Consider the following 56,233-nt stretch of genomic DNA (forward strand, 5'->3'; position numbering starts at 1 on the left):
CGAGAGCCGCCTGCGGGTGCTCGCCGGCGACCTGGCCGACGAACGGCTCGGCCTGACCGAGGAGCGGTTCGACGGCCTCGCCCGCAGCGTGGACGCGGTCTACCACGCGGGCGCCACCGTGCACTGGCTCCACCCCTACGAGGCACTGCGCGCCGCCAACGTCCACGGCACCCGGGAGATCCTGCGCCTGGCGGCCCGCCACCGCACGGTCCCGGTGCACTACATCTCCACGGTCGGTGTCTTCGACGGCCCGGTCACACCGGGCGTCCCGCTGAAGGTGACCGACCCGACCGGCCCCGCCGAGCGGCTGCCCAGCGGCTACCTCCAGTCCAAGTGGGTCGCCGAGCAACTCGTCGGGCTCGCCCGGGACCGGGGCCTGCCGGTGTCCGTGCACCGCGTCGACGTCATCTCCGGCGACACCCGCAACGGCGCCTGCCAGACCCGCGACTTCGTCTGGCTCAGCCTCAAGGGCCTCCTCCAGGCGCAGGCAGCACCGGCCGGCGTCGACGGCCGCTTCCACCTGCTGCCCGTCGACTACGTCAGCGCCGCCGTCGTCGGCATCTCCCGGCGCGAGCCGGCCGGCGGCACCTTCCACCTGTTCAACCGGACCTCGCTCAGCCTCGCGGACTGTGTGTCGTACCTGCGCGACCTCGGCTACCGGCTCGACGAGACGGGCCGCGAGGAGTGGAGCGCCGCGGTGCGGTCCGACCGGGACAACGCCCTGCTGCCGCTGCTGCACGCCTTCGAGCTGATGACGTCCGACACCGACGGCTTCTATCCGCCCATCGACACGACCGAGACCGAGACGGCACTGGCCGGCACGGACATCGTCTGCCCGCCGCTGACCCGCGAACTCTTCGGCAGATACGTCGACTTCTTCGTCCAGGAGGGGCACTTCCCGCCCGCCCCCTGACCGTGCGACCGGCCCCCCTTCCGACACCACCGGCCGCCCGGCCGCTCTCCGCGCGCGGCCGGGCGGCCAGCCCCGTTTCCCACATCCGCGAATCCGAGGTACCGCCATGGGCGCCGCACAGGTGCGTTCGTTCTCCGAGATCGAGGCCGCCTTCGTCAAGTACGTCCAGCAGACGGTCTACTGCACGATGATCACCGTCGACCGCCGCAACCGGCCCCGGGCCCGGGTCGTCCAGCCCGTCTGGGAGACCGTCGAGGAGCGCCCCGTCGGCTGGCTCGCGGTCTTCCGGACCCCCGTCAAGGCGGCCCACCTGGCCAACAACCCCCATACGACGTACGCCTACTGGCACCCCTGCCAGGACGCGCTGTTCGTCGACGGCGTCTCGGCCTGGGTGGACGACCGGGACACCAAACTGCGCGCCTGGGAGCTGTACCGCCGCACCAGCCCCCCGGGCGTCGGCTACGACCCGCACCTCTACTGGAGCGGCGGCCCCGACAGCCCCGACTACCAGCTGCTGCGCATCGACCCCTGGCGCGTGCAGGTCGTGCGCGGCTCGGACCTGCGCAGCCGTATCTGGGCGGTCGACCCCCCGGCCTGAGGGGCGGCGCCCGAGGCCGCGCACGTCCGGATAGGTGCTACCCAGGGGAGCCGGGCCGGGTGGGACAATCCACGTCCGGGTTCCGAGTGACCGAGCGATGGGCTGCCGGGGCATCGGGGAGGACGGAAAGGAACTGTCTGCATGATCCGGTGGGTGTCCCTCAGCGTCGAGGCAAGGCCCGTGCCCCGCCCCGTGGCCACGCCGTTGGTGTGGGCCACGGCCTTCGGCGGCGCTCTGCTCCTGGTGGCGATGCACAACCTCCTCATAGGCCCGGACCGACCCGGATTCGCCCTGGCCGGGCTGTCCCTGCTGGCCGCCCTGCTGGGACTGTGCGCCCGCTTCACCGCGGCCCCGGGCACGGCGCTGCTGTGCTGGCTGTTCCTCAACGGCTTCGCGATCCCGCCCGCGGGCACCCTCACCTGGACCGGCTCCCGCGACACCGTCTGGCTCGCCTGCCTGTTCACCGCGAGCCTCGTCGGCACGATCCTGGCGAGGATCGTCCACGCCCGCGCCGCCTACCGCCGCGTCACCGCGGGCACGGCGACGCCGACGGCGGGCTCACGCGACTGGCGCGACACCTTCTGAAGGGCAGATCCGAACGTCGGCATAGCCCGGCCGCGCGTGCGCAGTTGAGTGCGGCGGCCCGCCCGCGGTCACGGCACGGGTGTCCGGGCCGGCCGGGGGATCAGAAGTTCGGCGTTGCCGCGATCGATGGCGTGGAGCCGGCCCGGCTCCCAGTTCGGGTAGGCGTCCAGCGCGGTGTCGAAGTAGAAGCGCCGCAGGTCCGTCAGGAAGTCCTCGGGTGTCGTGCCGCCGCCGTCGCCGGTGGCGTCCGTGTGCAGTCGGGCGGCGAGGGCGAAGCGCTGGGCGGCGTACGGCAGGAAGCCGCCGGCGTGCGGCAGGATCATCCGCATCCGGGGGTACCGGCGCGGCACGCCCCGCACGGTCATGTGCAGTGCGGCGCGGGTCGTGTCGTAGGGGAAGTCGACCAGCGGAAGCGGCACATCCGCCAGTGGAGGGCCCGGCGGCGCGGTCGGATGGACCAGGATCACGGCGGAGCGGGCGTCGAGTTCGGCCCACAGCGGCTCGAACGCCGGGTCGCCCAGATAGCGGCCGTGCGCGTTGGAGAGGACGAGGACGCCGTCCGCGTCCAGTTCGTCGAGGGCGTGCGCCGCCTCGGCGAGCGCGCCGTCCACGTCCGGGAGCGGGAGGACGGCGAAGTGGCCGAAGCGGTCGGGCCGGTTCTTCACCAGCTCGGCCGCGAACTCGTTGACGCTCCGGGCCACCTCGCGTGCGGTGGCGGGATCGTCGGGGCCGGCGAGCGGTGCGGCGTACGACAGCATTCCGGTGGCGATCTCGCGCGAGATCGAGAAACCCGGCGCGTCAAAGGATTATTTGGGGCATTTCTCACTAATGTCCACTCCCGGTAAGGAGTCGATCCTTCACGTATCGCATCCACCTCGCTTCACCGGAGATGACATGCACAAGCTTCGTAAGGCCGCCGTCCTGGTCGCCGCCCTCAGCAGCGTCGGAGTCCTGTCCGTCGGTTCCGCCCACGCCGCGGGCATGGACGGCGACGGCCAGGGCAACGCGTACAAAGTCCAGCAGAGCACCCAGTGCAAGTCCCACGACCTGAACATCGACATCCTCGGTGTGGTCGGCATCCTCAACGGCGTGCTGGGCAACGGCCTCAACGGTGAGGGCAACCCGGCCAGCCAGAGCACCCACCTCGGTTCGGAGATGGGCTGCAGCAACTCCGCCTTCTGAGACGCGTCCTACGTCGCCACAGAGGCAGCAGAGAGGCGGTCGGCGCACAGCGCCGGCCGCCCTTCTGTCGCCCGGGCCCCTGGAGCGGATTTCCGGAGCCCGCCAAGTCATCGGTGGGCGGCCGGAGTCCGGCGCGTGCCCCGGGAGCGGTAGACGACGTACGGGCGGGCCAGATAACCGAGCGGTGCCGTGAAGGCGTGGACCAGACGGCTGAAGGGCCACAGCGCGAACAGGGCCATGCCGAGCAGGGCGTGCAGCTGATAGGCGAACGGCGCCCCCGACATGGCGGGGACGTTCGGATCGAGGACCAACAGCGAGCGGAACCACACCGAGACGCCGAGCCGGTAGTCGTAGGAGTCCGGTCGCAGCGTCGTCGCCGTCGCGGTGAGCCCGGCGAGCAGGACGCAGGCCAGGAGCGGGTACACCGCGCGGTCGCTGCGGCTCGTCGCGGCCCGGACGGCGGGCACGCGCAGCCGCCGGTACAGCAGGACCGCCAGGCCCGCGAGGGTGGCGAGGCCCGCGGTCCCGCCGACGACCAGGGCGTTGGCGTGGTACAGCCACTCGTGCACATGGACGCGCTCGGTCAACGACTCCGGCACCAGCAGGCCGATGGCGTGCCCGGCCGCCACGAAGAACAGTCCGAAGTGGAACAGCGGCCCGCCGACACTCAGCAGACGGTGCTCGTGCAACTGGCTGGAGCGGGTGGTGAAGCCGAAGCGGTCGTAGCGGTAGCGCCAGGCGGTCCCGGCGACCAGGACGGTGAAAACCAGGTAGGGGAGTACGCCCCACAGGGCGATGTGCAGATGCTTCACCGGGCGGGCTCCTGCGCGTGCGGCGACGACGGACGATGGGGGAACGGCAGCAGACCGACCGTCTCGACGGGCGGGCCCGAGCGGGCCAGGCGCAGGGCGGCGGCCCGGTCGGCGGGCGAGGCACCGGGCAGCGTCCGGCAGACGGCTTCCAGGACGTCGGCGTACGGGCTGCGGTGCTCGCGCAGCGCCAGGCGCAGGAGCTCCAGCGCCGCGCGATGGTCAAGCAGCGCCCTGCGGCCGGGCTCGGGACAGCGGGCGGCGAACTCCAGGGCCAGCGGCAGGAAGTCGGGCAGTTCGTCCGTGGGCGGCTGCCAGCCGTGGGCGCGGTACAACTCCCGCCAGGCCAGCAGGGACCGGCCGCGGCGCCGGGTGTCGCCGTCCGTGTAGTACGTCAGGTGCAGCGTCCGCCGGCGGCTGCGGTCGAAGGTGGTCACGTACCGCGCCGACAGCTCCAGGTCCGCGACCCCGGCCGTCGCCGCGCAGAACCGGGACAGCGGCTCGGTGTCCGCTCCCGGTACGCCGGCCAGGCTGTCGGTGACCAGACGCAGCCGCCGTGGCCAGTCGGGGCCCGGGTGCAGCAGGAGCAGCGAGGCCGCCTGGTGGATCAGCGTCGTCCTCATGTCCGCTCCTCGCCGCCAGGGAAGAGGCCGTCGGGGCGTCCGCGCCCGTTCCAGTTCAGGAGGTTGACACGGCCGCGAAGGGACGCCCCGGCATGCTCGGGTTCCGGACCCGGCGGGGCGTGGAAGGTGTCCGGCGCGTACATGCCCGGACCGCCGTGGCCGTCCAGACTGCACCCGGCGTCGGCGTCGTCCCCGGGCAGTTCGGCCGTGTAGCCGGTGGGGATGACATAGCGCTCGTCGTACTTGGCGAGGGCGAGCAGCCGGTACATCGCCTCGATGCCCTCCGCGTCCATCCCGACCGAGCGGGCGATCGCCGGGTCCTGCTCCTCGCCGAGGTTCACGCGCCGCATGTGGGAGCGCATCGCCGCCAGCCTGCACAGCGCCGCCTCCACGGGCGCCACGTCACCCGCGGTGAACAGGCCCGCCAGGTACTCCAGCGGGATGCGCAGGGAGTCGATCGCCGCGAACAGCTTCGCCGGGTCCTCCCCGTCGTGGCCGGTGGCGGTCAGGGACTCCACGACCGGCGACAGCGGCGGGACGTACCAGACCATCGGCATCGTCCGGTACTCCGGATGCAGCGGCAGCGCCACCCGGTGCCGGCTGATCAGCGCGTGCACGGGGGAGCGCCGGGCGGCGGTGATCCAGTCGTGCGGGATGCCGGCGTCCTCGGCGGCCCGCTGCACGACCGGGTCCTCGGGGTCGAGGAAGCAGCCCAACTGCGCCTCGTACAGGTCCCGTTCGTCGGCGGTCGCGGCGGCTTCGCCGACCTTGTCGGCGTCGTAGAGGACGACCCCGAGATAGCGCAGTCGGCCGACGCAGGTCTCGGAGCAGACGGTGGGCTGACCGGCCTCGATGCGCGGGTAGCACATCGTGCACTTCTCCGCCTTGCCGGTGGCGTGGTTGAAGTACACCTTCTTGTACGGGCATCCGGTCACGCACATCCGCCAGCCCCGGCAGCGGTCCTGGTCGACCAGGACGATGCCGTCCTCGATCCGCTTGTACAGCGCCCCGGAGGGGCACACCGCCACGCAGGACGGGTTCAGGCAGTGCTCGCAGATCCGCGGCAGATAGAACATGAACGCCTGCTCGTACTCCAGCCGCACCCGCTCGTTCATCCGCCTGAGCACCGGGTCGCCGGCGATGTGCTCGGGTCCGCCGCCCAGGTCGTCGTCCCAGTTCGGGCCCCATGTCACCTGCGTCGGACGGCCGTCGATCAGGGAGCGGGGCGGAGCCGTGGGGACGTCGTCGCCGAGCGGGGCACCGATCAGGTTCTCGTAGTCGTACGTCCAGGGCTGGTAGTAGTCGTCGAGCGAGGGGAGCTCGGGGTTGGCGAAGAGACGGGCCAGGCGCCGGGCGCGGCCGCCGCTGCGCGGCACCAGCCGGCCGTGCTTGAGCCGCCAGCCGCCCTTCCACCTGTCCTGGTCCTCGTAGGAGCGCGGATAACCCTGGCCGGGACGGGTCTCGACGTTGTTGAACCACACGTACTCGGTGCCCGACCGGTTGGTCCAGGTCTGTTTGCAGGTGACCGAGCAGGTGTGGCAGCCGATGCACTTGTCGAGGTTCATCACCATCGCCACCTGGGCCATGACGCGTCCGACCGTGGTCTCGCCCTGCGGCATCAGTAGTCGACCTCCTGTGAGCGGCGGCGGATGACGGTGACCGCGTCGCGCTGGTTGCCGGTCGGGCCGTAGTAGTTGGGCGCGAACGACAACTGGGCGTGGCCGCCGATGAGATGGGTCGGTTTGATCAGCAGGCGGGTGAGGGCGTTGTGGACGCCGCCGCGCCGGCCGGTGGCCTCGGACCTGGGGACGTTCACCAGGCGTTCCTGCACGTGGTACATGAACACCGTGCCGGGCGGCATGCGGTGGGAGACGACCGCGCGGGCGACCACGACGCCGTTGCGGTTGACCGCCTCCACCCAGTCGTTGTCCGTGACGCCGATCGCGGCGGCGTCGTCCACGCCGATCCAGATGACGGGCCCGCCCCGGGCCAGGGTCTGCATCAACAGGTTCTCCTGGTACTCGGAGTGGATGGACCACTTCGAGTGCGGGGTGAGATAGCGGACGGTCACCGAGCGGCCGTCCTCCTCGCGCACGTCCGACGTCATGTCCAACGGCGGCCGGTACACGGGCAGTTGCTCCCCGAACTCCGCGATCCACGGATGGTCCAGATAGAACTGCTGCCGCCCGGTGAGCGTGTGCCAGGGCTTGAAGTGCTCGGTGTTGATCGTGAACGGCGAGTACCGGCGGTCCGGGGCCTCCTTGCCCGACCACTCGAAACTCGCGCCGACCTGCACCGGACGGGCCTGGGTGTCGGAGAACTCCACCCGCCGCTCGGCCACCGACGCCGCCAGCTCCGCGAGGCCGGTGTCCGCGCCGCACCGCTCGGCGAGCCGCTCGAAACCCTCGGCGGCGAGACGGCCGTTGGTCGTGCCCGACAGGGCGAGGATCGCCTCGCACAGCTTGACGTCCGTGTCCAGCAGGGGCCGCCCGCGCGCCGGGCCACGGGCCGCCGTGCCGCACCGCGCGGCGAGCCGGCCCGCCTCCTGCGTCGGTCGCACGGTCACGCCCTTCACCGTCATGCCCTGCTCCTCGGCAAGCGGACCGAGCGCGGCGATCCGGTCGGCGATCGCCGTGTAGTCCCGCTCGACGAGGGTGAACTGCGGGGCGGTCGGCCCGTCGGGCGGCGCCTCCCCGGGGGTGTCGTGCTGGAGCGGCGTGGCCACGAGGTCGTGGGCCGGCTCCAGGCGCCCCGCGGCCAGCCGGGCCACCTCGGCGGCGAGCCCGTGGAAGATCTCGAAGTCCGTGCGCGCCTGCCACGGCGGGCTGATCGCCGGGGAGAAGGCGTGGACGTAGGGGTGCATGTCCGTGCTGGACAGGTCGTGCTTCTCGTACCAGGTGGCCGCCGGCAGCACCAGGTCGGCGAACAGGGTCGTGGACGTCATCCGGAAGTCCAGCGCGAGCAGCAGGTCGAGCTTGCCGCGCGGTGCCCTCTCCCGCCACGTCACCTCCCGGGGCCGCAGCCCGGGCGGTGTCTCCTCGGCGGCGGCGTTGTCGGACGCGCCCAGCAGATGCCGCAGGAAGAACTCGTTGCCCTTCGCCGACGAGCCGATGAGGTTGGCCCGCCAGACCGTCAGCACCCGTGGCCAGTTGGCCGGGTCGTCGGGGTCCTCGCAGGCGTAGGACAGACGGCCCGCCTCCCGCTCGCGGGCCACCCAGTCCGCGGGGTCGACGCCCTCCTCGTGCACGCGCCGGCCGAGCCGCAGCGGATTGGCGCCGAAGGTGGGGCTCGACGGCATCCAGCCCTGCCGGACGGAGCGGGCCACCAGGTCGGCCGTGTGCAGACCGCTGAGCGTGCCGGACGCGGTCGGCGCGGTCAGGGCGTCGGCGCCGGAACTCTCGTAGCGCCACTGGTCCGTGTGCAGATACCAGTACGGCGTGCCCGCCATCTGCCGTGAGGGGCGCACCCAGTCGGAGGCGGTGGCCAGCTGCTGCCACCCGGCGTACGGGCGGACCTTCTCCTGGCCGACGTAATGCGCCCAGCCGCCGCCGTTGACGCCCTGACAGCCCGTGAGGAGCAGCAGGGACAGGAACGAGCGGTAGATCGTGTCGGAGTGGAACCAGTGGTTGGTGCCCGCGCCCATCACGATCATGCAGCGGCCCCGGGTCTGCTCGGCGGTCCGCGCGAACTCCCGTGCCGCCCGCACCACCGCCCCGGCGGACACCGAGGTGATCGCCTCCTGCCAGGCGGGGGTGCAGGGCGTGGCCGCGTCCTCGTACGGCACCGGCCGGGAGTTCCCGAGCCCCTCGCGTCCCACGCCGTACTGGGCCAGCATCAGATCGAACACCGTCGTCACCAGCCGGTCGCCGAGCCGCACCGCCGGCACCGTGCGCCGCACCGTCGCGCCGGCCTCGTCGAAGCGGGGGAGCACCACCTCGGCATGGGTCGCGCCGGGGCGGCGGTGGAAGGTCAGCAGGGGTTCGGCGTCGCCGAGGTCCAGATTCCAGCGGCCCTCACCGGCCTTGCCCCAGCGGTCGCCCAGCGTGCCGTTCGGCACGAGGGGACCGCCGGACACCCTGTCGTAGAACACCGGCATCCAGCGCCGCGCCGCGGCGTCGGCGGTCCGGGCGAGATCGAGGTCCCGGGCGGTCACGAAGGCGCCGGGGGTGTGGGTGGCCGTCTCCCACCCCTGCCCCTGCCCGTGCTCGTGCTCGTGCTCGTCGAGGGCGACGAGGAACGGCAGATCGGTGAACCGCCTGACGTAGTCGGTGAAGTACGGCACCCTCCGCTCCACGAAACACTCGCGCAGGATGACGTGGCCCATGGCCATCGCGAGCGCGCCGTCGGTGCCCGGATGCGGATGCAACCACTCGTCGGCGAACTTCGTCGCGTCCGCGTAGTCCGGCGAGACCACGACGACCTTCTGACCGCGATAGCGGGCCTCGGCCATCCAGTGCGCGTCCGGGGTCCGTGTCACCGGCACATTGGAGCCCCACAGCATCAGATAGGCCGCGTCCCACCAGTCGCCCGACTCGGGTACGTCGGTCTGGTCGCCGAAGACCTGCGGCGAGGCGATCGGCAGATCGGCGTACCAGTCGTAGAACGACAGCATCGGCGCGCCGATGAGCGCGTGGAAGCGGGCGCCGACCGCGTGCGAGGCCATCGACATCGCCGGGATCGGCGAGAATCCGGCGATCCGGTCGGGCCCGTACTCCAGCAGCGTGTGCACATGCGCGGCGGCGGCGATCTCCAGCGCCTCGTCCCAGCCGATCCGGACCAGGCCGCCCCTGCCGCGCGCCGACTGATAGCGGCGCCTTTTGTCCGGGTCCCCGGTGATCTCCGCCCACGCCGCCACGGGATCCCCTCCCGCACGGCTTTTCTCCGCACGGAACATTTCCATCAGCACACCCCGCGCATGCGGGTAGCGGACCCGGGTCGGCGAGTAGGTGTACCAGGAGAACGACGCGCCGCGCGGGCAGCCGCGGGGCTCGTAGTCGGGGCGGTCCGGGCCCGTCGAGGGGTAGTCGGTCGCCTGTGTCTCCCAGGTGATCAGTCCGTCCTTGACGTACACCTGCCACGAGCACGAGCCCGTGCAGTTCACGCCGTGGGTGGAGCGCACCACCTTGTCGTGCGCCCAGCGCTCCCGGTACGGCGCGTCGTTGACCTGCTGGTCCGTGCGGAAGACCGCGCGCCCCTCCGGTGTGGTCGGCGCCCGCTGGAGCAACCGACCGGCCGCGAGGAGCCGTTCGGCCGCCTCCGCGGCGATCTTTTCCGCGCTTGCCCTGCCACGTCCCACGCCCTGTGACCCCCTCGGGGCTCGGCGTGCCGAAGCGGTCGCCTCAGGCACGTTCATGTCGGCGAACGAAGGCAAGGATGCGCCTCGGGGGCCTGCTGTGCGGATCTCTTTCAGGCCACCTTGATGTATCTAGAAACTATTTTTTGATTCCCTTTGCAAATGGCTTAGAAGGGTTTCGGTCAAGGGGCGCAGGGGCGACGAGAGGCGAAATGAGCCGCCGCTCGGTTTCATTGCCCACACCCTCGAAACGCCTGTCAAGCGCGAGGTTCATCACAGCGAATAGCGGCTTCCGGACGACCGTCTGCGGCGGAATCGCGGTGGTAGCCTCGAATGAGTGAGCAGTCGAAGCGTCGTCAAAGGTGCCCGGCAGCACAATCTCCCTGACGGGTCCGCGGAATTGCCCGGAGGCGCGCTGATCCCATTCGTCGACGTTTCCGGTTCGGCAGGCCGGACTTGGCGTTCGGCGCGGTTTCCGCAATTCCCCTGCCGTCCGCGGAGGGAGGCCACATGAGCGTCCTGGAACGGGACGGCGCGCACACGGCACCGCCGACGCCGTCCGACGACGACACCGACGGTCCGCGGCCGCAGCTCGAAGGCCAGGGCGGCAGCACCGACCCGGTGAAGGACTATCTGCGCGTCATCGCCCGGGTCCGGCTGCTCACCGCGGACCAGGAAGTGGACCTCGCAAGACGCATCGAGGCCGGTCTGTACGCCGAGCGGCTCCTGGCGGAGGGGCGGCCCGGGCGTCACGCGGAGGAGCTCGTGTTCCTCATCGAGGACGGCCGGCGGGCCAAGGCGCACCTGACCGAGGCCAACCTCCGTCTCGTCGTCTCCGTGGCCAAGCGGTACACCGGCCGCGGTCTGGACTTCCTCGACCTCGTCCAGGAGGGCAACGCCGGGCTCATCCGGGCGGTGGAGAAGTTCGACTACGCCAAGGGCTTCAAGTTCTCCACCTACGCGACCTGGTGGATCAAGCAGGCCGTCACCCGGGCCCTCGCCGACCAGAGCCGCACCATTCGGATCCCCGTGCACACCGTCGAGATCATCAACCGGGTGGCACGCGCGCGCCGGGAGCTGATGCAGGACACGGGCATCATGCCGACCCCCGAGGAACTCGCCGCGAAGGCCGAGATACCGGTGGAGCGGCTCGTCGAGATCGACGCCTACACCAGGGAACCGGTCTCCCTGCACGCCGCCCTGAGCGACGACGGCGACGGCGAGTTCGGCGACCTCATCGAGGACACCGACCTGCCCTCCCCCTGGGAGTCCGTCACCCACCACCTCCTCCAGGACGCCATCCGCGACCTGCTGACCGGCATGACCGCCCGCGAGGCCGGCATCATCGCCCTTCGCTACGGGCTCACCGACGGCCGCCCCCGGACCCTGGAGGAGATCGGCCAGGTCTACGGCGTCACCCGCGAACGCATCCGCCAGATCGAGACCAGGACGATGAGCAAGCTCCGCCACCCGTCCCGCTCCCAGGCGCTGCGGGACTATCTCGACGACCTCTGACGACGACCTTCGGCCGCGACTCCGGGCGACGGCCTCCGCCGGCGACCCCTCACGCGTCCCGGGTCAGCCGTCGGCCGGCTCGAAGTCGCTGATGTCGTAGAGGGCTTCGTCGTCGATCGCGTTCTCCATCCAGTCCAGCGAGATCCGCTCCGGGTGCCCGTCGCGCGCGTACTCCACCTCCGCCTTGTCCGCGTCGTCCCGCCGCGCCTGCCGCCACTCGCCCAGCAGCTCCCCGATGGTGGGCACCGTGTCCGGGACGTCGTCGACGACGCGCCGGCCGCTGTCGTCGAGGCCCACCGCCTTCACCACGGCACCGTCGCGGACAGTGATCCGGAAGGCACCGATCAGGCTCCGCTCCCCTTCGCTCGACCGCAGCGTGTACGTGTACGAGTCGGGCTCGCGCCAGGAGGAGGCCGTCGCCTCGGGCTCGGGTTCGTCGGCGCAGCCGGCGACCGCGCCCACCAGCCCCACCGCCAGCACGGCACGGAACACGACGCGGGCACTGACGGGTACGGCGGTCATGGCGGTCATGGCGGCACTCCCTTCGAGGATCGGTACCGCTATGACGGCGTTCGCACCGGGAACGTTCGGCGGACGTGCTCCGCCGGTCCGCGCACCCCCGGTCGCGGGGACTACTCCGGAGCCGGCTCGCCGATGAAGTCGGGCATCAGCGCGCACATCGCCTCGCGCTGGGAGGGGCCCATGAACCGGGTCAGCGCCTCCTTGACCGTCTCGGCGAGGACCGCGGAGGCCTCCTTGAGGAGGCCGCGGGCCTTCTCGGTGAGGGCGACCTCGACGCCGCGCTTGTCGCCGCAGACCGACCTCCGGGTGACCAGGCCGGCGTGCTGGAGGCAGGCGATCTGGTAGGTGAGGCGGGTCTTCGGGCGGCCCAGGAGCTCGGCGATCCGCGTCATACGCAGGGCCTGGCCGGGGTCCGCGGCGAGCAGGCACAGCACCAGGAACTCGTCGTGCGAGACGTCCAGCCGGTCCTTGACCACGCTGCGCAGCTCCTGCTCGACGGCTCCCGTCGCGGCCAGCATCAGCATCCAGGCGTGCAGCTCGACGGGCAGCAGGCTGTCGCCGGAGGCGGAGGGGCAGTCGGAGTGGTCGGCCATGAATTCGAGTGTATCTGTTGTTCAAATTTGGAGTATCGGTTAGCGTGGTGTCGTCCAAATTTGGATTACACATCCCCCGCAGACCCCCTGCGATGCCCCCGATGCTCAGGAGTGAAAGATCATGACCGTCGCCGTCGAAACCGGAACCTGGCAGCTCGACAGCACCGCCTCCACCGTCGCCCTGCGGCACAGGACCATGTGGGGCCTGGTCACCGTGAAGGGCACCTTCGCCGCCGTCGCCGGCGACGGCGAGGTGCGGTCCGACGGCTCCGCCGTCGGCACGATCACCCTCGACGCCACGTCCCTGGACACCCGCAGCGCCAAGCGCGACGAGCACCTGCGCTCCGCCGACTTCTTCGACACCGCCAACCACCCCGAGATCACCTTCTCGGTCCGCAGCGCCGAACTGCGCGACGGCGAGGAGGTGCGCATCGTCGGTCAGCTCACCGTGCGCGGCATCAGCCGCCCCAAGTCCGTCACCGCCCGCCTCGTCGGCGCTGACGACAAGTCGCTCACCCTGGAGGCCGAATTCACCGTGGACCGCGAGCAGTTCGGCATGGGCTGGAACCAGCTCGGCATGATGCGCGGCCTCACCACGGTCACCGGCACGCTCCGCTTCACCCGGACGACCGCAGCCTGACGTCGGCGCTCGACAGCGTCTGCGGTACGGCCGTGAAGGCCCGCAGCCGCACCCGCACACCCGGCCGGGGCAGGGCGAACCTGCCCGCGGGCGGCCGCAGCTCGTAACGCGCCGTCGCACGCGCGGGCAGCACCAACGGGCCGCGTACGACCGTCCAGTACCGGCTCATGCCCTGGCCCGTGGTGAGCGTGAAGTGCGGCGCGAGGGCGACGGCGCCCGCGTTGGTGACCTCGATCCCGAGGCGGGCCACGGCCGTCGGCGCCGCCCGGCCCACCGACGCCACCCGCATGGCCAGCGGCGGCGTCCCGGTCGCCGCCCAGGCCGCGCTCGCCAGGGCCGGCGCCAGCAGGAGCGCGCCCGCCGCACGACGAGCGCCGGCACGCCGCACACCAGGATCGCGGCGTAGCACAGCGACATGGCGGCGGCCACGACGAGACAGTGGCTCGCCGCCTGCGTCCAGCTCGCCCGGGTACCGATGAACAGACTGATGTCCGCGAGGAGCGTCAGGACCCGATGTCACTGGGCGGGCGGCTCCGGGACGGCCTGCGACGGCCGTGTCCACTCAAGCGGTGTCACCTTCTGCTGCTCTGCTGCCGACCGCACGCCACCGGACCGTAATCAGCCCTGGTGAGCGGGGTGGTGAGGGAGGTGAAGAGTCCGGTGTGAGGCGGGTGAGAAGTCCCCCGGCGTCAGTAGACGTCCCGCACGTACCGCTTCGCCGCCGCCAGCTGCTTCACGTACGCCGACGCCTCGGCCTCCGCCAGCCCGCCGTGCGCGACCGCGATGTCCCGCAGGGCCCGGTCCACGTCCTTGGCCATCCGCGAGGCGTCGCCGCAGACGTAGAAGTGGGCGCCGTCCTGCAGCCACCGCCACAGCTCGGGGCCGTGCTCGCGCATCCGGTCCTGGACGTACACCTTGTTGCGCTGGTCGCGGGAGAACGCCGTGTCGAGACGGTCGAGGGTGCCCTCGCCGAGCAGCCCGGTCAGTTCCGCCTCGTAGTAGAAGTCGCTTTCCCGGTGCTGCTCTCCGAAGAACAGCCAGTTGGGCGCCCGGTGCCCGAGCGCGCGCCGCTCCTGGAGGAAGCCGACGAACGGCGCGACCCCGGTGCCGGGACCGACCATCACCATCGGCGTCGAGGCGTCCGCCGGCGGCCTGAAGTGCGGGGAGCGCTGCACGAACACCGGCACCTCGGTGTCCGCCCCGGCGTCGGCGAGGAAGGGCGAGCAGACCCCGCCGCGCGGCCGGCCGTGCAGGTTCTCGTACCGCACCACGGAGACCGTCAGCGAGACGCTGTGCGGGTCGACGAGGGGGCTGGACGATATCGAGTACAGGCGCGGCTGGAGCTTCTTCAGCACCCCGGCCCACTCCCCGGCACCCGCCCGCACCGGATGCTCGGCGATCACGTCCACGGCCTGCCGCCCCCAGCTCCACTGCGCCAGCCCGTCCTTGTTGTCGGGCCGCAGCAGCCTGCGCAACTCCCGGTCGTCGCCGACGCGTTCGGCGACGAAGCGCAGCAGGTCCGGGGTGATCCGCGTGATGTCGAGATGCCGGTGCAGGGCCTCGGCGAACGGCGTCACGCCGACGCCGTCGAGTTCCACGGCCGCCGAGGCGTCGACTCCGGTGACCGCCAGCCACTCCTCCACCAGCGCGGGCGAGTTGACGGGCCGTATGCCGAGCGCGTCGCCCGCCTCGTACGTCAGTGGGGTCCCGCTCGTGTCGAAGGTGAACCGGCGCACCTCCTTGCCCGCGCCGGGCCGGCTCAGCAGCCGGTTGCCGACCAGCCGGGCGGTGGCGGGAGCCGGCTTGCGCCCGGACCTGAGCCCTGGTTCGGGCGCGGACTCGGGGCTCTCGGTTGCGGGGGCATCGGTTCCGCCCAGCGCCGTGAGGACCTCGTCGAGCCAGGCCCCCGCGGACGGCTCGTAGTCCGGCTCGCAGTCCGCGCGCGGGGCCAGCCGCACGCCGCCCAGCTCGTCGAGGCGCGCGTCGAGGCGGCGGCCGTGCCCGCAGAAGTCGTCGTACGAGGAGTCGCCGAGGGCGAGCACCGCGTACCGCGTCCCGTCCAGCCGGGGAGCGCCCTCGTCGGTCAGCGTGTCCCAGAGGCCGGAGCCGTTGTCGGGTGCGTCGCCGTCGCCGAACGTGCTCGTGATGAAGAGCAGATCGGCGGTGCGGGCGAGGGTGCCGACATCGGCCTCGTCCATGCCGACCAGCGTGGCCCGGTGCCCCGCCGAGCCGAGCCGCTCGGCGGTCGCGGTGGCGAACTCCTCGGCGTTGCCGGTCTGCGAGGCCCAGAGCACCACGACCTCGCGGCCGGGACCCTCCGCCGCGACGGGGGCGCCCGCCGACCGTGAGTACATGCCGGCGAGGACGCCGTTGACCCACGTCGCGTGCTCGGGACTGAAGGGCGCGCCCGGCGGCAGGACAGGGATGCCGGGCGCGCCGGTCTCGATACCGGCGAGGAAGCCGGTCAGATACAGGCGTTCCTGCGCGGTCAGCACGGGCGGCGGCGCGGGTTCCAGCCCGAAGGGACCGGCCGGGCCCGGAGTGACGGCCGTGGGCGTCAGCGCCTTCACCGGCGTCTCCGGAAGGGGGGCCGCGACCTTCGTCAGGGACACGGCACACACCTTGAACTCCGGCTGGAAGGAGATCGGATCCACCGCGTCGCTGGTCACCGCGTTGACGCTCAGATACTCACCGAACAGGTCGTTCCAGTGGAACGGCGCGAAAGCACCCCCGGGCCGCACCCGCTCGGTCACCACGGCCGGCAGCACCGCCCGCCCCCGCCGCGAGGCGACCTCCACCCGGTCCCCGTCGGCGATCCCCAGCTCCCGAGCGTCCCGCGGATGCACCTCCACGAACGGCCCCGGGTTCAGCTTGTTGAGCTTGGCGACCTTCCCGGTCTTCGTCAGCGTGTGCCACTGGTGCTGCACCCGCCCGGTGTTCAGCAGGAAGGGATAGTCGTCGTCCGGCATCTCGGCGGCCGGCAGATGCGGGCGCGCGTGGAAGGCCGCCCGCCCGCTCGCCGTCGGGAAGCGCAGCCCGCCGTCCTCGTCGACGTACCGGATCGGATTGCGCGCCGGACCGTCCACCTCGGCCGCCGGCCACTGCACGGGCGTGGCCCGCAGCCGCTCGTAGGTCACCCCGCGCAGATCCCAGCCCGTCACCGGGTTCCAGGCCCGCCGTATCTCCTCGAAGACGTCCTCGGCGCTGTCGTAGGAGAACCCCTTCTCGTACCCCATCGCACACGCCACGGCCGCGATGATCCGCCAGTCGGCCATCGCCTCGCCCGGCGGGTCCGCCACCGGCCGGGTCAGCGTCAGACCGCGCTCGCTGTTGACGAAGACGCCCTCGCCCTCGGTCCACATCGCGCCGGGCAGCACGACATCGGCGTACGCGTTGGTCTCGGTCTCGCCGAACACGTCCTGTGTGACGACGAACTCGGCGGCCTCCAGGCCCTCGATGACCGTACGGCGGTTCGCGACCGAGGCGACCGGGTTGGTGCAGATGATCCAGCACGCCTTGATCTCGCCGTCGGCCATCCTCTGGAACATCTCCACGGTGCCCCGGCCCACCCCGTCGGCGCGCAGCGTCCCGGGCGGCAGCTCCCACAGCTCCTCGACGAAGGTCCGCTCGGCCTCGACGAGCACCGACCGCTGCCCCGGCAGCCCCGGCCCCATGTAGCCCATCTCGCGCCCGCCCATGGCGTTCGGCTGCCCGGTCAGCGAGAACGGACCCGAGCCGGGCCGGCAGATGGCACCGGTCGCCAGATGCAGGTTGACCAGGGCGTTCGTGTTCCAGGTGCCGTGCGTGGACTGGTTCAGCCCCATCGTCCAGCAGCTCATCCACTCGCCCGCCTCGCCGATCAGCCGGGCGGCCTCGCGGATGTCGTCCTCGGCGAGAGAGGTGATCTCCGCGACGGCGGCGGGCGCGTAGTCGGCGAGGAAGCCGGGCATCGCCTCCCAGCCCTCGGTGTGGTCGGCGATGAAACCGGGGTCGGTGTGACCGTTGTCCACGAGCAGCCGCAGCAGACCGTTGAGCAACGCGAGGTCGGTGCCCGGCTCGATCTGGAGGAAGAGGTCGGCCTTCGCGGCGGTGGCGGTGCGCCGCGGATCGACCACGATGAGCTTGGCGCCCGCCTTGACCCGCTCCATCATCCGCAGGAAGAGGATCGGGTGGCAGTCGGCCATGTTCGAGCCGATCACGAGGAAGACGTCCGCCCTGTCGAAGTCCTCGTACGATCCGGGCGGCCCGTCCGCCCCCAGCGACAGCTTGTAACCCGCCCCCGCGCTCGCCATGCACAGCCGCGAGTTCGACTCGATCTGGTTCGTCCCCACGAACCCCTTGGCCAGCTTGTTCGCCAGGTACTGGGCCTCCAGGCTCATCTGCCCGGAGACGTAGAAGGCGAGCGCGTCAGGCCCGTGCTCGTCGATGATCGCGCGCAGCCGCCCTGCGGTGCGGGCCACGGCGTCCGCCATCGGGGCGGGCCCGGGCTCCTCGCCCCGCTCGCCCCTGACCAGCGCCGTCGTCAGCCGGCCGGGCGCGGCCAGCATCTCGGCCGTCGTCGCGCCCTTCGTGCACAGCCGGCCCGCGTTCGCCGGGTGCGCCTTGTCCCCGGACGCCTTCAGGACCGTACGCCGCCCGTCGGGCCCCATCCCGACGTCCAGCAGGATTCCGCAGCCGACCCCGCAGTACGCGCAGACGGTGCGGACCTGGGACGTGGAGGTGGTCGAGGTCACGCGTTGCCTTTCTCCGGCTGCCGGGGTGCTGCCTGGAGCGTACGAATTGCCCGTTACGTCGATGTCACATCCCTTGATCATGAGGAGTTACGTCGGCCACACAGCCGCCCGTCGTGCCGTGTGAGGGGCTTGCGGCGGCGCGATGTGGGGCGTGTGAGGCGGTCGCGCACCGTGTCGCTGTTGGGCCGAACGGGTGACTTGGCGTAAGAATTGGCCGGTGCAGGCATTGAAGGCGAGTCAAGGCGGGGGGAGCCGGTGAACAGCCACGACGTCACCGATGAACAGTGGGAGGGGCTCGCCCAGGTCGTGCCGCTGCGCGGCCGCGACGCGTGGCCGTCGGCGGTGAACCATCGTGCGATGCCGGAGGCGGAGACGGAGCCCCGTCGCCGCTTCGTCGTTCTGCGGGTCAATGTGTTCGGCGACGCCCGCGAGGTCGCCGAGACCCTGATGGCGGGCATCCCGGTGCTGCTGGACCTCACCGGGGCGGAGAACGAGGTCGCCAAGCGCGTCCTCGACTTCAGCACCGGCGTCGTCTTCGGCCTGGGCAGCGGAATGCACCGGGTCGACCGGAACGTGTTCCTGCTGACCCCGCCCGGCACCGAGGTGAGCGGGCTGATGGAGGGCGCCGGGGTTCCCGGTACCTGACGGCCCGGCGGTACGGTCGCCCGATCGTAGGAAGGGCTCCCGGGTGGAACGGTTCGCCCGCCGCCGGGGGGCCTACGGTCCGGACATGGGCGTGTCGTTTGTGTCTGGTGCCGATGCCGTCTCCTTACCGCTTCAGGGGCGGAGGGCGGGCGATCATCCTTCCGAACGCCGTACGGGCGTGTCCGATACGGCGGGCGGCGCGGCGCATCCCGGCCGGTCCCGGCTGATCGAGCTGCGGCTGTCCGCGTTCGCCCGGCACCGGCGGGCCGCGTTCCCGCTCGGACCGCTGACGCTCCTCACCGGGCCCAGCGGCTGCGGCAAGACGAGTGCCCTGCGGGCGTACGAGGCGCTGGCGCGGCTCGGTGGCGGCGCCGGGGTCGGGGAGGCGTTCCCGGACCCGGTCGCGTACGTCCCGGAGCGGGCCCGGCCCGACGCCCAGCGGCGGCGCGGCTTCCGCATCGGGTGCACGGCCGACGGCCCCGAGGGGCCGGTCCGGCTCGACGTCGCCGTCCAGGCCGAGCCCGAACTGAGGATCGTGGGGGAGCGGCTCAGCGCGGGCGGCCTCGTCCTGCTGGAGACGGCCCTGCGTGATCCGAGCCGCCCCTTCGTACAGGCCGCCTGGCACACGGCCGGACAGTCGCCGGTGACCCGGGCTCCACTGCCCGACGACCGGCTCGGCACCGCGCTGCTGCCGCTGCGGGTGGCCGGCAAGACGGACGGGCAGCGCCGGGTGCTCGCCGCCGCGGAGCAGATGGTGGTGGCGCTGCGGTCGGTCTTCGCCTGCGACCCGCGGCCCGAACGGATGCGGGCGTCGGTGCCGGCCGGGTCCGGGCGGCTGCTCGGCGGGTGCGACAACCTCGCCGAGGTGCTGTGGCGGACGCGGACCGAGTGCGGACAGCGGCATGCGCTGCTCGTGGCCGCGGCGCGGGCGGGCTGCGCGGGGCCCGTGGCGGACGTGCTCACCGACGTGCTCGCGGACGGGACGGTACGGGGCGTGCTCGACCGGGGCGACGGAGTGCGGACGGAGCTCGGCCGGCTGGGCGACGGCGAGCTGCGTCATCTCGCGCTGTCGTTGGTCCTGCTGACGGGGCCCGGGGTGCTGGAGGTCGACCCCGTGGGGGAGGTGCCCGCGGCGATGCAGACGCTGACCGTGCTCGCGGACGGGCTCGACCGGGGGCTGGACCCGGCCCAGCTGCGGGAGTTGACCGGGCTGGCGGCGCGGATGTGCGAGCGGGGGCACATCAGGCTGCTCGGGGCCGTAAGCGACGCGTCGGGGGTGTCCGGGACGGCCGGCGTGTCGGTGGTACACCTGGAGCCGTGACCGAACCCCTTGATGTGGCGGGCCTCCAGCGCAGGCTGGCCGAGTTCGCCGCCGCGCGCAACTGGCAGCCGTACCACACGCCGAAGAACCTCGTCGCGGCGCTCAGCGTCGAGGCGTCCGAACTCGTGGAGATCTTCCAGTGGTTGACGCCGGAGGAGTCGGCGCGGGTCATGGACGACGCGGCGTCCGCGGCGCGCGTGACGGACGAGGTCGCGGATGTGCTGGCGTATCTCCTGCAGCTCTGTGAGGTGCTCGGGATCGATGTGCTGGCTGCGCTGGACGCGAAGATCGACCGCAACGAGCGGAGATTTCCCGCGCCGTAGTGAAGCGGCGCGGGCGCGCAGGGAAGGTCGTCGTCCGCTTGTACTCTCCGTGTCCATTCAACTAGCCGCAACCGAAAAGTTGTCCGCAGATTTCCGTCTTCCTCTGGCTTTTCGTCTCAGGGCCCTTCACGCTGGGTAGTGAACAAGGGAGTTCAGGCGGACGCGTGGGCAGCGCGTCCAGACAGACGGGGACTGCGGATGGACGCGGTGCGGCTCATCGTGACTAGCAGGCGTGCGCTGGCGGGAAGCGGGGGCGCGCCGGAAATCATGACCGAGGTGTGGCAGGCGCAGGCCCTGGCTCAGGCGATAGGGAGCCGGTTCGCGGTCTTCGGTCCACCTGAACTGCGCGGTGAGGCGCTGGGGTTGACGGAGCTGGCGGGGCGCGGCTGCGGGGTCCTCGACACGCCGGACCTCGCGGACGGCGCCTTACGCGCGGCCCAGCTCACGGAGCTGGGCGACGCGCGGCAGGCACTGCTGAACCTGGGGAGCCTGCTGGGCGAGGCCGGCATCGCCCTGGTCGGCCTGGCCAGCGCCGCGGACGACGAGGCGACGTACTGGCAGTGCATGGAGGCCATCGACGCGGCGGACGAGTCCCGGGACCGGGTCCTGGAGATGCTGCGCAGACTGGCGGACCGGGACGAGGTGCTGGCGGAGCGGGAGGCGGGGTAGCCGGCCGGCGGCCCTCGGCACGACGACTGTCACGGCGCCGAGGGCCCGGCCGGTCGCTGCGGGTGGCCCGGTCAGCCGTTGCGGGCGGGGTGGGTCAGCCTGCCTCGCCCTCCTGACGCCGGCCCTGCCCCGGGGTGCCGGTGGCCTGCAGATCCGCGTCCAGGGCCGACAGGTCCGCGTTGAGGGCCGCCATCAGCTCCTCCATCTGCTGGAGCAGCCCTTTCGGCCGGCCGTTCCCGTCGCTCTGCTGTGGCGCGAATTCCTCGGACATCACGGCCTCCTCGGGCCTCCGGCCCCCCCCAGTGGCAGTGGGCCGACACGGTGACGCTCCGGCTCCGACCGGCCGGGGCGAGGGCCGGGCGGTCCGGCTCCGACCGAGCCAACGATCACCGTCGGGGGCGGTCACTGGCCTGGGCTGACGTCGTCTTCGGCGTTGACGGAATTCACCCGACCGGGTTTGCGGGGGCCAGGGGGACCGGTGCGGTCCACAGGCGTCCCGGCGTGCAGGATGGAGTCATGGATCTTCGCATCTTCACCGAGCCCCAGCAGGGGGCGACCTACGAGACCTTGCTCACCGTGGCGAAGGCCACCGAGGACCTCGGATTCGATGCCTTCTTCCGGTCCGACCACTACTTGAAGATGGGTTCCGGGGACGGTCTGCCCGGGCCCACCGACGCATGGATCACGCTCGCCGGCCTCGCCCGGGAGACCAAGCGGATCCGGCTCGGCACCCTGATGACCGCCGGCACCTTCCGACTTCCCGGCGTGCTCGCCATCCAGGTCGCCCAGGTCGACCAGATGTCCGGGGGCCGCGTCGAACTCGGCCTCGGCGCGGGCTGGTTCGAGGAGGAGCACAAGGCGTACGGCATTCCGTTCCCGAAGGAGAAGTTCGCGCGGCTGGAGGAGCAGCTCGCCATCGTCACCGGGCTGTGGGCGACCGAGGCCGGCGCGACCTTCGACTTCCACGGCACCTACTACGACCTCACCGAGTCGCCCGCCCTGCCCAAGCCCGCGCAGGACAGGATTCCGGTGCTGATCGGCGGCCACGGCGCCACCCGTACGCCGCGGCTGGCCGGCAAGTACGCCGACGAGTTCAACATGCCGTTCGCCTCGATCGAGGACAGCGAGCGGCAGTTCGGGCGGGTGCGGGCCGCCGCCGAGGAGGCCGGCCGCAAGGGCGACGACCTCGTCTACTCCAACGCCCTCGTGGTGTGCGTGGGCAAGGACGACCAGGAGGTCGCCCGCCGCGCCGCCGCGATCGGCCGCGAGGTCGACGAACTGAAGGTCAACGGGCTCGCCGGCTCCCCCGGGGAGGTCGTCGAGAAGATCGGCCGCTACCAGGAGGCGGGCTCACAGCGCGTCTACCTCCAGGTCCTCGACCTGAACGACCTGGACCACCTGGAACTGATCTCCTCCCAGGTCCAGTCCCAGCTCTCGTAACTCCGCACTCGCGGCCCCCGGGAGTACGTCCTCGGGGGCCGTCGTGTGTGCCGAGCTGCGGGGTGGCTACGGCGCGACGGTCGATCCCTGCGCCTCCGCCGGTCCGCCCAGCGCCGACAGTGTGGCCCTCGCGCGGATGCGCAGACGCTCGTCGGCGCGGATGATCTGGTGCTCCAGGCCGAAGTTCACCACGCGGCGGTCGCCGTCCGCCAGGGCGGCCAGTCGGTTCAGGTGGTCCTGTGTGAGGGCGGGTCCGCCCAGTGACGTCAGGGCCTCCAGGGCGGTGTCCGGGTCGGCGTTGTGTTCGGCCGAGTTGAGGACCGGATCGGCCAGTGCCCGGCGCGTCTCGTCCTCGACGCCCATGGCGAGGAGGGCCAGCGCGCAGGCCGGTGCGTGCAGCGGAGTGTCGAGCATGGACTCCAATGCAGGGCGCAGGGGCCGGGCGGCCGGGCCGAGTTGTGCCGCGAGGCGCGCCGCGCGCACTCCGGTCCAGTTGAACCAGGGGCCGTCGGACTCCGCGAGCACCGAGGCGAGGATGCGGACGGACTCGACGGCTTCGCCGGTGATCCGCCACAGGGCCTCGGCCAGTTCGATGTCGGCGTCCAGCCGGGGGATGGTCCGTCCCTGGCCGGGGCCGCCGAGCGCGGCACGCAGGGCCGGCACCAACTCGGCTCCCGCCGAACCGAGTTCGGCACCTCGGCGGGCGGCGTCGCGGATGTCGTACAACTTGCCCGCCAGCCCCGAGCGGACGGCGGTGCGCAGCGGGTCCGCGTCGCCGGTCAGCTCGAACAGCGCGTGTGCCGCGGCAGGGCGGCCCTCCTCTGGGCCATTGCCGGCCGCCTTGCGCAGGCGGTCCTCGACGCGGTCGCGCACCGGGCCGTCGGCCGGGCACAGCGCCACCAGGGCCTTCGGCCCGACGAGCGGCACGCGGGGCAGCGCGTCGAGCAGTTCGGGTATCGCGGCCGACGCCTGGGTGCCCCAAGAGGTCAGCAGCAGCGCGAGATCGATCGCCTCGTTGCCCTGCACACCCGGGTCGGCGAGGCGGCGGCGGACCGCGTCGAGCAGCTCCGACACGAAGGGCAGCGTCGCCGCCCGCGCCGTACCGAGGCCCCGTTCCCCGGCCGCCGCCGTCAGCGCCCGCGGGCGCCCCTGCAGATCGACGGCGAGCAGCCGCGCGGCCCGCTCCGGCGCGACGGCCACGAGGACGGCCAGGGCTTGGTCCGCAATGCGCTCGGTGCCGGTGCCGGTGCCGGTGCCGGTGCCGGTGCCGGAGTCGATGGTGATGCCGGTGGAGGTGTCGGACCGGGAGTCGGCTGCGGAGTCGGAGTCCGTGGAGGTAGCAGCGCCGGCACCGGTTGCGAGCCCCGCGAGCGCGTCCGCGAGAGCCCCGGCCACGTCGGCCGACCCGGCGTCCACCTCGGCCGCCGCGCCGTCCGCCTCGCCGCCCGCCCCACCCGCGGTCTTGCCCAGCAGACCCAACACCCCCGGCGCAGCCGACGGATCCCCGAGCAGTCGGACCAGCGAAGGCAGCAGCCGTCCCGGCGCGCTGCGCGATTGCATGCAGGCGTGGTCGGCGGCCCACACCGCTTCCGCGCGGGCGGCCGGCCCCGGCAGCGCCAACGCGGCCTCCAGCAGCCCGAACGCGGCCTCCCGGTCGTCGGCCGTGGCCCGGCGCAGCAGGATGTCGACGATCGCCTGCAACGGCTCGCGCCGGTCCTCGTCGAACCGTCCGGAGACCAGGTCCTCGGCCGGCAGCAGCTTCAGGACCGTGTCGTGGTGGACGGCGCTCCACGGCAGACCCGCGTCCAGGCAGGCCAGTACACCGGCCAGACGCAGCTCGGCCGGACCCGTCGGATCCAGCGCCACCGTGGCCGCCCCCACGGCCCCGGCCGGATCCAGCCGCACCATCGCGGCGAGCAGCTCCGCCCGCACGAGGGGCTCCACCTCGACAACCCACCGCCGCTCAAGCGCCGCCCAGGTCCCCTCCAGCACGGGCCGAGTTCCCTCCGGCACCGGCCGCGTCCCGTCCGACCCGGGCCGTGTCCCCTCCAACGCCGCCTGCGTTCCCTCCAGCCCCGGACCCGTTCCCTCCAGCACGGGCCGAGTTCCCTCCGGCACCGGCCGCGTCCCGTCCGACCCGGGCCGCGTCCCCTCCAGCGCCGACTGCGTTCCCTCCGGCCCCGGACCCGTTCCCTCCAGCACGGACCGAGTTCCCTCCGGCACCGGCCGCGTCCCGTCCGACCCGGGCCGCGTCACCTCCAGCGCCGACTGCGTTCCCTCCGGCCCCGGACCCGCCCCCTTCGGCGCCGCCCATGTCCGCGAACCCCCAGCCGCATGCCCGCACACCCAGGCCGCCCCCTGCCGTACCTGCGCGTCCCCGGCGTCCAGCAGTGGAAGTACGACGGGCAGCTGGGCCGCGACCGCCGCGCGGCACGCCCCGCGGGGCACCCCGTACTCGTCCTCGCTCTCCGCTATGGAGCCGAGCAGCACCAGCACATCGGCGCTCCGGTACCCGGCCGCCGCCAGGCGTGCCAGGAACGGCACCGCCTCCACCGTGGCCGCGTACACCGTGCCCTGGTGCCAGATGTTGCCGTACAGCTCGTTCAGCGCGGCCCCGGCCGTCTCCGGGTCGTCGTCCGCCAGCGCGCGCAGTACGGCCGGCACGTCCTCCGCACTGCCGTACGCATGCTCCACATCGCCCCAGGGCCGGTCGTCGAGACCGGCGAGAACATCCGCGAGATCCATGGCCGGATCTTGGCAGAGCGCACTGACAACAGGGGCCGGGGGCTGGCACGACCGGAGAAAACCGCAGGTGGTTCCGGTTCGCGCTCGGTAGGTTGTACAGGCTGCGCACCGGCGCGGCGCAGAACCTATCCGAAGGCCCACCACCGTGTTCCTGACCATCACCACCACCGGGACCCCCGAACGCCCCGCGACCGATCTCGGCTTCCTGCTGCACAAGCATCCCGAGAAGGCGCAGCGGTTCTCCACCTCCTACGGCACGGCCCATGTGCTGTACCCCGAGGCGGACGACCAACGCTGCACGGCCGCGCTGCTGCTGGAGGTCGACGCGGTGGCGCTGGTCAGGCGCGGCAAGGGCAAGGGCCGCGGCGGCGCCCCCGACGCGGCGCTCGCGCAGTACGTCAACGACCGCCCCTACGCGGCCTCCTCGCTGCTGGCAGTGGCGCTGAGCGCCGTGTTCTCCAGCGCGATGCGGGGTGTGTGCAACGCCCGTCCCGAGCGCGCCGCCGAGCCGCTGCCGCTGCGCATCGAGGTGCCCTCGCTGCCGGCCCGGGGCGGCCCGGAGCTCGTACGCCGGCTCTTCGAACCGCTCGGCTGGGCCGTGACCGTCGAGCCCGTGCCGCTGGACGTGCGGTTCCCCGAGTGGGGCGACTCGCGCTACGTCCGGCTGGTCCTGGAGTCGCAGGCACTGACCCTCGCCGAGGCCCTGCGGCACCTGTATGTCCTGCTCCCCGTCCTCGACGACGCCAAGCACTACTGGGTCGCCTCCGACGAGGTCGACAAGCTGCTGCGCGCCGGTGAGGGCTGGCTGCCGGACCACCCGGAGCAGAAGCTGATCACCAGCCGGTACCTCTCGCGCCGCTGGTCGCTGACCCGCGAGGCGATGGAGCGGCTGGAGCTGGTGCGGCTGGCGGAGGCCGACGACAGCGAGGTCGAGGACATCGACAACGCCGTGGAGGCCGAGACCGAGGCGGAGGAGAAGCCGACGCCGCTCGCCGTGCAGCGCCGGGACGCGATCCTGGCCGCGCTGAAGGCGTCCGGCGCCGCGCGGGTTCTCGACCTCGGCTGCGGACAGGGCCAGTTGGTGCAGGCCCTGCTCAAGGACCCGGCGTTCACCGAGATCGTGGGCGTGGACGTGTCGATGCGGGCGCTCACCATCGCCGGCCGGCGGCTGAAGCTGGACCGGATGGGCGAGCGGCAGGCCTCGCGCGTACGGCTCTTCCAGTCCTCCCTCGCCTACACCGACAGCCGCCTCAAGGGCTACGACGCGGCCGTGCTCAGCGAGGTCGTCGAGCACCTCGACCTGCCGCGGCTGCCCGCCCTGGAGTACGCGGTGTTCGGCTCCGCCCGCCCGAGGACCGTCCTGGTGACGACCCCGAACGTCGAGTACAACGTCCGCTGGGAGTCCCTCCCGGCCGGCCACGTCCGGCACAGCGACCACCGGTTCGAGTGGACGCGCGAGGAGTTCCGCGCATGGGCGCGGGCGGTCGCCGAACGGCACGGGTACGAGGTGGAGTTCGTGCCCGTGGGGCTCGACGACCCCGAGGTGGGGCCGCCCACGCAGATGGCCATTTTCGAAATGAGCACAGCCGCGATGAACATGACCGACGAGAAGGGGGCGAAGGCCGCATGAACCAGGCGACGAACGGGCGTGTCCTGCCCGTCACCGACCTCTCCCTCGTCGTCCTCGTCGGCGCCTCCGGCTCCGGCAAGTCCACCTTCGCCCGCAGGCACTTCAAGCCCACCGAGGTCATCTCCTCCGACTTCTGCCGCGGCCTGGTCTCCGACGACGAGAACGACCAGAGCGCGACCCGGGACGCCTTCGACGTCCTGCACTACATCGCCGGCAAGCGGCTGGCGGCCGGCCGCCGCACGGTCGTCGACGCCACCAGCGTCCAGCAGGACTCCCGCCGCCAGCTGATCGAGCTCGCGCGCAAGTACGACGTGCTGCCGATAGCCATCGTGCTCGACGTCCCCGAGGAGGTGTGCGCCGAGCGCAACGCGGCCCGCACCGACCGGGCCGACATGCCGCGCCGGGTCATCCAGCGCCACATCCGCGAACTGCGCCGCTCGATCAGGCACCTGGAGCGCGAGGGCTTCCGCAAGGTCCACGTGCTGCGCGGCACGGAGGACGTCGAGAACGCCACCGTCGTCACCGAGAAGCGCTTCAACGACCTCACCCACCTCACCGGCCCCTTCGACATCGTCGGCGACATCCACGGCTGCGCGTCCGAACTGGAGGCGCTGCTCGGCACGCTGGGCTACCGCGACGGCGTGCACCCGGACGGCCGTACCGCCATCTTCGTCGGCGACCTCGTCGACCGTGGCCCGGACAGCCCCGGTGTGCTGCGGCGCGTGATGTCGATGGTGAAGTCGGGCAACGCGCTGTGCGTGCCGGGCAACCACGAGAACAAGTACGGCCGCTACCTCAAGGGCCGCAACGTCCAGCACACCCACGGACTCGCCGAGACCATCGAGCAGATGGAGACCGAGAGCGAGGAGTTCCGCGCCGAGGTGCGGGAGTTCATCGACGGGCTCGTCAGCCACTACGTCCTCGACGGCGGGAAGCTGGTGGTCTGCCACGCCGGTCTGCCCGAGAAGTACCACGGTCGTACATCGGGGCGGGTGCGCTCGCACGCGCTGTACGGCGACACCACCGGGGAGACCGACGAGTTCGGGCTGCCGGTGCGCTACCCGTGGGCGGAGGACTACCGAGGCCGCGCGGCTGTGGTGTACGGCCACACACCGGTCCCGGACGCCACCTGGCTGAACAACACCATCTGCCTGGACACCGGCGCCGTGTTCGGCGGCAAGCTGACCGCGCTGCGCTGGCCGGAGCGCGAGCTCGTCGACGTACCCGCGGAGCAGGTCTGGTACGAGCCGGCGAAGCCGCTGCGGACCGAGGCGCCCGGCGGACACGACGGCCGCCCGCTGGACCTGGCGGACGTGCAGGGGCGCAGGGTCGTGGAGACCCGGCACCAGGGCCGTGTCTCGATCCGTGAGGAGAACGCGGCGGCGGCCCTGGAGGTCATGAGCCGCTTCGCGGTGGACCCGCGGCTGCTGCCGTACCTCCCGCCGACCATGGCGCCGACGGCGACCTCGCACATCGAGGGCTACCTGGAGCACCCGGCGGAGGCCTTCGCGCAGTACCGGGCGGACGGCGTCGAGCGGGTCGTGTGCGAGGAGAAGCACATGGGTTCGCGGGCCGTGGCCCTGGTGTGCCGGGACGCGGAAGCGGCGCGCAAGAAGTTCGGCGCTGACGGCCCGACCGGTTCGCTGTACACCCGCACCGGCCGCCCGTTCTTCGACGACGAGTCGGTGACGGAGACGATCCTCGACCGGATCCGTGCCGCGGCCGGCGAGGCCGGGCTCTGGGACGAGCTTCAGACGGACTGGTTGCTGCTCGACGCCGAGCTGATGCCGTGGTCGCTGAAGGCGTCGGGTCTGCTGCGCTCGCAGTACGCGGCGGTCGGCGCCGCCTCCGGAGCGGTGTTCCCCGGCGCGGTGGCCGCGCTGGAGGGCGCGGCCGCGCGCGGCGTCGACGTGTCGGACCTGCTGGCGCGCCAGCGCGAACGGGCGTCGGACGCCGCCGCGTTCACGGAGGCGTACCGCCGCTACTGCTGGACCACGGACGGCCTCGACGGCGTCCGCCTCGCCCCCTTCCAGGTCCTGGCGGTCCAGGGCCGCAGCCTCACCGGGCTCCCGCACGACGAGCAGCTCGCGCTGCTCGACCGGCTGGTGGAGCACGACGGCAGCGGCCTGCTCCAGACCACCCGGCGCCTGTACGTCGACACCGGTGACCCGGAGTCGGTCCGGGCGGGCGTCGACTGGTGGCTGGAGATGACGGGCCGCGGCGGCGAGGGCATGGTCGTCAAGCCGCTTGGCGCGGTCGTACGCAGCAGCGAGGGCCGCCTGGTGCAGCCCGGCATCAAGTGCCGGGGCCGCGAGTACCTGCGGATCATCTACGGTCCGGAGTACACGCGCCCGGACAACCTGGACCGCCTGCGCAAGAGGTTCCTCAACCACAAGCGGTCCCTCGCCGTCCGCGAGTACGCCCTCGGCCTGGAGGCCCTGGACCGGCTGGCGGAGGGCGAGCCGCTGTGGCGGGTGCACGAGGCGGTGTTCGGGGTGCTGGCGCTGGAGTCGGAGCCGGTGGACCCGCGGCTGTGACCGTCAGTTGACGAGGCGCAGACGGTCCCGGCACACACCGACCCGGACCGTCTGCCCCCAGGTCAGCTCGACCGCGTCCGTCTCCATGCCGTCCCCGAAGGCCACCAGCCGCTCGGACTCGACGGTCAGGCGCAGACGCCTCGCGGCGGCGAGTTCCCCGGCCACCAGTGACGTACCGGTGGCCGGGGAGGGCCAGGCCTCCCGGACGAACCACAGCAGGCGTTCCTCGGTGGGGGAGGGCAGCGGCAGCCGCCCTCCCCGCTCCTGCCACACCGACCGGATCCAGCCGGTCGCCCCCGTCCCGGTGCCGATCAGCACCCCGGACGAGGCCTGGGCCTCGACGACACCCCCGTTGTCCTCCAGGCCCAGGCGGTATCGGGCCGTCTGGTGACCGACGGCGCCCAGGTAGATCTCGTTGAGTGCCACCAGACGCTGTGTGTCGTCGGCGACGGCCTCGACCATGGTGAGTTCGTCGACGTCGCCCCTTGCGGATTGCGCGGACGCGAACAATCCCGCCGCGTCCTCGGGACGGTGCCGCACCAGGACGCCCGGGTTGCGGCCGGGATCGGCGTCGATGCCCAGCACCGGCTGCCCGGCGAGGTACTTGGCCACGTTCGCGACCAGGCCGTCCTGCCCGACCACGACCACCACGTCCTCGGGACCGAACAGGAACCGGTCCAGGTCGGCCCGCTCCACGCGGCTCTGCCGCCAGGTCAGCGGGATCGCGGCGGTCACCTCCGTCAGCGCCCGGCGGGCCCGGCGATGGCGTTCGGCGACCTCCTCGATGTCCCGGCCCCGGGAGGAGAGGAAGAAGGCGGCCTGGCCGTGCGTGCCGTGCCGGGCCACCAACTCCTCGTACTCCGTGGTGCGATGGACGAGGACGACCCGCGGGGCGAGGCTCATTCCCGCGTTCCCAGCCTGGTGAGCAGCCCGGTCAGGACGTCCGGCGAGATCGTCACGCTGTCGATCCGCGGCAGGTTCTCCGCGAGGCGGGTCCCGGTCAGGGCGTTCAGCGTCGCCACGTCCACGTCCCCGTGCACCCGCAGCCAGGCCGCCTGGGCCTGCGCCCGTGCCTCGCCGACCTCACGCGCACCCTCGGCCTCCGCCTTGGCCAGCCGTACGGAGCGAGTGGCCTCCGCTTCGGCCAGTCGTACGGTCCGTGCCGCCTCCGCGTCCGCGAGCCGTACCGTACGGGCCGCCTCCGCCTCGGCCCTGACCGCGTCCGCCGCCGCGTGCTCCTCGGCCTCGCGTCGCGTGTTCGTGCCGCGCTGGTCCACCAACTGCTCCTCGCGGCGGGCGAGTTCGATCTGGCTGGCCAGTTCGTTCTCGGCGATGGCCCGCTCCCGCTCGACGGCGACCGCCCGTCGTTCGTACGTCGCCCGGTCCGCCTCCTGCTGGATCTGCTCACGGGCCGGCGTGCGCAGGGCCCGCTCCACCTCCGGTTCCGGCCGCAGCGCGACGACACGGACGGCGACCACCTCGATGCCGGTCGCGGGAAGCCGCGGCTCCGAGGCGAGTCCCTGCGCGATCCGCTCCCGTACGGCCGTCACGCCGTCGACGAGTGCCGCCGACAGCGGCGTACGGGACAGGACGTCCAGCGCGTGCTGCTGTGCCGTCTCGGTGAGCAGGGTGCCGAGTTGCTCCAGGGGCGCGGCGCGCCAGGTGCCCGAGTCCGGGTCGATCGAGAAGTCGAGGCGGGCGGCGGCCACGGCCGGGTCGCTGAGCCGGTAGGTGACCGTCGCCTGCACGGCGACGTCCTGGAAGTCGGAGGTGCGGGCGTGGAAGGTCATCGCCAGTTCCCGGTCGTCGACGGGGACCTCGGAGATCGCCGCGGTCAGCGCACGGAACCAGAAGCTGAGTCCGGGGCCGTCGTGCAGCAGCCGGGTGCCGCGGTGGTGGCGGATGTGCGCCGTGGGCGCGCCGCGCAGATGGCGCCAGCCCAGGCGCCGGGTGATGTCGGCCATGAGGCCCCCCTCTTTTTCGTCATGTGGACGATAACCGTCCGGCTCGCTTGTCGTCAAGGGGACGAAAAGAAGATGGTGGCAAGCGGGGGGTGAATCGGCTCCGCGATGGTCAGGATGGAGACATGGGATTCCATGTCGACTCCGAGGCCGGGCGGCTGCGCCGCGTCATACTCCACCGGCCCGACCTCGAGCTCAAAAGGCTCACCCCCAGCAACAAGGACGCCCTGCTCTTCGACGACGTGCTGTGGGTGCGCCGGGCGCGCGCCGAGCACGACGGTTTCGCCGACGTGCTGCGTGACCGCGGGGTCACCGTCCACCTGTTCGGCGACCTGCTCACCGAGTCCCTGGAGATCCCGGCGGCCCGTGAGCTCGTCCTGGACCGGGTCTTCGACGAGAAGGAGTACGGGGTGCTCGCCACCGACCACCTCCGCGCGGCCTTCGAAAGCCTCCCGGCGCCCGAACTGGCGGAGGCGCTCGTCGGTGGCATGACCAAGAGGGAGTTCCTGGAGGCGCACCTGGAGCCGACCTCCGTGCGCTTCCACGTCATGGAGCTCGACGACTTCCTGCTCGCGCCCCTGCCCAACCACCTCTTCACCCGGGACACCTCGGCATGGATCTACGACGGTGTCTCCGTCAACGCCATGCGCTGGCCCGCCCGGCAGCGCGAGACGGTGCACTTCGAGGCGATCTACCGGCACCATCCGCTGTTCCGTGACGAGAGGTTCAACGTCTGGTCCGAGGGTCAGGCCGACTTCCCCTCCACCATCGAGGGCGGCGACGTCCTGGTGATCGGCAACGGCGCGGTGCTCATCGGCATGAGTGAGCGGACCACCCCGCAGGCCGTCGAGATGCTCGCCCACAAGTTGTTCGCCGCCGGCTCGGCGCACACGATCGTCGCCCTCGACATGCCGAAGAAGCGTGCGCTGATGCACCTCGACACCGTGATGACGATGGTCGACGGTGATGTCTTCACCCAGTACGCCGGGCTCGGCATGCTCCGCTCGTACACCATCGAACCGGGCACCGGCGAGAAGGAACTGAAGGTCACCGACCATCCGCCGGAGCACATGCACCGCGCGATCGCCGCCGCCCTCGGGCTCAGCGAGATCCGCGTCCTCACCGCGACCCAGGACGTCCACTCCGCCGAGCGCGAGCAGTGGGACGACGGCTGCAACGTGCTGGCCGTCGAGCCGGGTGTCGTGGTCGCCTATGAACGCAACTCCACCACCAACACGCATCTGCGCAAGCAGGGCATCGAGGTGATCGAGATCCCGGGCAGCGAGCTGGGCCGGGGGAGAGGGGGGCCGCGATGCATGAGTTGTCCGGTCGAGCGTGCGGCCGTGTAGGGCCGTACGGAGGCCCGCGAAAACCGGCCGTATAGAAATGCCTATCGTCGTATAGACTTCCAGGGCCCTGTTCACGTACCTCTGGAGCGCCCCCCATGGCGACTGTCCCGAACGCCCTCGCCGGCCGCCACTTCCTCAAGGAGCTCGACCTCACCGAGGAGGAGTTCCTGGGGCTGATCGAGCTGGCCGCGGAGCTGAAGGCCGCCAAGAAGGCCGGCGTCGAGATGCAGTACCTGCGGGGCAGGAACATCGCGCTGATCTTCGAGAAGACCTCGACGCGCACGCGCTGCGCGTTCGAGGTCGCGGCCGCCGACCAGGGTGCCGCCACGACGTACCTGGACCCGTCCGGCTCGCAGATCGGGCACAAGGAGTCCGTGAAGGACACCGCGCGCGTGCTCGGCCGGATGTACGACGGTATCGAATACCGCGGGGACAGCCAGGCGAAGGTGGAGGACCTGGCGGTGTACTCGGGCGTGCCCGTCTACAACGGCCTGACCGACGACTGGCACCCCACCCAGATGCTCGCCGACGTGCTCACCATGACCGAGCACTCGGACAAGCCGCTCAAGGAGATCGCCTTCGCGTACCTGGGTGACGCCCGCTTCAACATGGGCAACTCGTACCTGGTCACCGGCGCGCTGCTCGGCATGGACGTACGGATCGTCGCGCCCGAGGAGTACTGGCCGAACGACGGCGTCGTGGCCCGGGCCCGGAAGCTGGCGGAGGACAGCGGCGCCGTCATCACGCTGACCGAGGACGTCGCCGACGGGGTCCGGGGAGCCGACTTCGTCGCGACCGACGTATGGGTCTCCATGGGGGAGCCCAAGGAGGTCTGGGCCGAGCGGATCGCCGCGCTCGGCCCCTACGCGGTGACCATGGACGTCCTGCGCGCCACCGACAACCCGGACGTCAGGTTCCTGCACTGCCTGCCGGCCTTCCACGACCTCGGCACGAAGGTCGGCCAGGAGATCTTCGAGCAGTACGGTCTTCAGTCGCTGGAGGTCACGGACGAGGTCTTCGAGTCGGAGCACTCGGTGGTCTTCGACGAGGCGGAGAACCGGATGCACACGATCAAGGCCGTCCTGGTGGCCACGCTCGGACGCTAGCCGCGCGGCGGCGCCGCCGGGGCGTCAGAGCGGGCGGCGCTGGGCCGGTACGACCGGCAGTCTGAACCACACCGCCTTGCCGGAGCCCGTCGGGCGGTGACCGCAGGACGAGCTGAGGGTGCGGATCAGGAGCAGGCCGCGGCCGTGCTCCTGCCAGGGGTCGGGCTCACCCCGGGTGGGGTGCGTCAGATTGCCCGGCGGGGCCGGGTCCGGGTCGTGCACCTCGACCTGGCAGCCGGACGGCAGCAACTCCACCACGAGCTCTATCGGGCCGCTTCCCGCGGTGTGCTCCACGGCGTTCGCGACCAGCTCCGCCGTGAGCAGCTCCGCCGTGTCGCTGTCCGCGGCATGCTCCAGCTCCGCCAGCGCCGTACGGACCAGTGCGCGTGCGACGGGCACGGCCGCTGTGGTGTGCGGCAGCGCGATACGCCATGAGGCGGAGGCGGCGGAGCGATCGTGCAAGGCGGGTCCGTTCATGAGCAGGCTGTCCTGCTTTCAACCTTATGAATGGTACGGCGCCCCCCGGCGAGGCCGCTCGTCGGGCGCCGTTCGGGACCTGCGGCCCCGACTGACATGCGGCTTACCCAGATGAACGGTCGGCCGCGCACGGCTGATCCCGCCGTTACGGGGGTGTCGCCGACCCGTGACGGATGTGACGCCGCCGGGTCACGGCACCCCGGCTATCGCGCACTCGTGACGACAGTCAAAGTTGAGTGATAACTTCGAGGGGAAGAGCTCGGAGGGTAGAGCTCACTGAGCCAGTGCCCGCCGTCCGCCCGAGGAGGCCGCACGTCATGAGTCCCTTCACCGGCTCCGCCGCCCGTACCCCCGACTGGAAACACCTGCGGGTCGAGCACGCCGACGGGGTCGTCACCGTCACCCTCGCCCGCCCCGAAAAACTCAACGCGCTCACTTTCGGCGCCTACGCCGACCTGCGCGATCTGCTCGCGGAGCTGTCCCGGGAGAAGGCGGTACGGGCCCTGGTGCTGGCCGGCGAGGGCCGCGGCTTCTGCTCCGGCGGCGACGTCGACGAGATCATCGGCGCGACCCTCGCCATGGACACCGCCCAGCTCCTCGACTTCAACCGCATGACCGGGCAGACCGTCCGGGCGATCCGGGAGTGCCCGTTCCCGGTGATCGCGGCCGTGCACGGGGTGGCGGCCGGAGCCGGTGCCGTGCTCGCGCTCGCGGCCGACTTCCGGGTCGCCGACCCCACCGCACGCTTCGCGTTCCTCTTCACCCGGGTCGGCCTGTCCGGCGGCGACATGGGCGCCGCGTATCTGCTGCCCAGGGTCGTCGGCCTCGGCCACGCGACCCGGCTGCTGATGCTGGGCGAACCGGTCCGGGCCCCCGAGGCCGAGCGGATCGGCCTCATCAGCGAACTGACGGAGGAGGGCGGCGCGGACGCAGCCGCGGCGGCCCTCGCCCGCCGCCTGGCCGACGGCCCGGCCCTCGCGTACGCCCAGACGAAGGCGCTGCTGACGGCCGAGCTGGACATGCCGCTCGCGGCGGCCGTGGAGATGGACGCGTCGACGCAGGCCCTGCTGATGAACGGCGAGGACTACGCGGAGTTCCACGCGTCCTTCACGGAGAAGCGCCCGCCGAAGTGGCGAGGGAGGTAGGGCATGCTCTCGACCAAGGGGACCGGGCCGACCTCATCAGGGGCGCGGGGCTGTGTTGAATCTGCGGCTACCGCCGCGCGGGCGCGACCAGCCCCCACCAGCCCGCAGCCGCCGACGACGCCCAGCCACCCCCTACGCGTCGCCATCATCGGCGGCGGCCCCGGAGGGCTCTACGCCGCGGCGTTGCTCAAACGCCTCGACCCCACCCGCGAGATCACCGTCTGGGAACGCAACGCCCCCGACGACACCTTCGGCTTCGGCGTCGTCCTCTCCGACGAGACCCTCGGTGGCATCGAACACGCCGACCCCGCGGTCTACGAGGCGATGCAGGCCGGCTTCGTGCGGTGGGACGACATCGACATCGTGCACCGAGGAGCCCGGCACACCTCCGGAGGACACGGCTTCGCCGCCCTCGGCAGGAAACGCCTCCTGGAGATCCTGCACGACCGCTGCCGCGACCTCGGCGTGGAACTCCGCTTCCGCACCGAGGCCCTCGATCCGGCCGGGCTCGCGGACACGTACGACCTGGTCATCGCCGCCGACGGTGTGAACAGCGCCACCCGCGAGGCCTACGCCCATGTGTTCCGCCCACATGTGGCCACCCACCACTGCCGGTACATCTGGCTCGCCGCGGACTTCGCCTTCGACGCCTTCCGCTTCGAGATCGCCGAGACCGAGCACGGCGTGATGCAGCTGCACGGCTACCCGTACGCGGCCGACGCCTCCACCGTGATCGTCGAGATGCGCGAAGAGGTCTGGCAGGCCGCCGGGTTCGCGGAACTCGACGAACAGGGGTCCGTCGACCGCTGCGCCAAGATCTTCGCGGACGCGCTGCGCGGACGGCCGCTGAAGTCCAACAAGTCGGCCTGGACCACCTTCCGCACCGTCGTCAACGAGCACTGGTCGCACGGCAACGTCGTCCTGCTCGGCGACGCCGCCCACACCGCCCACTTCTCCATCGGCTCCGGTACCAAGCTCGCCGTCGAGGACGCCCTGGCGCTCGCCGCCTGCCTGGAGGAACAGCCCGACATCGCGAGCGCGCTCAGCGCGTACGAGGAGGAGCGCAAGCCGGTCGTGGCCTCCACCCAGCGGGCCGCCCGCGCCAGCCTGGAGTGGTTCGAGAACCTCGGGTTCTACCTCGACCAGCCGCCCCTGCAGTTCGCCTTCAACCTGCTCACCCGCAGCCGCCGCGTCACCCACGACAACCTGCGTCTGCGTGACGCCGGCTTCACCGGGGCCGTGGAACGCGACTTCGGCTGCCCCACCGGCACGCCGCCGATGTTCACCCCGTTCCGGCTGCGCGGCCTGACCCTGCGCAACCGGGTCGTCGTGTCCCCCATGGACATGTACTCGGCCACGGACGGCGTCCCCGGCGACTTCCATCTCGTCCACCTCGGCTCCCGGGCCCTCGGCGGCGCCGGCCTGGTGATGACCGAGATGGTGTGCGTCAGCCCCGAGGGACGCATCACCCCCGGCTGCACCGGCCTCTACACCGGCAGGCAGGCCGACTCCTGGAAGCGCGTCGTCCAGTTCGTGCACACCCAGGCACCCGGCACCGCGATAGGGGTGCAGCTCGGCCACAGCGGGCGCAAGGGCTCGACCAAGCTGATGTGGGAGGGCATGGACGAGCCGCTGGACGACGGCAACTGGCCGCTCGTGGCCGCGTCCCCGATCCCCTACAAGCCGGACAGCCAGACCCCGCGCGAACTCAGCCGCTCCCAGCTCACCGACATCCGCGAGCAGTTCACGTCCGCCGCCTGGCGCGCCGCCCGCGCCGGCTTCGACCTCCTCGAACTGCACTGCGCGCACGGCTATCTGCTCTCCGGCTTCCTCTCCCCGCTCACCAACCGGCGCACCGACGCCTACGGCGGCACCCTGGAGAAACGACTCCGCTTCCCACTGGAGGTCTTCGACGCCGTACGCAACGTATGGCCCGAGGAGCGGCCCATGACCGTCCGTATCTCCGCCACCGACTGGGCCGAGGGCGGCACCGGCGCCGACGACGCCGTGGAGATCGCCCGCGCCTTCGCCGCGCACGGCGCCGACGCCATCGACGTGTCGACCGGGCAGGTCGTGGCCGACGAACGCCCGGAGTTCGGACGGTCGTACCAGACGCCGTACGCGGACCGGATCCGCCGCACCACCGGCCTGCCCGTGATCGCGGTCGGCGCGATCTCCTCCTGGGACGACGTCAACTCCCTCATCCTGGCGGGCCGCACGGACCTGTGCGCCCTCGCCCGCCCCCACCTCTACGACCCGAACTGGACCCTGCACGCGGCGGCCGAGCAGGGCTACGACGGTCCGGGCGTCGTCTGGCCGGCCCCGTACCGGGCGGGCAGCCGCCGACCCCAGACCGGACGCACCGACGCCCCCAAGCCCCGGTTGACGCTGGGGACTTGAGGGCCGTTGGGCGGGTGCGGGCGGTTACAGCTCGACCATGCCCGCGGTCAGCGTCGTGCCGTCCGCCGGATCGATGATCAGGAACGCGCCCGTGCGCCGAGAGGTCGCGTAGTCGTCCAGTGCCAGCGGCTCGGCCGTGCGCAGGCCGATCCGGCCGAGGTCGTTCGCGGTCAGCTCGGCGGCGCCGGCCAGGTCCTTGACGACCGCCTTCACGGTCCGCGTCGTGTGCCGGACCAGCACGCGGTCCCCGACCTTCAGGGGCCGGTCGGCCAGATGGCAGACCGCCGCCCGCACCTCCTGAGTGAGCACCGGGACGTCGACGCCCGCCGTGATCATGTCGCCGCGCGAGACGTCCCGCTGGTCGGCGAGACGCACACTGATCGACTGCGGCGCGCGGGCCACCGCGACACCCGTGCCGAGGACGTCGATGCCGGTGATCTCGGACGTCTCGCCGGACGGGTGCACGGTCACCCGGTCGCCGACCCGCAGCGCTCCGGACGCCAACTGGCCCGCGTAGTGGCGGGTTTCGCCGTGCCGGATGGCGTACTGGACGGGGAAGCGGGCGGGCGCGTCCGCCGGGTCGGCGCCGACGGGGACGCCCTCCAGGAACTCCAGCATCGCCGGGCCCGTGTACCAGCCCATGTGGGCGGAGCGCTCCACGACGTTGTCGCCGACCAGCGCCGAGACGGGGATCGGTGTGAAGCCGGGCAGACCCAGCTCGGCCGCGTGGCCCGCGAAGTCCTCGACGATCCGGTCGAACTCCTTCTCCCCGTACCCGACCAGGTCCATCTTGTTGACGGCCAGGACCACATGGGGCACCCGGAGCAGGGCGGCGACGGCGGCGTGCCGGCACGTCTGCTCGACCATGCCGTTGCGTGCGTCGACCAGGATGATCGCGAGCTCCGCGGTGGAGGCCCCGGTGACCATGTTGCGGGTGTACTGCACATGGCCCGGGGTGTCGGCGAGGATGAACCGGCGCCGGGGCGTGGCGAAGTAGCGGTACGCCACGTCGATGGTGATGCCCTGCTCCCGCTCGGCGCGCAGGCCGTCGGTGAGCAGCGCGAGGTCGGGTGCGTCCTGGCCACGGCTGCGGGAGGCGTGTTCCACGGCCTCCAACTGGTCGGCGAGGACGGACTTGGAGTCGTGCAGCAGCCGGCCGACGAGGGTGGACTTGCCGTCGTCGACGGAACCGGCCGTCGCGAAGCGCAGGGTGTCGACGCCGCCGACAGCCGTGCTGGCCGTGCTGGTCGTGTTGGTCGTGCCGGTCATGCCTAGAAGTACCCCTCGCGCTTACGGTCCTCCATCGCGGCCTCGGAGAGCTTGTCGTCGGCGCGGGTGGCGCCGCGCTCGGTGAGGCGGGAGGCGGCGATCTCGACGATCACCCTGTCGATGGTGTCGGCGTCGGAGTCCACGGCGCCGGTGCAGGACATGTCGCCGACGGTGCGATAGCGGACCTGCCGCTTCTCGACGGTCTCGCCGTCCTTGGGCCCGCCCCACTCGCCGGCGGTAAGCCACATGTCGCCGCGCCGGAACACCTCACGTTGATGGGCGTAGTAGATGTTCGGGAGCTCTATGTGCTCGCGCGCTATGTACTGCCACACGTCCAGCTCGGTCCAGTTGGACAGCGGGAACACACGGACGTGCTCGCCGGGGGCGTGCCGGCCGTTGTACAGGTTCCACAGCTCGGGCCGCTGCCGGCGCGGGTCCCACTGGGAGAACTCGTCCCGGAGACTGAACACCCGCTCCTTGGCCCGTGCCTTCTCCTCGTCCCGGCGTCCGCCGCCGAAGACCGCGTCGAACTTCTCGCTCTGGATCTTCTCCGTCAGCGGCAGCGTCTGGAGCGGGTTACGGGTGCCGTCGGGACGTTCGCGCAGCACACCCCGGTCGATGTAGTCCTGTACGGAGGCCACATGGAGCCGGAGCTCATGTGCGGCCACCACACGGTCGCGATAGTCGATGACCTCGGGGAAGTTGTGCCCGGTGTCGACGTGCAGCAGCGCGAACGGCACCGGCGCCGGCGTGAACGCCTTCAGCGCCAGGTGCAGCATGACGATGGAGTCCTTGCCGCCGGAGAACAGGATCACCGGCCGCTCGAACTCACCCGCCACCTCGCGGAAGATGTGCACCGCCTCGGACTCCAGCGCGTCCAGGTGCGAAAGCGCGGACCCCGTCACAGCAGTCCCCGCTCCGCCAGCACGGCGTACACCGCGTCGGCCGACTCCTGCGGCGACTGGAGCTGTGTGGGCAGGACCAGACAGGGATCCGACGGCGGCTCGTACGGGTCGTCGACGCCGGTGAGCCCGGTCAACCGACCCGCGGCCTGCCTGGCGTACAGCCCCTTCACGTCCCGTTCGCTGCACACCTCGACCGGGGTCGCCACATGCACCTCGACGTACGGCGTCCCGCTCGCCTCGTGCCTCTTGCGGACCGCCTCGCGGCTGTCGGCGTACGGGGCGATGACCGGGACGACGGACAGCACGCCGTTGCGCGCGAGGACCTCCGAGACCAGGCCGATGCGCTGCACGTTGGTGTTGCGGTCCTCCCGTGAGAAGCCCAGGCCCGCGGAGAGGAAACGCCGGATCTCGTCGCCGTCGAGGACCTCCACGCGGTGTCCCTCGGTCTTCAGACGGTCTCCGAGCAGCCGGGCGATCGTGGTCTTGCCCGCGCTCGGCAGCCCCGTCAGCCAGACCGTGGCTCCCCGGGTTCTTGGCGTGGTGGTCATGCGCAACAGTCCTCATCTCTTACCTGCGGACGACCCGATGGACGCTAGGTAAGAAACTTGAGAGGAGCCGCAGAGGAACCTGAGGGTTCCGTTAGTGGCACATGGTGTGCCCGGGGTCACAGACCGGCGTACGTGGCCCCCGCGTCGCGCAGACGCTCGTGCAGTCCCCGGAAGACGGCGGCCGAGCGCGAGCCCGGCCAGTCCTCGGGCAGCAGCCGGGCGGGCAGCCCGGGGTCGGTGTAGGGGAGGTGGCGCCAGGAGTCCAGGGCGAGGAGATAGTCGCGGTACGCCTCCTCGGGCGGGGTGTCGCTCCGCCGCTCCCAGTCGCGCAGCACCGGCTCGTGCCGGTCGAGGAACGCGTCGTGCTCCTTGGCGATCGCGGCCAGGTCCCACCAGCGGGCCACAGCCTCCGCGGTGGGCGTGAAGCCGAGGTGCTCGCCGCGGAAGAAGTCGACGTACTCGTCCAGGCGCAGCCGCTGAAGGGTGTGCCTGGCCTCCTCGTGGAGCCGCGCCGGCGCGATCCACACACCGGGCGCCGCCGTACCGAAGCCGAGGCCGGCCAGCCGGGAGCGCAGCACGTGCCGCTTCTGCCGCTCCGACTCCGGGACCGAGAACACCGCGAGCACCCAGCCCTCGTCGTCGGGCGGCGTGGCGGTGTAGATGCGGCGGTCGCCGTCGTCGAGCAACTGACGCGCGTCCGGCGACAGTTCGTACCCGGCCGCGCCCTGCGCCGTACGGGCGGGCAGCAGCAGCCCGCGCCGCTTCAGCCGGGACACCGACGAGCGGACGGACGGGGCGTCCACGCCGACCGCGGCCAGCAGTCTGATCAGCTCCGCGACCGGCACGGGGCCGGGCATGTGGCGGCCGTAGGCGCCGTAGAGCGTGACAATCAGAGACCGTGGTGCATGTTGGTCGGACACGTTGATCATCTTAGGTCGTACGGATCAGTGCCGGTCACCCTGTGGGCCACCGCCGTCGCGCAGTCGGAACCGCTGGAGCTTTCCGGTCGCGGTGCGCGGCAGCGCGTCCAGGAAGACGATCTCGCGCGGGGACTTGTACGGCGCCAACTCCGCCTTGACGAAAGCGCGCAGGGCCTCCGCGTCGCGTCGCGCACCCTCTCTGAGCACGGTGTACGCCACGACGACCTGGCCGCGCGCCTCGTCGGGCCGCCCCACCACCGCCGTCTCCAGGACGTCCGGGTGGCGCAGCAGGGCCTCCTCGACCTCCGGGCCGGCGATGTTGTAACCGGCCGAGATGATCATGTCGTCCGCGCGGGCCACATAGCGGAAGTAGCCATCACCCTCCCGGACGTAGGTGTCACCGGTGACGTTCCAGCCGTGGCGCACGTACTCGCGTTGCCGCGGGTCGGCGAGGTAGCGGCAGCCGACGGGGCCGCGCACGGCCAGCAGGCCCGGCTCCCCGTCGGGCAGGTCCCGCCCCTCGTCGTCGACCACGCGCGCGTGCCAGCCGGGGACGGGTACGCCGGTCGTCCCGGGCCTGATGTGCTCGTCGGCGGCGGAGATGAAGATGTGCAGCAGTTCGGTGGCGCCGATGCCGTTGATGATGCGCAGCCCGGTCCGCTCCTGCCAGGCCTGCCAGGTGGCGGCGGGCAGGTTCTCGCCCGCCGAGACACAGCGGCGCAGGGAGGAGATGTCGTTCGAGTCGAGCTCGTCGAGCATCGCGCGGTACGCCGTCGGGGCCGTGAACAGCACCGACACCCGGTGCTCGGCGATCGAGGGCAACAGCTGCTTGGGGCCGGCCTGTTCGAGGAGCAGGGCGCTGGCGCCGGCCCGCATCGGGAAGACGACCAGTCCGCCCAGCCCGAAGGTGAAGCCGAGCGGCGGACTGCCGGCGAAGACATCGTCCACATGTGGTTGCAGCACATGTTCCGAGAAGGTGTCGGCTATCGCGAGCAGATCCCGGTGGAAGTGCATACAGCCCTTGGGCCGTCCGGTGGTCCCGGAGGTGAAGGCGATGAGCGCGACGTCGTCGCAGGCGGTGTCGACGGTCGGGTACGGCGTGTCGGGCGCCGGGCGGCGCAGCAGGTCGTCGGGGGCGTCGCCGCCGTACGTCGCGATGCGCAGGTCGGGTATCTCGGCCTTGGCGAGGTCGTCCACGGCGCGGATGTCGCACAGCGCGTGCCGCACCTGGGCGATCTCGCACATGGTCCGCAGCTCGTGCGGGCGCTGCTGGGCCAGCACGGTGACGGCGACCGCGCCCGCCTTCAGCACGGCCAGCCAGCAGGCGGCCAGCCACGGTGTGGTCGGGCCGCGCAGCAGCACCCGGTTGCCCGGAACGACGCCGAGGTCACTGGTGAGCACATGGGCGAGCCGGTCCACCCGGGCCCGCAGTGTGCCGTACGTCCATGTGTCGCCGGCCGGGGTGTGGAACACGGGCCGGTCGTCGTCGGGGCCGTCGAGCAGCTCGGACGCGGCGTTGAGCCGTTCGGGGTAGCGCAGCCCCGGCAGGTCGAAACGGAGCTCGGGCCACTGGTCGGGCGGTGGCAGGTGCTCACGGGCGAAGGTGTCGACGTGGGCGGATCGGTGCAGACCGGCCATGGCGGTTCGCCCCCTTGCCTTGTGGGCTGCCTTACGGGCGTGGTGCGTATCGGGCGTCGAGGTGGGATCGCAAGGGGAGCGTATCGTGTTGGTGACGACAGTCAATGGGGCGCGATATCGTCGAGGGGACCCGCCAAGACGTACGTCGAGAAGGTCCGCCGAGTGGTCCGTCGCGGACGGCTCCCAGGGAGGTCGGCAATGCCCGCATTCTCGCTCGATCCGTCACAGACCGCCTGGTGTGCCGAACTGCGCGACCTGGCCGCCGAACGACTGCGCCCTCTCGCGGACAAGGGCGAGCCGGGGCACGTCAACCGCCCCCTGGTTGCCGAACTCGGGCGGCTGGGGCTGCTGGAGCGCCTCTTCACGTCCGGAGCGTTCGACCTGTGCCTCATGCGCGAGTCCCTCGCCCACGCCTGCACGGAGGCCGAGACCGCACTCGCCCTCCAGGGACTGGGCGCGCACCCCGTCCACGCCCACGGCACCCGCGCCCAGCGGGAACGCTGGCTGCCCCGGGTGGCCGACGGGAGCGCGGTCGCGGCCTTCGCGCTGAGCGAGCCGGGGGCCGGGTCGGACGCGGCGGCACTGGAGCTGCGTGCGGAGGACGATGGCGCAGGTGAGGGTGAGGGTGAGGGCGGTGCCGAGGGTGAGGGTGAGGGCGAGTCGCCGGCCGCCGAGCCCGACGGCCCCGCCCGCTGGCGGCTCACCGGCGAGAAGTGCTGGATCTCCAACGCCCCCGAGGCCGACTTCTACACCGTCTTCGCCCGCACCACCCCGGGCGTCGGCGCCCGCGGCGTCACCGCCTTCCTGGTCCCCGCCGACCGGCCCGGCCTCACCGGCACCGCCCTGGACATGCTCTCCCCCCACCCCATCGGCAGCCTCACCTTCGACGCCGTCCCCGTCACCGCCGACGACGTGCTCGGGGAGCCCGACCGCGGCTTCCGCGTCGCCATGGGCACCCTCAACCTCTTCCGGCCCAGCGTCGGCGCCTTCGCCGTAGGCATGGCACAGGCCGCCCTGGACACCACCCTCGCCCACACGGCCGAACGGGACGCGTTCGGCGGCAAGTTGAGGGACCTCCAGGCCGTCGCCCACCAGGTCGCCGAGATGGCCCTGCGCACGGAGGCGGCCCGCCTCATGGTGTACGCGGCGGCAACGGCGTACGACGAGAAGGCCCCCGACGTGCCGGGGCGCTCGGCGATGGCGAAGCTGCTCGCGACGGAGACCGCGCAGTACGTCGTCGACTCGGCGGTCCAGTTGCACGGAGCCCGCGCCCTGCGCCACGGCCACCTGCTCGAACACCTCTACCGCGAGGTGCGCGCCCCGCGCATCTACGAGGGCGCCAGCGAGGTGCAACGCGGCATCATCGCCAAGGAGTTGTACGCGACCATGGAGGCCGGCCAGTGAGCAGCGAGCGCATCAACCCGCCGGAGCTGTCCCCGCCCACCGGTTTCTCGCACGCGGTCGTCGCCACCGGCTCCCGCGTCGTCTTCCTGGCCGGGCAGACCGCACTCGACTCCGACGGCAAGGTGGTGGGGGAGACACTGCCGGAGCAGTTCGAGAGGGCGCTCACCAATCTGCTGACCGCGCTGGCGGCGGCCGGCGGGACACCGGCCGACCTCGCCCGGGTCACCGTCTACGCCACCGACGTGGCGGCGTATCGCACCCATGCCGCCGAACTCGGCCGCATCTGGAGCCGGTTGGCGGGCCGGAACTATCCGGCGATGGCGGTCGTCGGGGCCGTGCGGCTGTGGGACGAGGAGGCGATGGTGGAACTCGACGGCTTCGCCGTACTGCCGTAGGGCGGAGCCGTGCTGCCGTAGGGCGGAGCCGTGCCGCTGTCAGATCCTGCCGGGCTGTCGTAGGGCTCGGCTGTCGTGCCGTCAGGCTCCGCCGTACCGCTGGGCTTCGGGCTCACGCCGCCATCGCGACGCGGTCCGCCGGCACCCGGTGCGGGGCGACCACGCGGCCGTCGGGAAGCAGCTCGCCGCTGTCGTCGAACAGGATGGCGCCGGTGCACAGCAGGCTCCAGCCCTGCTCGGGATGTGCCGCCACCACATGGGCGCTGTGGGCGTCGGAGGAGGAAGGGCACGAAGGCTGGTGTGAACACATGGCGCACCTCCACATAGGGCGGACGAGCCGTGCGGGTCGTCCATATGGGTAGACCATGCTCCTGCCGCGAACCCATCGGAACGGCCCGCCGTGAACCGTGACAACACGCGGACAACTCTCTGACCGATCCACGAAGGTCGGGGCGGACTCGCCACCGAAGGGGTGACGATCACGTCCCAGGGCGCACCCGCCGGGTACGAGTGGAAGCCCTCACTCCGCTCACCCGGGAGGTCATCCCATGCCCCTGCGCCCCGCACTCGCCACCGCTGTCGGAGCCGCGCTGCTCCTGCTGGTCGCCGCGCCCTCCGCCCCCGCCGACTCCGACAAGACCACCGAGGCCGAGAAGGCCGTGACCGAGTCCGTGACCGTCGACGCCCCGGCTCGGCTGGCCGCGGACGGCAACGTCACCGTCTCCGGCACCTACCGCTGCGCCGACAGCAAGGGCCCGACGTTCGTGAGCTCCTCCATCGGCCAGAAGGACTCCACCAACCGGTACGCCATCGGCGGCACCGTCGCCGAGTGCGACGGCAAGGTGCACCGCTGGGAGAACAAGAGCAAGCCCGCCCCGTCCACCCTGAAGCGCGGCAAGGCGGACGTCGAGGCCACCATCGTGGAACTGCGTCCCATGGAGGGCCTGGGCGGCCTGCCGCTGCCGCACTTCCACGCGGCGCTGAAGAAGAACGTCACGCTGTCGAAGGCGTGAGGACGCTCCACGCCGCCACCGCGCGCCGCGCCTTCCCGACCGGAAGGGCGCGGCGCCGGCGCGTGCGGGTCAGGACGCGGCCCGCGACGCACGTGCGGCCAGGTCCAGCGCGATGTCCGTGATCATGTCCTCCTGCCCGCCCACCATCCGCCGGCGCCCCGCCTCGACGAGGATGCTGCGGGTGTCGAGGTCATGGCGGGCGGCGGCCGACTCGGCGTGCCGCAGGAAACTGGAGTAGACGCCCGCGTAACCGAGGCTCAGGGTCTCGCGGTCCACCCTCACCTCGCGGTCCTGCAAGGGCCGTACGAGATCGTCGGCCGCGTCCATCAGGGGGAACAGATCACACATGTGGTCCCAACCCATGAGGTCGGCGACCGCTATGAACGCCTCCAGGGGACAGTTGCCGGCGCCCGCTCCCTGCCCGGCCAGTGAGGCGTCCACCCGTACCGCGCCGCTCTCCACGGCGACGACCGTGTTGGCCACTCCCAGGGCGAGATTGTGGTGGGCGTGGATGCCCAGCTCGGTCCCCGGGTCGAGGACGTCGCGGTAAGCGCGGAAGCGGTCGCGGACGCCGTCCATGGTGAGGCGGCCGCCGGAGTCGGTGACGTAGACGCAATGGGCGCCGTACGACTCCATCAGCTTGGCCTGACGGGCCAGTTCGGCGGGTTCGGCCATGTGGGACATCATCAGGAACCCGGCGACGTCCATGCCCAACTCCCGCGCCGCGGCTATGTGCTGGGCGGCTATGTCGGCCTCGGTGCAGTGTGTGGCGACGCGTACCGAGCGGATGCCCAGGGTGTGTGCCTGGCGCAGGTCGTGCAGGGTGCCGATGCCGGGCAGCAGCAGGGTCGTGGGCACCGCGTGCCGCGTGGCGTCCACCACCGCCTCGATCCACTCCCAGTCGGTGTGGGCGCCGACGCCGTAGTTGATGCTGGAGCCGGCCAGGCCGTCGCCGTGGGCGATCTCGATCGCGGCCAGCCCGGCCGTGTCCAGCGCGGCGGCGATCTCGCGGGCCTGGTCGACGGTGTAGCGGTGCCGGACGGCGTGCATGCCGTCCCGCAGGGTCACGTCCTGGACGTACAGGCGGGTCATCGGGACGCCACCTCCGGGGCGATGGGGCCTCCCCCGCTCGGGCTGAGCCGGGAGCGGCGGAGGGCGGCCATGCGTTCCGCGGTGCGCAGCGCGGCCGAGGTCATGATGTCGAGGTTCCCGGCGTACGCCGGCAGGTAGTGCGCGGCGCCCTCGACCTCCAGGAACACGGAGACCTTCAGGGTCTCGCCGGCACCGGGCGCCAGGGTGCGCAGCGGATCGCCGTACGCCACCCGCTCGAACTGCACCTTCTGCTTGAGCCGGTAGCCGGGGACGTACGCCCGCACCCGCCCGACCATCGCCTCGACCGACGCGGTGACCGCCTCGGTGGCGCAGTCGGAGACCAGGCAGTGCACGGTGTCCCGCATGATCAGCGGGGGTTCGGCCGGGTTGAGCACGATGATCGCCTTGCCGCGCGCGGCACCGCCGACCCGTTCGACGGCGGCGGAGGTCGTCTCGGTGAACTCGTCGATGTTGGCGCGGGTGCCGGGCCCGGCGGAACGGGAGGCGATGGACGCGACGATCTCGCCGTAGTGGACCGGGGTCACGGCGTTCACCGCGGCGGCGACCGGGATGGTGGCCTGGCCGCCGCAGGTGACCATGTTCACGTTCGGGGCGTCGAGATGGGCGTCGCCGTTGACCGGCGGGACGACGTACGGGCCGAGGGCGGCCGGGGTGAGGTCGACCAGGGTGCGGCCGAGCGGGCGCAGCACCTCGTCATGACGGCGATGGGCACCGGCCGACGTCGCGTCGAAGACGATCTCCACATCGGCGAACTCGTCCAGTGCGACGAGCCCTTCGACGCCGCCGTGGGTCGTGGCGACCTTCAGCCGGCGGGCGCGGGCGAGCCCGTCCGAGGCCGGGTCGATACCGGCCATGGCCGCGATCTCCAGCGACTCCGACAGCCGCAGGATCTTGATCATGAGGTCGGTGCCTATGTTGCCGGAACCTATGACGGCGACCTTGGTGCTCACAGTTCGCCTCCCTCCTTGGCGAAGCCGACCCGTACAGAGCCCAACCCCGAGATATGTGCCTCGAACACATCCCCCGGCGAGGCGGGCACCATCGGGCCGAGCGCGCCCGTCAGCACCAGGTCTCCCGCGCGCAGCGGATCGCCCCGCTCGGCGAGCGCGGAGGCCAGCCACACCGCCGCGTTGAGGGGGCCGCCGAGACAGTCGGCGCCCGTGCCCTCGGAGACGGTTTTGCCGCCGCGGGTCATGGCCATCGTCACCGTCCGCAGGTCGACGGCGGTGAGCGGTACGGGGGTCGCGCCCAGGACGTAGAGTCCGCAGGAGGCGTTGTCCGCGACCGTGTCGACCAGGGAGATGTCCCAGCCCCGCACCCGGCTGTCGACGATCTCCAGCGCGGGCAGCGCGAAGTCCACGGCCCGCAGCACGTCGACGACCGTGCACGCGCGGTGCGGCAGATCACGGCCGAGGACGAGCGCCACCTCGGCCTCCACCTTGGGCTGGAGCAGCCGCCCGACCGCCACCTCACCGCCGTCCGGCACCGCCATGTCCGCGAACAGCGCCCCGAAGTCGGGTCGGTCCACGCCCAGTTGGCGCTGCACGGCCACCGAGGTCAGGCCGATCTTCCGGCCCACGATCCGGCGACCGGCGTCCAGTCCACGCCGGACGCCCAACTGCTGCACGGCGTACGCGGTCTCCAGGTCGCCACCGCCCTCGAACAGCTCACGCACCGGAGGGCAGGCGGCTCCGGTGCGGGCGGCGTCCGCGAGCAGATCGGCGGCATCGACGACGGCGGGTGGGCTCGGCATGGGGTGCCTCCAAAAAAGTGGCGGATGGCGTCGGCGTAGGGGCGCAGCCGCCTTCGATGACGGGCCGGCTGTCGGCGACCGGTACGGCGCACCGGGATACGTCCGCGATGGCTGCTCGCCCTCGACATGCTCGATATAGACAGGCACTCCCCGAAGGGGCCAAGCTCTGTTCCGTGACACGGAACAACGCGAGCGGCAACATGCTGGAGAAGGCCGCGGACATCCTGGACTGCTTCCGGCCGAGCGGCGGCCCGTACCGTCTGTCGGAACTCTCGGTGCGCACCGGCCTGCCCAAGCCCACCGTGCACCGGCTGGCGGCGGACCTGGTCAGGCTGGGCTGGCTGGAGCGCTCCGGCACCCGGTACCGGCTCGGGGCGAAGCTGTTCGAGCTGGGCTCGCTGGTCCCGCACCGGCTCGATCTGCGCGAGACGGCCCTGCCGTTCCTCCAGGACCTCTTCGAGGCCACCCGCGAGACCGTGCACCTCGGGATCCGCGACGGCATGGAGGTGGTCTACCTGGAGCGCATCCACGGCCACGAGGCACTCCGGCTGCCCTCCCGCATCGGCGGCAGCCTGCCGCTGACCTGCACCGGCGTGGGCAAGGCCCTGCTGGCGTTCTCCGGCGCGGAGCTGACCGAGGAGGTGCTCGCCGGCCCGCTGCCGAGCCTGACGCCCCACTCGATCACCGACCCGGACCGGCTGCGCACGGCCCTGGAGAAGACCCGGGTCTCCGGCCTCGCCTACGAGGAGCAGGAGGCGGCGCTCGGCGTCAGCTGCATCGCGGCCCCCGTCTTCGAGGGCGGCACCGCGGTCGCCGCCCTCTCGGTGGCGGTGCCGCGCTCGCGCTTCAGCCCCGCCCAGCTGGCGCCCGCGGTACGGACGGCGGCGCTGGGACTGTCGCGGGTCCTGCGCGGCGCGCGCTGACGGCGAGCGGCGCTCACCAGGCCGGGACCGCCGGAGGGGCGAGGAAGCCCGGCGTGGCGAGGAAACCCAGGTGGGCCACCCCGGCCGTACGGTCTGAGGCATCCGCGAGAGCGGCGTAACGTCGACTGTGTGGAACGCACGGCCGCCGGTCTCATCTCGCGCGCGGCGCACGACCTCGGCCTGCGCGCCGACGAGCTCACCGCCGAGGTGGAACAACGCTTGCGGCACGAACTGCCCGCGCTGTGGGAGGACCCGGACGTGGCCCGGACGGCCGCCGAGAACGTCGTCGAGCACGTCGTCGCCGCCCTGGCCGGGCTGGAGCACGCCATAGAGCCCGATCTGATCGAGCTGCCGTCCGCCGATGTGGAGCGCGCGCGGGTGCTGGCCCGGCACGGCACGCCTCTCAGCACGATGCTGCGCGCCTTCCGGCTGGCCGAGGAGATCGTCCTCGACCGGCTGTTCGCGGAACTGCCCCGGCTCAGCCAGGACGCCGAGCAGGTCAGCGCGGCGGCGCGGCAGCTCAACGTCGTCTCCACCAAGTACGTGGACCGGGTGTCGGAGCAGGGCGTCCGCGCGTTCCAGGCGGAACGGGACCGGCGGCTGCGGTGGCGGTCGGCGATGGTGAACGAGGCCAGCATGTGCATCGGCACCACCCTGGACATCGCCCGCACCACCCAGGAACTGGCCGACTTCGCCACCGAGCAGTTCGCCGACCTGGTCACCGTCGACCTGCTCGACACCGTGCTGCGCGGACAGGACACGGCTGCGGGGCAGAGCCCGCTGACCCTGCGCCGCATGGCCCAGGGTCCGGACGCGGACGCGGGCGGGCTGCAACCGCCGGTCCGGCCCCAGCAGCTGCACGTCTGCCCGGAGGGATCCCCGTGCGCGGAGGCCCTGAGCAGCGGGCGGCCCAGCCGGCAGCAGCACGGCAGGGCGTCCGGCGTCCCGCGAGCCCACTCCACCCTGGTCGTGCCGCTGCGCGCCCGCGGCACCACGCTGGGCGTCGCCGAGTTCCACCGCTACGGCACCGCCGCGCCCTACGACGACGAGGATCTGCTCCTCGCCCAGGAGATCGCCGTACGGGCCGCCGTCGCCGTCGACAACGCCCGCCACTACACCCACGCCCGCGCCACCGCGCTCACCCTCCAGCGCAGCCTGCTGCCCCGGGAGGCGCCGCGGCAGTCGGCCGTGGACGTCGCCTACCGGTATCTGCCGGCCGGCTCCGAGTCCGGGGTGGGCGGCGACTGGTACGACGTCATCCCGCTGTCCGGCGCGCGGGTGGCCCTCGTGGTGGGCGACGTGGTCGGGCACGGCATCCGCGCCGCCGCCTCCATGGGCCGGCTGCGGACCGCCGTACGCACCCTGGCCGACATCGATCTGCCGCCCGACGAGCTCCTCACGCACCTGGACGACGTCGTCCTGCGCCTGGCCAACGAGGCGTCCTCGGACCCGGACACCGGCCCGGAGGCCGACGTCGGCCGCGACAACGGCGCCACGTGCCTCTACGCCGTCTACGACCCCGTCGCGCGCCGTTGCACCCTGGCCCGCGCGGGACATGTGCCGCCGGTGGTGGTGGTCCGGGACGGCACGGCGGACGTCCTGGAACTGCCTCCCGGCCCGCCGCTCGGCCGGGGCGGCCTGCCGTTCGAGACGATGGAGGTCGACCTGCCCGAGGGCAGCCTGATCGCGCTGTGCACCGACGGCCTGATCGAGGCGCGAATGCCTGCGAGAGCCACCGGGGAACCCCCCTCCGCCCCTGCCACGGCGACCGAGGACCCCGCCCCCGTCATGCCGAGCGCCGACCCCACCCCCGACATCGACGCCGGCCTCGCCACACTGCGGCAGGTCCTCGCCCGGCCGGCCCCCTCCCTGGAGGCGGCCTGCGACTCCGTGCTGGAGGCCCTGCTGCCGTCCCGGCCGGACGACGACGTCGCCCTGCTGCTCGCGCGTACCCGGTCGCTCGGTGCGGACCGGGTCGCCACCTGGGAGTTGGAGGCGGACCCGGCGGTCGTCGCCCGCGCCCGTTCGGACGTGTCCCGCAAGTTGACGGACTGGGGCCTGGAAGAACTCGCCTTCGTCGCGGAACTGGTGGTCAGCGAACTGGTCACCAACGCCATCCGCTACGGCAGACCCCCGATCCGGCTGCGCCTCATCCATGACCGCTCCCTCCTGTGCGAGGTCTCCGACGCCGGCAGCACCACCCCGCATCTGCGCCGCGCGCGCGTCTTCGACGAGGGCGGGCGCGGTCTGCTGCTGGTCGCCCAGCTCGCCGGGCAGTGGGGCACCCGCCACGCCCGGCGCGGCAAGACGGTCTGGGCGGAACTGAGCGAGACCGCCGAGTTCCCGGCCCTGGCCTTCGAGTAGGGCGGGACCCCGGCGGGGCGCCCCAGTGCCACTTGGCACCGCGTGGGACGAGCTCGAGGAACAGCCGCGGCGCCGCAGTGTCACTTGGCCCCGGGCTGGACCAGCTTGAAGAACAGCCGCGCACCCGCCCGCTGCGCGGCCTGACGCAGCCGCACCGGCAACGGCCGGGACGGGACCGGCGCCGGGGCGCCCTGCGCCAGGCGGGGGAAGAGCGCCTCGGCGTTGCTTCGGTTGACGGCCGCGAGGGTGCCGGCGTCGACACCGTCGTCCAGCCCGTTGGCGAAGTACTGGCCCGCCGCGGCCGGCGCGAACGGCCAGTCGCTGCCGAACAGGACGTGCCCCGGCCGGGCGAAGGCCAGCAGCGTGGGCAGCGCGGCCGGGCTGGAGGAAAGCGCGGTGTCGAAGTAGAAGCCCTGGAAGTCCTCCAGGACGTCGCGCGGGCCGCGTCCGATGTCGGCGGCGATCGCGACGGCCATGCGGTGGGAGGCGTACGGCAGGAACCCGCCGCCGTGGCTGAGGACGAACCGGATGTTCGGGTAGCGGCGCGGGACGCCGTTGCGGACCAGGAGGTAGGCGGCGCGGGTGGTGTCGAGGAGGAAGTCCGCGGCGAACGGCGGGATGCCCTCGACGGCGGGCGCGGGAAGGTCGGCGGGGTGCACGAAGACGACGGCGCCGTGCTCGTCGAGGACCCGCCACAGGGCGTCCTGCCCCTCGGCGCCCAGGTAGGTGCCCTGGTTGTTGGCGAGCAGGGTGACGCCGTCGGCGCCCAGCTCGGTCAGCGCCCGCTCGGCCTCCCGCGCCGACGCGGTGACGTCGGGCATCGGCAGCGTGGCGAACCAGCCGAACCGGGAGGGGTGTTCGGCGGTCAGGGCGGCGGAGCAGTCGTTGAGCCGCCGGGCCAGGTCGGCGGCCTCGCCGGGGTCGCCGAGGAAACCGGTGCCGGGGGTGGAGACGGACAGGATCGCCGCCTCGGTCCCCAGCAGGTCCATCTGCTCCAGCGCCGCGCCGGCATTCCAGTCCGGCAGGGCGCGACCGCCCGCGTCGACGATGCCGGACCTGGCGAGGGCATCGCGGTAGAGGGGCGGGACGAGGTGCTGGTGGACGTCGATCCGGCGGGGTGCGCTGGTCATGGGCGGCCTTTCGGCGTTCTCGGGGGAGTGGGAGTACGGCCGCCTGGCTCGAACATCGCCGCCGCAAGGGCGCCCTTTCAGCGATGCCCTTCCCGTCGTACCGGCACTTGACCGGCCCTGGCGCCGAGCTTACCGTAGCGTCCGTTCCAATTGGAGTAAACGCTACAGTAATGAGCCGTGCATGAGCCGTGACGAGCCGCGAAGAGCCACGCGGAGCCACGAGAAGCAGCGCAGCAACCGCGACAGGGACGACAGTGAGGTGGCCCGATGAGTGAGATCAGCGCCGGGAACAGGTCCGGAGCCGGGGCCGACGGCGGCGGTGGCCACGACGGGGGTGGCGAGGCCGACTACGACGTGGCGGTGATCGGGTACGGCCCCACCGGCGTGACCGCCGCGAATCTGCTGGGCGCGGCGGGTCTGCGGGTCGTCGTGCTGGAGCGCGACGCCGAGATCTACGCCCGGGCCCGGGCGATCTCCACCGACGAGGAGGTCATGCGGATCTGGCAGCGCATCGGCCTGGCCGACCGGCTGAAGCAGGACATGCTCGCCGACCGGCCGCTCGACTTCGTCGACGCGCGCGGCCGCGCCTTCCTCAGCGCCCACCCCACACCGCGCGGCCACGGCCACCCGCCGCAGATGTTCCTGTACCAGCCCGCGCTGGAGCAGGTCCTGCGCGACGGAGTCGCCCGCCACCCCGATGTCGAGGTGTGGCTGCGCCACGAGTGCCTGCGGCTGCGCCAGGACGCCGACGGGGTGGAACTGACCGTCGTGGGCACCGCCGATGACTCCGTACGACGGCTGCGCGCCCGGTACGTCATCGCGGCCGACGGCGGCTCCAGCCTCACCCGCGCACAGCTCAACGTGGGCTACGAGGGACGGACGTACGAGGACCGCTGGGTCGTCATCGACACCAAGATGCTCAAGCCCTGGCCCGACCACGACCGGCTGCGCTTCCGCTGCGACCCGGCCCGCCCGGCGGTCGACTGCCCGACCCCGCTCGGCCACCACCGCTGGGAGTTCCCGATCCTGCCGGGCGACGACGAGCGGCACCTGACGACCGACGGGGCGATCCACGCGATGGTGTCCCGGTACGGGATCGGCCCCGACCAGATCGAGATCCTGCGCGCCACCGTCTACAGCCACCACGTCCGCTTCGCCGCCCGATTCCGGGTGGGCCGGGTCTTCCTCGCCGGTGACGCCGCGCATGCGATGCCGCCGTGGATCGGGCAGGGCATGGCCGCCGGCGTGCGCGACGTGGCCAACCTGTGCTGGAAGCTCGACGCCGTGCTGCGCGGGGAGCTGCCCGAGTCGGTGCTCGACAGCTACGAGGCCGAACGCAAGCCGCACGTCAAGGAAGTCACCCGGCGCGCGGTGTTCGTCGGCCGCGTCATCACCGACCGGCGCCTCGCGGTCACCCGGGTCCGGGACGCGGTGCTGCCGCTGCTGAACCGGGTACCGGGCGTCGCCGGCCGCCTCCAGGACTCCAACTGGATCCCGGTCGCCCACTACGCGGACGGTTTCCGGGACCGGCCCCGCACCAAGTCCTCCGGCATCACGTTCGGTAGGCGTGCCTCCGGCGCCGGTACTTCCGGCGCCGGTACGGCCCGCACGGGTACGGCCCACACCGGCACCTTTCGTACCCGCCCCTCCCGCACCACGGCCCCCGGTCACCAGATCCCGCAGCCCTGGGTCACCGCCCCCGACGGCACCCGGGTCCGCCTGGACGACGTGCTCGGCGGCCGCTGGCTGCTCCTGCACGGCGCCCTGCCGGCCCCGCAGCCGGAGTGGGAGCGGGCCGGCGTCCCCTCCCTGACCGTCCTGCCGGCCGGCTCAAGTCCCGCCGAGGGCGCGGTCGTCGACAGCGATGGCGTACTGCGCGCCTGGCTGACCCGCCACCGCGCCACGACCCTCGCGCTACGCCCCGACGCCTACGTCTACGCGGCCGCCCCCGCCGGCACCCCGCTCCCACCGCCCCCGGCGGGACTGACCCTGACCCCTCGCACGAACACAGCGAGCACTCCGCCCGCAGCGACACCCTCGTCCGCCCTGCCCACCTCGCCGGCCCCGTCCTCCTCGCCCGCAGCCCAAGGAACGCCATGAGCACCCTCACTCACACCCCACCACCGCCCCCGATGCACGAGTCGCTGGTCGACGTCCTCGGCAGGAAGATCTTCGTCGCGGAGACCGGCGACGGCCCGCCCGTCCTGCTGCTGCACGGCGGCGGCCCCGGCGCCTCGGGCGTCTCCAACTACGCCCGCAACATCGCCGACCTGGCCCAGGAGTACCGGGTCATCGTCCCCGACCTGCCCGGCTACGGCCGTAGCACCAAGGGCGTGGACGGCACCGACCCCTTCGGCCACCTCGCCTCCGGCATCCGCGGACTGCTCGACGAACTCGGCCTGGACAAGGCCCACTTGGTGGGCAACTCCTATGGCGGCGCCTGCGCCCTGCGCCTCGCCCTGGACACACCCGACCGGGTCGACCGTATGGTCCTGATGGGCCCCGGCGGCGTCGGCACCACCCGCGCGCTGCCGACGCCGGGCCTGAACAGCCTGCTCAACTACTACTCGGGCGACGGCCCTTCGCGGCTGAAGCTGGAGAAGTTCATCCGCACCTACCTCGTCTTCAACGCCGCCGACGTCCCCGACGGCGTCATCGACGCGCGCTACCGCGACAGCATCGACCCGGAGGTGATCGCGGCCCCGCCGCTGCGCCGCCCCTCCGGCCCGAACGCGCTGCGCACGCTGTGGCGGATGGACTTCACCCGCGACGCCCGCCTCGCCCGCCTGCCCGTGCCGACCCTGGTGCTGTGGGGCGCGGCCGACAAGGTCAACCGCCCGTCCGGCGGCCGGATGCTGTCCGACCGCATGCCCGACTGCGACCTGTACGAGGTCGCCAACACCGGGCACTGGGTGCAGTTCGAACGCGCCGAGCTGTTCAACCGGCTCTGCGCAGACTTCCTGGCGGGCCGCCGATGAACACGTACCACGTCACCCAGGGCGGGCCCTCTGTCGCACCGTCCGTCTTCGGCGCGGTCCACCTGGGCCACATCGTCATCGAGACCAATCGCTTCGCCGACTGGCGCCGCTTCGGCACCGATGCCA

General features: G+C 72.3%; 49 protein-coding genes (2 of these 49 only partly in view). 25 read left to right on the forward strand and 24 right to left on the reverse strand.

Annotated features, from left to right (window positions below; all coding sequences use genetic code 11):
* From PGH47_RS32145 to PGH47_RS32155, 3 genes are all read left to right on the forward strand, one after another.
* Positions 1–913, forward strand: partial view of a type I polyketide synthase gene (locus PGH47_RS32145; RefSeq protein ID WP_271666278.1) — the 3' end only. 5,642 nt of this gene lie to the left of the window's left edge; 913 of the gene's 6,555 nt are visible here — the last part of the coding sequence; the start codon falls outside the window, past its left edge; the stop codon is at positions 911–913.
* Between the two features lie 106 nt (positions 914–1,019).
* Entirely contained in the window at positions 1,020–1,511 is a 492-nt protein-coding gene (locus PGH47_RS32150) for a pyridoxamine 5'-phosphate oxidase family protein (RefSeq protein ID WP_271666279.1), read from the forward strand.
* 141 nt (positions 1,512–1,652) lie between these two features.
* Positions 1,653–2,096 carry a hypothetical protein gene (locus PGH47_RS32155; protein ID WP_271666280.1) on the forward strand — a complete coding sequence of 148 codons (444 nt, stop codon included), beginning with the start codon at positions 1,653–1,655 and terminating at the stop codon, positions 2,094–2,096.
* A gap of 68 nt (positions 2,097–2,164) precedes the next feature.
* On the opposite strand, the gene PGH47_RS32160 is transcribed toward PGH47_RS32155, so the two are convergent.
* On the reverse strand, positions 2,165–2,854 hold the full coding sequence (locus tag PGH47_RS32160; protein ID WP_271666281.1) for an amidohydrolase family protein: 690 nt from the start codon (positions 2,852–2,854) through the stop codon (positions 2,165–2,167).
* 136 nt (positions 2,855–2,990) lie between these two features.
* On the opposite strand from PGH47_RS32160, the gene PGH47_RS32165 reads away from it, so the two are divergent.
* Positions 2,991–3,278: a hypothetical protein gene (locus PGH47_RS32165; protein ID WP_107907570.1), complete on the forward strand. Its 288-nt coding sequence runs from the start codon at positions 2,991–2,993 to the stop codon at positions 3,276–3,278.
* A gap of 107 nt (positions 3,279–3,385) precedes the next feature.
* Here the strand turns inward: PGH47_RS32165 and narI are convergent, their stop codons facing one another.
* The 4 genes from narI to PGH47_RS32185 are packed head-to-tail and all read right to left on the reverse strand — an operon-like array spanning position 3,386 to position 10,006.
* Positions 3,386–4,090: a respiratory nitrate reductase subunit gamma gene (gene narI, locus PGH47_RS32170; protein WP_271666282.1), complete on the reverse strand. Its 705-nt coding sequence runs from the start codon at positions 4,088–4,090 to the stop codon at positions 3,386–3,388.
* Entirely contained in the window at positions 4,087–4,710 is a 624-nt protein-coding gene (narJ, locus tag PGH47_RS32175) for a nitrate reductase molybdenum cofactor assembly chaperone (RefSeq protein WP_271666283.1), read from the reverse strand. Before narJ ends, narI begins: the two co-directional genes overlap by 4 nt.
* Positions 4,707–6,329 carry a nitrate reductase subunit beta gene (narH, locus tag PGH47_RS32180; RefSeq protein ID WP_271666284.1) on the reverse strand — a complete coding sequence of 541 codons (1,623 nt, stop codon included), beginning with the start codon at positions 6,327–6,329 and terminating at the stop codon, positions 4,707–4,709. Before narH ends, narJ begins: the two co-directional genes overlap by 4 nt.
* Positions 6,329–10,006: a nitrate reductase subunit alpha gene (locus PGH47_RS32185; protein ID WP_271666285.1), complete on the reverse strand. Its 3,678-nt coding sequence runs from the start codon at positions 10,004–10,006 to the stop codon at positions 6,329–6,331. The genes narH and PGH47_RS32185 overlap by 1 nt, the downstream gene beginning before the upstream one ends.
* 507 nt (positions 10,007–10,513) lie before the next feature.
* Between PGH47_RS32185 and PGH47_RS32190 the strand changes: the two genes are divergently transcribed.
* Positions 10,514–11,518 (forward strand): RNA polymerase sigma factor, encoded by a 1,005-nt coding sequence (locus PGH47_RS32190; protein ID WP_333938168.1) that lies wholly within the window; start codon positions 10,514–10,516, stop codon positions 11,516–11,518.
* 63 nt (positions 11,519–11,581) lie between these two features.
* Here PGH47_RS32190 and PGH47_RS32195 read toward each other — a convergent pair whose 3' ends face one another.
* On the reverse strand, positions 11,582–12,049 hold the full coding sequence (locus tag PGH47_RS32195) for a DUF6174 domain-containing protein (RefSeq protein WP_333938169.1): 468 nt from the start codon (positions 12,047–12,049) through the stop codon (positions 11,582–11,584).
* A gap of 101 nt (positions 12,050–12,150) precedes the next feature.
* The gene (locus PGH47_RS32200; RefSeq protein ID WP_271666286.1) at positions 12,151–12,633 is read right to left on the reverse strand and encodes a MarR family winged helix-turn-helix transcriptional regulator; all 483 of its coding nucleotides are present in this window, start codon (positions 12,631–12,633) and stop codon (positions 12,151–12,153) included.
* A gap of 121 nt (positions 12,634–12,754) precedes the next feature.
* Here PGH47_RS32200 and PGH47_RS32205 point away from each other — a divergent pair, with 121 nt between their 5' ends.
* A complete protein-coding gene (locus tag PGH47_RS32205; protein WP_271666287.1) occupies positions 12,755–13,273 on the forward strand; it encodes a YceI family protein in 519 nt (172 codons plus the stop codon).
* On the opposite strand, the gene PGH47_RS32210 is transcribed toward PGH47_RS32205, so the two are convergent.
* Both PGH47_RS32210 and PGH47_RS32215 read right to left on the reverse strand, forming a co-directional pair.
* Positions 13,251–13,661 (reverse strand): hypothetical protein, encoded by a 411-nt coding sequence (locus PGH47_RS32210; protein ID WP_271666288.1) that lies wholly within the window; start codon positions 13,659–13,661, stop codon positions 13,251–13,253. The two genes, PGH47_RS32205 and PGH47_RS32210, sit on opposite strands and share 23 nt — an antisense overlap.
* A 301-nt stretch (positions 13,662–13,962) precedes the next feature.
* Positions 13,963–18,006 carry a bifunctional nitrate reductase/sulfite reductase flavoprotein subunit alpha gene (locus PGH47_RS32215; protein WP_271666289.1) on the reverse strand — a complete coding sequence of 1,348 codons (4,044 nt, stop codon included), beginning with the start codon at positions 18,004–18,006 and terminating at the stop codon, positions 13,963–13,965.
* Between the two features lie 255 nt (positions 18,007–18,261).
* On the opposite strand from PGH47_RS32215, the gene PGH47_RS32220 reads away from it, so the two are divergent.
* The 4 genes from PGH47_RS32220 (at position 18,262) to PGH47_RS32235 (ending at position 20,964) form a co-directional block, all read left to right on the forward strand.
* The gene (locus PGH47_RS32220) at positions 18,262–18,651 is read left to right on the forward strand and encodes a cell division protein SepF (RefSeq protein ID WP_030962927.1); all 390 of its coding nucleotides are present in this window, start codon (positions 18,262–18,264) and stop codon (positions 18,649–18,651) included.
* 178 nt (positions 18,652–18,829) lie between these two features.
* On the forward strand, positions 18,830–19,972 hold the full coding sequence (locus PGH47_RS32225; protein ID WP_271666290.1) for an AAA family ATPase: 1,143 nt from the start codon (positions 18,830–18,832) through the stop codon (positions 19,970–19,972).
* Positions 19,969–20,295 (forward strand): nucleotide pyrophosphohydrolase, encoded by a 327-nt coding sequence (locus PGH47_RS32230; RefSeq protein ID WP_030957461.1) that lies wholly within the window; start codon positions 19,969–19,971, stop codon positions 20,293–20,295. Before PGH47_RS32225 ends, PGH47_RS32230 begins: the two co-directional genes overlap by 4 nt.
* A gap of 198 nt (positions 20,296–20,493) precedes the next feature.
* Positions 20,494–20,964: a DUF6099 family protein gene (locus PGH47_RS32235; RefSeq protein WP_107907579.1), complete on the forward strand. Its 471-nt coding sequence runs from the start codon at positions 20,494–20,496 to the stop codon at positions 20,962–20,964.
* 94 nt (positions 20,965–21,058) lie between these two features.
* Here PGH47_RS32235 and PGH47_RS32240 read toward each other — a convergent pair whose 3' ends face one another.
* Positions 21,059–21,235, reverse strand: a complete 177-nt coding sequence (locus PGH47_RS32240; protein WP_167537681.1) for a hypothetical protein — start codon at positions 21,233–21,235, stop codon at positions 21,059–21,061.
* Between the two features lie 245 nt (positions 21,236–21,480).
* Between PGH47_RS32240 and PGH47_RS32245 the strand changes: the two genes are divergently transcribed.
* A complete protein-coding gene (locus PGH47_RS32245) occupies positions 21,481–22,404 on the forward strand; it encodes an LLM class F420-dependent oxidoreductase (RefSeq protein ID WP_271666291.1) in 924 nt (307 codons plus the stop codon).
* A gap of 66 nt (positions 22,405–22,470) precedes the next feature.
* Here the strand turns inward: PGH47_RS32245 and PGH47_RS32250 are convergent, their stop codons facing one another.
* Positions 22,471–25,149 (reverse strand): hypothetical protein, encoded by a 2,679-nt coding sequence (locus tag PGH47_RS32250; RefSeq protein ID WP_271666292.1) that lies wholly within the window; start codon positions 25,147–25,149, stop codon positions 22,471–22,473.
* A 145-nt stretch (positions 25,150–25,294) separates the two neighbouring features.
* Here PGH47_RS32250 and PGH47_RS32255 point away from each other — a divergent pair, with 145 nt between their 5' ends.
* Both PGH47_RS32255 and PGH47_RS32260 read left to right on the forward strand, forming a co-directional pair.
* Positions 25,295–26,779, forward strand: coding sequence for a 3' terminal RNA ribose 2'-O-methyltransferase Hen1 (locus PGH47_RS32255; RefSeq protein WP_271666293.1), 1,485 nt, complete (start codon positions 25,295–25,297; stop codon positions 26,777–26,779).
* Complete coding sequence (locus tag PGH47_RS32260) at positions 26,776–29,316, forward strand: polynucleotide kinase-phosphatase (protein ID WP_271666294.1); 2,541 nt, start codon at positions 26,776–26,778, stop codon at positions 29,314–29,316. The genes PGH47_RS32255 and PGH47_RS32260 overlap by 4 nt, the downstream gene beginning before the upstream one ends.
* 3 nt (positions 29,317–29,319) lie before the next feature.
* Here the strand turns inward: PGH47_RS32260 and PGH47_RS32265 are convergent, their stop codons facing one another.
* Together PGH47_RS32265 and PGH47_RS32270 are read right to left on the reverse strand one after the other, a co-directional pair.
* Entirely contained in the window at positions 29,320–30,219 is a 900-nt protein-coding gene (locus PGH47_RS32265) for a hypothetical protein (RefSeq protein ID WP_271666295.1), read from the reverse strand.
* Positions 30,216–31,280, reverse strand: a complete 1,065-nt coding sequence (locus PGH47_RS32270) for an SPFH domain-containing protein (RefSeq protein ID WP_271666296.1) — start codon at positions 31,278–31,280, stop codon at positions 30,216–30,218. Before PGH47_RS32270 ends, PGH47_RS32265 begins: the two co-directional genes overlap by 4 nt.
* A gap of 122 nt (positions 31,281–31,402) precedes the next feature.
* On the opposite strand from PGH47_RS32270, the gene PGH47_RS32275 reads away from it, so the two are divergent.
* Positions 31,403–32,626, forward strand: a complete 1,224-nt coding sequence (locus tag PGH47_RS32275; RefSeq protein WP_271666297.1) for an arginine deiminase — start codon at positions 31,403–31,405, stop codon at positions 32,624–32,626.
* Between the two features lie 95 nt (positions 32,627–32,721).
* Complete coding sequence (gene argF, locus PGH47_RS32280; protein ID WP_271666298.1) at positions 32,722–33,732, forward strand: ornithine carbamoyltransferase; 1,011 nt, start codon at positions 32,722–32,724, stop codon at positions 33,730–33,732.
* Positions 33,733–33,756: 24 nt separating this feature from the next.
* Here argF and PGH47_RS32285 read toward each other — a convergent pair whose 3' ends face one another.
* Positions 33,757–34,209, reverse strand: coding sequence for an ATP-binding protein (locus PGH47_RS32285; protein WP_126901692.1), 453 nt, complete (start codon positions 34,207–34,209; stop codon positions 33,757–33,759).
* A gap of 317 nt (positions 34,210–34,526) precedes the next feature.
* On the opposite strand from PGH47_RS32285, the gene PGH47_RS32290 reads away from it, so the two are divergent.
* Both PGH47_RS32290 and PGH47_RS32295 read left to right on the forward strand, forming a co-directional pair.
* Complete coding sequence (locus PGH47_RS32290) at positions 34,527–35,354, forward strand: enoyl-CoA hydratase family protein (RefSeq protein WP_271666299.1); 828 nt, start codon at positions 34,527–34,529, stop codon at positions 35,352–35,354.
* A gap of 3 nt (positions 35,355–35,357) precedes the next feature.
* Positions 35,358–37,754 carry a bifunctional salicylyl-CoA 5-hydroxylase/oxidoreductase gene (locus PGH47_RS32295; RefSeq protein ID WP_271666300.1) on the forward strand — a complete coding sequence of 799 codons (2,397 nt, stop codon included), beginning with the start codon at positions 35,358–35,360 and terminating at the stop codon, positions 37,752–37,754.
* A 24-nt stretch (positions 37,755–37,778) separates the two neighbouring features.
* Here PGH47_RS32295 and PGH47_RS32300 read toward each other — a convergent pair whose 3' ends face one another.
* The 5 genes from PGH47_RS32300 to PGH47_RS32320 form a co-directional block, all read right to left on the reverse strand.
* The gene (locus PGH47_RS32300) at positions 37,779–39,023 is read right to left on the reverse strand and encodes a sulfate adenylyltransferase subunit 1 (protein WP_271666301.1); all 1,245 of its coding nucleotides are present in this window, start codon (positions 39,021–39,023) and stop codon (positions 37,779–37,781) included.
* Positions 39,024–39,025: 2 nt separating this feature from the next.
* Complete coding sequence (gene cysD, locus PGH47_RS32305) at positions 39,026–39,928, reverse strand: sulfate adenylyltransferase subunit CysD (protein ID WP_271666302.1); 903 nt, start codon at positions 39,926–39,928, stop codon at positions 39,026–39,028.
* Positions 39,925–40,476 (reverse strand): adenylyl-sulfate kinase, encoded by a 552-nt coding sequence (gene cysC, locus PGH47_RS32310; RefSeq protein ID WP_271666303.1) that lies wholly within the window; start codon positions 40,474–40,476, stop codon positions 39,925–39,927. The genes cysD and cysC overlap by 4 nt, the downstream gene beginning before the upstream one ends.
* Positions 40,477–40,592: 116 nt before the next feature.
* Entirely contained in the window at positions 40,593–41,405 is an 813-nt protein-coding gene (locus PGH47_RS32315; protein WP_271666304.1) for a PaaX family transcriptional regulator, read from the reverse strand.
* A 15-nt stretch (positions 41,406–41,420) separates the two neighbouring features.
* Positions 41,421–43,034, reverse strand: a complete 1,614-nt coding sequence (locus tag PGH47_RS32320; RefSeq protein ID WP_271666305.1) for an AMP-binding protein — start codon at positions 43,032–43,034, stop codon at positions 41,421–41,423.
* Between the two features lie 198 nt (positions 43,035–43,232).
* Between PGH47_RS32320 and PGH47_RS32325 the strand changes: the two genes are divergently transcribed.
* Positions 43,233–44,438 (forward strand): acyl-CoA dehydrogenase family protein, encoded by a 1,206-nt coding sequence (locus PGH47_RS32325; protein ID WP_271666306.1) that lies wholly within the window; start codon positions 43,233–43,235, stop codon positions 44,436–44,438.
* The gene (locus tag PGH47_RS32330) at positions 44,435–44,833 is read left to right on the forward strand and encodes a RidA family protein (protein WP_030950819.1); all 399 of its coding nucleotides are present in this window, start codon (positions 44,435–44,437) and stop codon (positions 44,831–44,833) included. Before PGH47_RS32325 ends, PGH47_RS32330 begins: the two co-directional genes overlap by 4 nt.
* Positions 44,834–44,945: 112 nt before the next feature.
* On the opposite strand, the gene PGH47_RS32335 is transcribed toward PGH47_RS32330, so the two are convergent.
* Entirely contained in the window at positions 44,946–45,143 is a 198-nt protein-coding gene (locus tag PGH47_RS32335; protein ID WP_271666307.1) for a DUF5999 family protein, read from the reverse strand.
* A gap of 238 nt (positions 45,144–45,381) precedes the next feature.
* Between PGH47_RS32335 and PGH47_RS32340 the strand changes: the two genes are divergently transcribed.
* On the forward strand, positions 45,382–45,846 hold the full coding sequence (locus PGH47_RS32340; RefSeq protein ID WP_271666308.1) for a DUF6299 family protein: 465 nt from the start codon (positions 45,382–45,384) through the stop codon (positions 45,844–45,846).
* Positions 45,847–45,915: 69 nt separating this feature from the next.
* On the opposite strand, the gene dmpG is transcribed toward PGH47_RS32340, so the two are convergent.
* From dmpG to PGH47_RS32355, 3 genes are read right to left on the reverse strand one after another with little or no spacing between them, the layout of a single operon-like run.
* Positions 45,916–46,938: a 4-hydroxy-2-oxovalerate aldolase gene (gene dmpG / locus PGH47_RS32345; RefSeq protein ID WP_271666309.1), complete on the reverse strand. Its 1,023-nt coding sequence runs from the start codon at positions 46,936–46,938 to the stop codon at positions 45,916–45,918.
* Entirely contained in the window at positions 46,935–47,909 is a 975-nt protein-coding gene (locus tag PGH47_RS32350) for an acetaldehyde dehydrogenase (acetylating) (RefSeq protein WP_271666310.1), read from the reverse strand. Before PGH47_RS32350 ends, dmpG begins: the two co-directional genes overlap by 4 nt.
* On the reverse strand, positions 47,906–48,712 hold the full coding sequence (locus PGH47_RS32355) for a 2-keto-4-pentenoate hydratase (protein WP_271666311.1): 807 nt from the start codon (positions 48,710–48,712) through the stop codon (positions 47,906–47,908). Before PGH47_RS32355 ends, PGH47_RS32350 begins: the two co-directional genes overlap by 4 nt.
* 200 nt (positions 48,713–48,912) lie before the next feature.
* Here PGH47_RS32355 and PGH47_RS32360 point away from each other — a divergent pair, with 200 nt between their 5' ends.
* On the forward strand, positions 48,913–49,635 hold the full coding sequence (locus PGH47_RS32360; RefSeq protein ID WP_271668198.1) for an IclR family transcriptional regulator: 723 nt from the start codon (positions 48,913–48,915) through the stop codon (positions 49,633–49,635).
* 129 nt (positions 49,636–49,764) lie between these two features.
* Positions 49,765–51,999, forward strand: coding sequence for an ATP-binding SpoIIE family protein phosphatase (locus PGH47_RS32365; protein WP_271666312.1), 2,235 nt, complete (start codon positions 49,765–49,767; stop codon positions 51,997–51,999).
* Between the two features lie 80 nt (positions 52,000–52,079).
* Here PGH47_RS32365 and PGH47_RS32370 read toward each other — a convergent pair whose 3' ends face one another.
* On the reverse strand, positions 52,080–53,129 hold the full coding sequence (locus PGH47_RS32370) for an amidohydrolase family protein (RefSeq protein ID WP_271666313.1): 1,050 nt from the start codon (positions 53,127–53,129) through the stop codon (positions 52,080–52,082).
* 267 nt (positions 53,130–53,396) lie between these two features.
* On the opposite strand from PGH47_RS32370, the gene PGH47_RS32375 reads away from it, so the two are divergent.
* The 3 genes in view from PGH47_RS32375 to PGH47_RS32385 are tightly spaced (each overlapping or abutting the next) and all read left to right on the forward strand, a layout consistent with a single transcriptional unit that may run on beyond the window.
* A complete protein-coding gene (locus PGH47_RS32375; protein WP_271666314.1) occupies positions 53,397–55,229 on the forward strand; it encodes a bifunctional 3-(3-hydroxy-phenyl)propionate/3-hydroxycinnamic acid hydroxylase in 1,833 nt (610 codons plus the stop codon).
* Entirely contained in the window at positions 55,226–56,107 is an 882-nt protein-coding gene (locus tag PGH47_RS32380) for an alpha/beta fold hydrolase (protein WP_271666315.1), read from the forward strand. Before PGH47_RS32375 ends, PGH47_RS32380 begins: the two co-directional genes overlap by 4 nt.
* Positions 56,104–56,233, forward strand: partial view of a VOC family protein gene (locus PGH47_RS32385; protein WP_271666316.1) — the start only. 908 nt of this gene lie beyond the right edge of the window; the window shows 130 of its 1,038 coding nt (coding positions 1–130); the start codon lies at positions 56,104–56,106; the stop codon falls past the right edge of the window. Before PGH47_RS32380 ends, PGH47_RS32385 begins: the two co-directional genes overlap by 4 nt.

Source organism: Streptomyces sp. HUAS 31, assembly GCF_028198125.1.
GTDB lineage: Bacteria > Actinomycetota > Actinomycetes > Streptomycetales > Streptomycetaceae > Streptomyces > Streptomyces chartreusis.

Excerpts from the sequence above, each read along its gene's own strand:
- PGH47_RS32200 (WP_271666286.1), bottom strand. The coding sequence starts at position 12,633 with ATGGCCGACCACTCCGACTGCCCCTCCGCCTCCGGCGACAGCCTGCTG.
- PGH47_RS32320 (WP_271666305.1), bottom strand. The coding sequence starts at position 43,034 with ATGGCCGGTCTGCACCGATCCGCCCACGTCGACACCTTCGCCCGTGAG.
- argF (WP_271666298.1), top strand. The coding sequence starts at position 32,722 with ATGGCGACTGTCCCGAACGCCCTCGCCGGCCGCCACTTCCTCAAGGAG.
- PGH47_RS32335 (WP_271666307.1), bottom strand. The coding sequence starts at position 45,143 with ATGTGTTCACACCAGCCTTCGTGCCCTTCCTCCTCCGACGCCCACAGC.
- PGH47_RS32290 (WP_271666299.1), top strand. The coding sequence starts at position 34,527 with ATGAGTCCCTTCACCGGCTCCGCCGCCCGTACCCCCGACTGGAAACAC.
- PGH47_RS32285 (WP_126901692.1), bottom strand. The coding sequence starts at position 34,209 with ATGAACGGACCCGCCTTGCACGATCGCTCCGCCGCCTCCGCCTCATGG.
- PGH47_RS32150 (WP_271666279.1), top strand. The coding sequence starts at position 1,020 with ATGGGCGCCGCACAGGTGCGTTCGTTCTCCGAGATCGAGGCCGCCTTC.
- cysC (WP_271666303.1), bottom strand. The coding sequence starts at position 40,476 with ATGACCACCACGCCAAGAACCCGGGGAGCCACGGTCTGGCTGACGGGG.
- PGH47_RS32380 (WP_271666315.1), top strand. The coding sequence starts at position 55,226 with ATGAGCACCCTCACTCACACCCCACCACCGCCCCCGATGCACGAGTCG.
- PGH47_RS32325 (WP_271666306.1), top strand. The coding sequence starts at position 43,233 with ATGCCCGCATTCTCGCTCGATCCGTCACAGACCGCCTGGTGTGCCGAA.
- PGH47_RS32295 (WP_271666300.1), top strand. The coding sequence starts at position 35,358 with ATGCTCTCGACCAAGGGGACCGGGCCGACCTCATCAGGGGCGCGGGGC.
- PGH47_RS32235 (WP_107907579.1), top strand. The coding sequence starts at position 20,494 with ATGGACGCGGTGCGGCTCATCGTGACTAGCAGGCGTGCGCTGGCGGGA.
- PGH47_RS32265 (WP_271666295.1), bottom strand. The coding sequence starts at position 30,219 with ATGAGCCTCGCCCCGCGGGTCGTCCTCGTCCATCGCACCACGGAGTAC.
- narH (WP_271666284.1), bottom strand. The coding sequence starts at position 6,329 with ATGCCGCAGGGCGAGACCACGGTCGGACGCGTCATGGCCCAGGTGGCG.
- PGH47_RS32160 (WP_271666281.1), bottom strand. The coding sequence starts at position 2,854 with ATGCTGTCGTACGCCGCACCGCTCGCCGGCCCCGACGATCCCGCCACC.
- PGH47_RS32165 (WP_107907570.1), top strand. The coding sequence starts at position 2,991 with ATGCACAAGCTTCGTAAGGCCGCCGTCCTGGTCGCCGCCCTCAGCAGC.
- PGH47_RS32360 (WP_271668198.1), top strand. The coding sequence starts at position 48,913 with ATGCTGGAGAAGGCCGCGGACATCCTGGACTGCTTCCGGCCGAGCGGC.
- PGH47_RS32245 (WP_271666291.1), top strand. The coding sequence starts at position 21,481 with ATGGATCTTCGCATCTTCACCGAGCCCCAGCAGGGGGCGACCTACGAG.
- PGH47_RS32250 (WP_271666292.1), bottom strand. The coding sequence starts at position 25,149 with ATGGATCTCGCGGATGTTCTCGCCGGTCTCGACGACCGGCCCTGGGGC.
- PGH47_RS32195 (WP_333938169.1), bottom strand. The coding sequence starts at position 12,049 with ATGACCGCCATGACCGCCGTACCCGTCAGTGCCCGCGTCGTGTTCCGT.
- PGH47_RS32155 (WP_271666280.1), top strand. The coding sequence starts at position 1,653 with ATGATCCGGTGGGTGTCCCTCAGCGTCGAGGCAAGGCCCGTGCCCCGC.
- PGH47_RS32355 (WP_271666311.1), bottom strand. The coding sequence starts at position 48,712 with ATGCCGAGCCCACCCGCCGTCGTCGATGCCGCCGATCTGCTCGCGGAC.
- dmpG (WP_271666309.1), bottom strand. The coding sequence starts at position 46,938 with ATGACCCGCCTGTACGTCCAGGACGTGACCCTGCGGGACGGCATGCAC.
- PGH47_RS32205 (WP_271666287.1), top strand. The coding sequence starts at position 12,755 with ATGACCGTCGCCGTCGAAACCGGAACCTGGCAGCTCGACAGCACCGCC.
- PGH47_RS32300 (WP_271666301.1), bottom strand. The coding sequence starts at position 39,023 with ATGACCGGCACGACCAACACGACCAGCACGGCCAGCACGGCTGTCGGC.
- PGH47_RS32315 (WP_271666304.1), bottom strand. The coding sequence starts at position 41,405 with ATGATCAACGTGTCCGACCAACATGCACCACGGTCTCTGATTGTCACG.
- PGH47_RS32260 (WP_271666294.1), top strand. The coding sequence starts at position 26,776 with ATGAACCAGGCGACGAACGGGCGTGTCCTGCCCGTCACCGACCTCTCC.
- PGH47_RS32270 (WP_271666296.1), bottom strand. The coding sequence starts at position 31,280 with ATGGCCGACATCACCCGGCGCCTGGGCTGGCGCCATCTGCGCGGCGCG.
- PGH47_RS32275 (WP_271666297.1), top strand. The coding sequence starts at position 31,403 with ATGGGATTCCATGTCGACTCCGAGGCCGGGCGGCTGCGCCGCGTCATA.
- PGH47_RS32190 (WP_333938168.1), top strand. The coding sequence starts at position 10,514 with ATGAGCGTCCTGGAACGGGACGGCGCGCACACGGCACCGCCGACGCCG.
- PGH47_RS32370 (WP_271666313.1), bottom strand. The coding sequence starts at position 53,129 with ATGACCAGCGCACCCCGCCGGATCGACGTCCACCAGCACCTCGTCCCG.
- PGH47_RS32240 (WP_167537681.1), bottom strand. The coding sequence starts at position 21,235 with ATGTCCGAGGAATTCGCGCCACAGCAGAGCGACGGGAACGGCCGGCCG.
- PGH47_RS32375 (WP_271666314.1), top strand. The coding sequence starts at position 53,397 with ATGAGTGAGATCAGCGCCGGGAACAGGTCCGGAGCCGGGGCCGACGGC.
- PGH47_RS32340 (WP_271666308.1), top strand. The coding sequence starts at position 45,382 with ATGCCCCTGCGCCCCGCACTCGCCACCGCTGTCGGAGCCGCGCTGCTC.
- narJ (WP_271666283.1), bottom strand. The coding sequence starts at position 4,710 with ATGAGGACGACGCTGATCCACCAGGCGGCCTCGCTGCTCCTGCTGCAC.